Source organism: Escherichia sp. E2586 (assembly GCF_005781105.1).
In the GTDB taxonomy this organism is placed as follows: Bacteria; Pseudomonadota; Gammaproteobacteria; order Enterobacterales; family Enterobacteriaceae; genus Escherichia.
Genome location: NZ_VATN01000011.1, coordinates 1 through 57,671, shown reverse-complemented (window position 1 = coordinate 57,671; position 57,671 = coordinate 1). Strand labels below are relative to the sequence as shown.

Below are 57,671 nucleotides of genomic sequence, written 5' to 3'. Positions count from 1 at the left end.
TTCTTGCTCGGTACGTTGGATCACCGGACGGTTATCATAAAGGGTATCATCCAGGTCAAAGGTGAGCGCCGAGATGCGCCCCAAAGGCCGGTAAAAACGCATTATTTCCCCCGTTTGGCGCGTGGATGCGCCGCATCGTACACCGAGGCAAGGTGTTGAAAATCAAGATGAGTATAGATTTGCGTGGTGGAGAGGTTGGCATGACCCAGCAGCTCCTGCACACCACGAAGATCACCGCTCGACTCCAGCATATGCGTAGCGAACGAGTGACGTAATTTATGCGGGTGAACGTGATTATTCAGCCCTTGTTTTATGCCCCATTCGGCAAAGCGTTTCTGTACATTACGCGCGGAGATACGCTTGCCCAGTTTCGACAGGAAAAGCGCGTCGTCTTCGCTGCCAAACAGATCGCGCAAATCAAGCCAGTGCTCAATCCACGCCACAGCGTTGCGACCAATTGGCAGGCGGCGCTCTTTACTGCCTTTCCCCATCACCCACACTTCGCCGGACTCCAGGTCGAGGTGTTTGATATCCAGCCCCACCAGTTCGGAAAGACGCAGACCCGCGCCGTACATCACTTCCAGCATTGCCCGATCGCGCACGGCGAGGGGATCGTTGATATCAATATCCAGCAGCCGATTCATATCATCGACGTCGATATTTTTTGGCAGATGACGCGGCGCTTTCGGTGCCGAAACACCTTTTGCCGGGTTGGCTTTGAGTTCGTTCTGGCTGACCAGCCAGTCAAAAAAGCTACGTAGCGCAGAGAGGCGTAATGCGAGGCTTGCCGCGCCCAGCCCTTTACGGCGACTGCGTACAGCAAAATTGCGCACCATCGTCACATCGCATTGCTGCCAACTTTGCAGGCCATTTTCGCTGGCAAAATTGATGATCGCCTCAAGCTGGCGCTGGTAGTTAAGCAGGGTTATCGGGCTAAGCTGACGCTCCACGCTCAGATAACGTAGATAGCGTTCTACATCGGTATGTAAATTGGTCATACGCGTTCAATCCAACGCTCCAGAAGCTCCGGCAACATCAGCGCAATTTCATCAAGTAACTGCGTTCCCTGTCCTTGTTGATAGTGATTGGCATCGCGGCTGGTGAACAGCACTACGCCTAAATCAGCATCGCTTCCCAGCATCGACATCGCCACCGATCCCACCGCTTTCGCTTCCGGTAGCACCACCAGCAACTCCGGCCCGTTAAGCGGCCCCAGATAATGCTGCTCCTGCCCCAGCCGCTGAATACGCAGTGGTTCAAAAGCCTGACGGCTTAATGCCAGATGAGTATGGTTCGACGGCGCACCTAAGCGCCAACGATCCGGAAACAGGCGCACACTCGCGCCCGCCAGCCCTAAATCACGCGCCCAGCGGTGAAAGCGCATCAGCATATCGTCGAGACTGCTGGCGGCGGTGAGACTGCGCTGCAGGTAGAGTAAGCGATAAAACAGGCCTTCGTTGGCGATAGCCTGTTCCATCAACAGTGACATGTTCTCTTCCAGAACATGAATATGGTTACGCGCGCGAGCCAGATGCCACTCGACCAGCGAAACAGTACCACGTACCGGATGCGGCACACGTATCGCTTCTACTGCGTGCGCATTGCGGATAAAAAACTCAGGATTTTTAATCAGATAATCGACAACCGCCCGGTCATCAAGCTCCGTGAGTGTTTCCTGTAGTTCTTCCCCTGGTTGCTTCATAGATGAATAAATCCGTCGTAAACATGTACTGCCGGACCCGTCATATATAACGGATGACCCGGACCTTTCCAGGCGATATCAAGACGACCACCAGGGAGTTCCACACGTACTTCTTCGGCCAGCAAACCTTGCTGAATCCCTACCGCCACCGCCGCACACGCGCCGCTGCCGCAGGCCTGGGTTTCTCCTGCCCCACGCTCATAAACGCGTAAACGAATATGCTCGCGCTTAACCACTTGCATAAAACCGATATTGGCGCGCTCCGGGAAACGTTCGTGGCTTTCCAGAACAGGGCCAAGCGTTTCTACCGCCGCGGTATCGACATCATCGACCTGAATCACGCAGTGCGGATTTCCCATCGACACCACACCGCATAAGATTGTCTGCTCGGCGGCGCGCATAATATAGGTCTTTTCCGCTTTGTTAGCACGAAACGGCACAGCGGAAGGTTCGAAGTTGGGCTCGCCCATATTTACGCGGACCAGATCATCATCGGTGACGGTCAGAACCATCCGCCCGTTGGCAGTGCTGACGCGGATATCGCGCTTATTGGTCAGCCCTTTCAGACGCACAAAACGGGCAAAGCAGCGCGCGCCGTTGCCGCACTGCGCCACTTCACTGCCATCAGCATTAAAAATGCGATAGTGAAAATCCAGTTCAGGATCGTAAGGCGGCTCAACCACCAGCAACTGGTCAAACCCTACCCCCAGGTGCCGATCCGCCAGGCGACGAATCAGCTCCGGTGAAAAAAAGACATTCTGCGTTACCGCGTCGACGACCATAAAATCGTTGCCAAGGCCATGCATTTTCGAGAACTGCATCATTTACTCCAATCACGCGGGTACAGAAACTGACTTTTAGTAATTCACCTGGGATGGGCCATCGCCTGTGGCGCGGTCGTTTTTATCCGGCAACGTGGATTGCGTTTGCGTCTCTACCGGTTTGGTCGGCGGCGGTGCGTTTTTATCTGCAGGCGGGAAATAGAGCGGACCTTTCAGACCGCAGCCCGTCAGGCTGAAGAGAGTAAGTAATACAGTGAGTGCCTTAAACACGTTTTTCATTATGGATTGCCTGTAAAGTTCATCGCTTTCTGCTTTCTATCATCGCAGGAGAAGGCGTAAAAGCAAGCATTTAGCGACTCTTTATGAAGTCTGAAAAGTGAGGATTTGCTGCGAGTATAACGCTTACACGTGGGGATTTATGTTTTGCTGGTGGTTTCGTGATCGGCACCTCGCGCCAGGATGGCTTTATGCACTATCGCAATGTGGTTTGTTTGTTGTCTTGTTCGTTGTTCTTATCGTCGGCATGGGGATGTCGGCTTTCTGCGCCTGAGCATAATATTTACCAAAAACAGGGAAAAGGCGTGGTGTACCTGCGCCCTTATCAGGAAACAAATCTTTCTCTTCCTGGCGTAAATTACAAAAGTTTGCGTCGTTTACCCAATTTATTAATAGACCTAACAACACAAGATGAATGGAATAAAGAACCACCTCTGACCGATCTAACAACTGACAATCTCTATGAGGGCGCACAAGCCTGGTATCCTCATTACTCCTGGCATAGCGATGGTCGCTATATCCTCTACGCGGGTGAAATAGTGCAAAATCTTCACGACGCACCACCCGTCGATATCGCCTCATTCAAGGCATGGGGAGATTTTGCCGCAGATAAAAACAGTCTCTATTTCGAAGGCAAGCGCACCGATGACAATGGTGGAGAAAATAGTTTAGATATCAAAACGCTGCATCAGGTGAAATTCCGTTCCCCCTGGAAACCTGACTTTCTGGGACTGATATTACGTGACGCTAATTTCTTATATGTTGATGGGCATCGCCTCGCTGCCCCCGAGAGTTTCCGCGTGCTGGCGCAGAAGTCCTGGGATCAGCGAGGAAAGTTTTCCACCACGTTTAACCCCTGCGTTGCCGTGCCATTTGGCCCCTAGGATACATTAGCCCGTACACGGACCAAAATCATAATCAATGGCGAACAACTGGATGCCGACCCGGACACCTTTTCCGTCGTACGCTGGATGCCCGGTTCACTCTTGACCTGGCGTGATAAAAACGGGCTGCAGCGTAAAGTCCTCGACAAGGAAAATCTGGCGTGGGATGAGGATTTAACAAAGCACTGTCTGGATTTTTCTCTGCTGGAAAAGAAAGTGTTCTGGCGTAAAGGGCCTGCTTGTAAACAGGAAGAGTTACCCGGACTCGATCCTGAACAGTTCCACCCCATCAGTGATGCTGTCGCCCAGTATCAGGACTCGCTTTATACCATCATCGAAACAGAGTCTGGTGACCGCAAGCTGGAGATCGTGAAACTTGATGATCCAAATCTTATTATCAACAAACGTTTCAACGCTGGGAAACGCCACGGCTATTTTCAAGAACGAGATCAAAAAGTGATAAACTACCAACAGGCAAAACTCAACGTTCGCGACGCTACAGATACAACAAGTTACATAGCTGCGCAAATGTGCCACATTCGTACTCTTTATAGATAGCCAGACACGGATTAAAGAGCAGTCTTAGCATACAATAATTTTCGATATCTAAACTGATCCTACCTCTCCCCACTATACAATACACACTGGAAACATAGTGAACACTTGTTTAGGAACATGGTTACCAAGATGACATCAACGTCATTGTTTTTCAGTTCACTTAATATAGACAGTCAGAAATTTGAGATTTATTTTTTCATACTGATATAGACCTGCAAAATCTTTTCACCGTCCAGATGCAACACTATTATCGTGTAAACTTATTTGTACTGACAACGGATCTTCAACCAGATCTCATAGGTGAACGGCATCCAATCAAAATAATAATAAACTTTTTCGACTGTACGTTGTTGCCATTATGTTAATTAAAGGGTGAGTATATGTTTCTGAAGCTGATAGTGCTTCTTTTCCCATTTTTAGTAGCCGTGTAATCTCTAATTTCCCGAGAAATAAAAGCATAGCAATAGAGACTGAAGACCACTATCGCGAAGAATACTGGCGCATCATAGTCTAAACAATATCTAACATCACATCCAAATTATCTCAAGCTACACAACAGATTATAAACTTAGACTATTTTTCTTTGCTATTGGCTCATAAGTGTTATTGTGGGTTGTAGCCGTAATATATGGCATGCTAATTTTCAGATAAAGAGAGTCGATATGATTCTCTTTATATAAAGAAAGTTAGATGGAGTTAAATATGAAAAAATATACATTAGGTATTATATCGGCTATTGCCATGGCTGCATCAGTGAGCTCATATGCCGAAACAAGCAATCAAACAGTAAATATGACTCATGTTGTTAACGCACCTGCGAATATTACAGCAACCTGGGTTGATTCAAACCCAGGGAAAGCAGTTGCCGCCGGTTCTGCCGTTGGTAACGTAACTGTCGCAATCACTGGCGGTACGATGACAAGTTTTAGCGTCGGGAACGGCTTACCTCGTTTCTATAGAAATGGTGCTACTTCCGGACTTGATTATGTAACTTATGGCGTGAAAAAAAGTAATGGTGCGAGCGCTAATGGCTCAAACAGTCTGAGTGGAGCAGAACAAAACTCATTCACATTGGGTATTATTGCTCAACAGGATATGGGAGTAGGTAGCTGGGCTGGTACTTTGCCTCTGGTGATTACTTATAATTAATTTATAGCGAGGCGTGGGGGAACCCACGCTTTATATCCTGTGGTATCAAATGTTATGAAAGCTAATCTCCTATTATTATTTTTCTTCTTTCCAACAATTGTTCTCTCAGCATCCAACAATACAAATGTATCAAGTATAACGTTTAGTCAGTCTAGAGTTATATACCATGAATCAAATAAACATGGCGTACAATTTTCGATCTCTAACAAAAACGAGTCACCATATCTAGTTCAGGCTACCATTAAAACTCTGGATGGAAAAAAAAACGAAAATTTTATAACGAGCCCTCCATTATTTAGACTGGATGGCCAAGAAGAAACAAGTATAAAAGTAATAAAAATTGGAGCAGAACCAAATAACATAGAAAGTATGGGGTACATATGTGTAAAACCAATTCCACCTAAAGATGAAAAAAATAAGGACACTGTTGTTAGTATAGTTATTGATAGTTGCATTAAACTTATATATAGACCAAGTGGTTTAGAACAACCTTCATTTAATGACTTTAAAAAAAATGTAAAATGGAAGATCGTTAATGATGAAGTTTACATTACAAACAATACACCGTATTACTTAAATCTAAATGCAGTTATTTATTCTATGCATAACATTCCCGTAACATACATCCCACCTAAATCAACAAAAAATCTAGGTCGAGTTTCTGCGATAGACTCGAACATTATAAAATGGAATTATATAAATGATTTAGGTGAGATAGGTCCAATGGTAGAGAGTAAACTTGATAGCAATGAGTAATAGAAATAATATTTTGTATCTCACTTATATTTTAATTCCTTTTTTATCACTTAACGCTAAGGCGGAATCATTCGATAGCTCTTTGCTTGGCGATGGAGGGTATCCAAATATAGATCTCTCCGTTTTTTCTAAGCCTGGTGGGCAACTTCCTGGAAGCTATTATATTGATATATATCTAAATGGGAATTTTGTCGATGCAAGATATATTCACTTCGACTATAAGAATGAAGATTTAATACCCTGCATATCAGATAAAATAATTGAAAGCTATGGAGTTATCATTCCTGAAAAAAGCAAAGGGAAATGCGTAGATTTTAAATCTATGGATGGTGTAAAATATAAATTTCATTTCGATCGTCAGGAACTTCACCTTATTATTCCACAAAAATATATAAAAGAAAACTCTGACAATGAAGCACCTATCAACTTATGGGACTTTGGCATACCTGCATTTCTTATGAACTACAACATCACAGGTTCATCATGGATAAATAAAAAATCAAACTCAAATGATAGTTATTATGCAACATTGTCACCTGGATTTAATATATTCAAATGGCGTTTCAGAAATAATGGGGTATGGCAAAAAACAGGAACAAAAGAAAACGGCTATAAAAATATAAACTCGTATTTGCAAAGAGCATTACCTGAATTACATAGCGAACTTACTTTAGGTGATTCCATTTCAGGAGCATATATTTTTGATTCATTTTCTTTTCGTGGTTTAAAATTAGAAACCGCTGAAGAAATGTACCCTTACAGTCAACAAGGATTTTCTCCCAGAGTTGTTGGCATAGCCAAAACAAACGCACAGGTAATTGTTAGACAACAGCATAATATTATTTACACGACAAGCGTTCCTCCCGGACAATTTGATCTTAGCAATATTATTCCATCAAAGGATAATGGGGACTTATACGTAACGGTAAAAGAGTCTGATGGGACAGAACAACATTTCATCGTCCCATACTCAAGTGTGCCAATCTTACAAAGAAAGGGGCGAATAAAATATGACATAATATTAGGCAAGTATAGGTATAATAATACAGACGTTGCTGATAACAAATTCTTACAATTAGGAGCTGCGTACGGTTTATCTAATGTAATAACTGTTTATGGGGGTACACAATTATCAGAAGACTACCGCTCTATAGCTGCGGGAATTGGCGGACTTTCTGATTTAGGAGCTGCATCAATAGATATTACAGGTTCAAATGCAAGAGAGAAATATAAATCAGATAATAAAATATCGGGGACCGCTTTACGAGTCAGATACAGCAAAACACTTGAAACAACCGGAACAACAATTGCTGTTGCGGGCTATAAGTATCAGTCAAAAAATTATACCACATTGTCTGATATATATCAGAAACACAATGGTAATAATTATCAACTATGGTATGACAACAATCAAAAGAATAGAATTGATGTTTCAGTAAATCAAGGTTTAGAAAATGATTTAGGGAGTTTCTATCTTAATTTTGTAAAAGAAAACTATTATGGCGATAATAGCGTTACATCGTTTGGTGGTGGTTATCTTTTACAGATAGGAAAAATAAGTTTATCTCTGAATGCAGCAAAACAGAAAATAGCACATAGTGGTATGAGTGATAATTATTTAAATCTTATGCTATCGATCCCTCTTGGAGATAAATCCTATTCACAGTTTGGAGTTGACAGCGAAGGTAAAGATTCCAGTTACTCAGTTGGTGTTTTGGGTGGAGCATTAGAAAACAATGAATTAAACTGGGGTGCAAAAAAGATAATTAATCGCAAAAATAAATACAAAGAACAATTTGCTGCATATAGTAGTTATAATAGTGAATATGGTAATATTTATGGTGGCTATAGTACATATAACTTCGGTGATAATTTAAACTATTCTCTAAATGGTTCGGCCGTAGTATATCAAGATGGATTAATATTCTCTGGTCAACGAAATGAGAATATAGCTATTGTTGAAGCAAAAGATGTACGTGGAATTAATGTTAATATGATGCCTGGTGTTTATACTGATTCTAATGGCAATGCCATAGTGTCTGGATTGATGCCATATAAAAGGAATCAAATTTCACTTAATCAACTATCCTTTCCAGATGATGTAGAAGTATTTCAAACCACAAAGTACGTTATACCTACATCTGGATCGATAGTAAAAGCACCATTTAACGTAGAGTCTGGAAAAAAAGCACTCTTTACAGTTAGCGATAGTAAAGGTGAATCAATTCCATTTGGTTCAATTGCCAAAGTAGATAATACTAAAGCAACTATAGTTGGTCCTGGTGGGGAGTTATATTTTGCTGGACTACCAAAAAAAGGAACCATTATGATTAAGTATACAAAAAATAAAGAATGTAAATTCTCATATAATTTAGATAGAGTTACAAAAAAAGGAGGCATATATTTCATGAATAAAATCTGTCAATGAGTAAATAAAGAATAAGGACCTGTATATTAATTTGTTTAACTTATTTATCCGAATACTTTGATTTCAATTAGAAACCAGATTTATTTATGGATAAAATTAATTACAGGTTATAAATAGCTGTACTGAAATAGTGTTCCACTTTCAGTTAACCATTGCAGGGTAAGGTGTAGAGCCATTATCTTCGCCTGGCCCCTGCTGTATCTGACCGACAGTTTGTTGCCCTTACACAACAACCCACATGTCAGTAAACGGTGCATGTAGCGGGATTAGCTGCTATTTAGTTAACGTCATAAAATAAGAATATGATGACACTATTGAAAAACAATACTTTGCAAAAAAAATAAGGTTCTAATCGTCAACATGGATGTTCAGCACCTGACGATGATATTTATGGTATTTTATAATTGTAGCATTTTAAATAGCAATATCTATCCCTCTTTAAAATGGTTCAAGGTAACCTTGATCTATATATCTGAGAAGAGCAGTCATGCTAAATACATTAGTTACTTCAAAGTATCATAATATACTAATTTCACAGCTCCACCTGATAATAGCCTTAAACTAGCATTTCTATGAATGGTATTTATATGAAATGATAACGGGTTTAAGAATAGAGGCTATAATAAATATTAAACCCTCTATTCTTCCGATACCCAGTTCACTTATAGTAACACTACCTATTATGTAATAATAATCAGCCGAGCAATAAGCATAAACAACACTCTCCCTTGGATAAGTTTTTATTATAAATATTTATAATGTTTTCGTATTTTTTTCAGAAAATTATAGTTCATATTTTATTGATTTTTGCGACATTTCTCTTATGCAATTCAGAGTTAGCAATATGATAAATATTGAAGCATATTCTTAATTTAAAATAATTCTCTATATTTCTTAGGGGTTGTATTAAAAATTTTTCTAAAAACTGTTGAAAAGTAAGATGGATTATTAAATCCACAATCTTCTGCAATGGCTCTAATGGAGTTGTTATTCGTTCTGAGTAGCCTTGCGGCTTTTTTCATTCGAGCCAAGAGAAAGATTGTAGAAAATGTGGTTCCTTCCGCTTTTAACTTTCTTTTTAACGTTGATTTACTTAGATATATTTTTTTTGATATTGATTCCAATGTCCAGTTCTTTCTTGTATCAGCATAAATAATATCATATATTTTCTCTGTTAATGTTAACTCTGCTGAACTATGTATTATAAATGGAATTTTCCCATCTTCTAGAAAATTTGATAGTAAATAACAAAGGATATATGTGGTATTTTTGTCAACATCTATAGAATGACAATGAAGATGTGTATTTATTCCATCGCTATTCGTCAGATTACCATTACCATCTTCTATTTTTTTTATCAACTCATCGCATCCAGGAATTATCGTTTTTATTATCCATTCATTTCTATTTTCAGCTACATCACTATTCTCCCTGCAAAAATAATTAAGCATACTCACGGGGATGTCAATAATATCAAAAAGTAATTTATCTTTATCATAAGTATTAAGAACACCAACAAAAATATCTTTTTTTATAAAATAAACACCCTTCGTTAAAGTATAATCGGATAAGTTTTTTAAGTTTCTTATTGTAACGCTACCACTTTTTATATTAACTAGCATTGAGTTTGCAATATAGTAATTTGTAACAACGACATCAGTCTTGTTATTAATAGGAGCTATTTTTACGATGTTTTTATTCATTCAGACATGACCTACTGTTAAGAATGTGTTTATTGTATTTGTAAGGTTTTTTTAGGTTAACATGTTCCGTCAAAATAGAGCCCAGGGGAAATAAATTGGAGCCAATATTGCTATTATTGTGTAAACAATAAACGCTTTCCTATCACAACAATCAAAATTATATTTAGATAAGTGCAGGAGACAAAATTTGAATAAATATATTTTTGAGGTAAAAAATAACAAACTCAATTGATATGTTTTCTTTTCATAACCAAATCATTCAATCATCTCCGCAACTAATTATCTATGAAAAATGATTTCATTAAGCATCATTAGTGATGAATAAAAATAATTAGGCAGGGATTACAACATTAACAGTTACAGCACAACTTATCCATTATCTTTGAATGACAATAACAATGTTAATTAGCAGATAGACATAATACAAAAAATTTTACTCCATAACAAGACTCTCTCACAATTTTTAGTGATGTCACGTATACTGATGTATCTATACTTGGGTAAGTTTTTATTATGCCGCTGTTAATATTTAATATATTACCATAAAGGTTATGCTCGTGAGTTTAAATTAATTTCCCTTGAAATTAATTTTCAAATTTAACCTACATCGCTTAAATTTGAAAAACATAGCATTTATAACAACATGATGTTATTATGTGACTATAGATGTATAGTTCAGTCTACTTATAGAAAGATTGAATTAGAGAGCAAGAAAAAAAATAATAGATATATTCCAAACGTTTTCTTTATGTTTTTCATTAACCAATAGCATTCGTTAAGAACAAGAACCTACATAATTAGAATAAAGTAACTCTATAAAAATACATCCTCAGCCTTTTTAGACATTATTTTATATAAATAAACTCAACATATGTATATACATTAATATTACTTACGCGTACCGAAGTGTGGTCAACCCATTCCGGTTTACAATTATTTGAATCTGACGGGCTATTGATCTTACTGGATAACCGCTCTCCGGATGAACGCGAAGCTTATCTTAATTACCATTCCTTTGCCCGCGATCACCCCTACGTTTACAGCTTTATTCGGGATATGGCTATGGTGTAAATTACAAAACGGGATATCTGGACGGAAAAACTACCGATGACGGCGAATTTATTCCTGCCCCACGCAATGAGGTGACAAAATGTATGGTCAAATAATCACACTTGCACTTATCCTGTTATGGCACACATTTCTGACACCTGCCGTACAGGCCACAGGGTTCGACTATTATAATGATCACGGAATGATGTTTTACGGTAAAAGTAATGGGGAGGATGAGGAAATCATTGCTCAAATTCCGAAGATAACAGGACCGATTTTCGCCTTATGACAAATATATCCGGAAAGCGGGAGTTGGTGGAAGGCTATATACCCACCGATGAAATACGCATAAAAAATAAGGAATACCATTTGGAGACAGACGGCCGCGTTATTATCTGGCGTGGCAAAATCGTTAACAATCCATCGGAAACACCCGCTGTCGATATTGCCAGTTTTCAGGTTATGGGCCGCTTCGCGGTCGATAAATATAGTCTCAATTTGCCCAGTCGACGTCAGGGGAACAACAGTGGTGTTACTGTATTAGAAAAAAGATGGTGGGGTATTAATCCACGTCTTATGAATGTAAACAGAGAAATGTATTTCAATGACCTGCTTATCCGCAGTGGGCAGAAAATTTATTTAAATGGCGTTCGCCTTGCGGCGAATGCAGACGCATTTGAGATAATTCGCTGGATACCTCATTCACTGCTGGTTTTTCGTGACAACAATGGTCAGCATCGTTATCCCTTTGGTCAATTATCTGGCAAGGCAATACCTATAGATGGCGACGTCTCTTTTGAAGTAGGGGAAAGTCGCGTTCGCTGGCGTAAACAGCTCACGCCCGACCGTCAGTGGAGCAAGTGGATAGACCTACCGGGTATTGAACCTGAACAATTTCATCTGATTACTGGCAATATTGCGCAGTATAAAGATCGGCTGTATGTAACAAAATTATCGGCATTTGGTGAAGACCAGCTTGAGATAATCCCGCTGGATACGCCAGATCTGGTCATTGATCACTCATTTAATAGCGGTAAACAGTATGCTTACTTTATCCGCCAATTACGGTCAAAGAGCGTGCAAATTATTCCAGTTAACGGTCCGCTAACTAAAAACGAGCGCTTCGCTTATGACGATCGCAATGTTTATACATGGACCGATACAGAGGTAAGGATTACGCCCTCCCCCTGCCCGGCGAAAACTCGTGTCAGAGAGGAAAATGTGCGTGAAGTTCAAAACAGAGACATTATTATTCCGGTGACGGATGAATCATGCCGCAACGCAGCAAAAGACGGGCAACCTTTGAAGCCCTGACCCCATGCCGTTATACTGCCGCCATCACCTAAAAACAGGAAACTACAATGAACGACAGTGAATTTCATCGCCTGGCTGACCAACTGTGGCTAACCATTGAAGAGCGCCTGGACGACTGGGATGGCGACAGCGATATCGACTGCGAAATCAACGGTGGCGTGCTGACCATTACCTTTGAGAACGGCAGCAAAATCATTATCAACCGCCAGGAACCGCTGCACCAGGTATGGCTGGCAACCAAACAGGGCGGCTACCATTTTGATCTGAAAGGCGATGAGTGGATTTGCGACCGTAGCGGTGAAACCTTCTGGGATTTGCTGGAACAGGCGGCAACGCAGCAGGCGGGTGAAACAGTCAGTTTCCGCTAAAATTGCATGCCGGATAAGCCTCGCTTTCCGGCTCGCTCATCACGAAAAATACTGCTGTAATAGCGGCGTATCGTTGTCCTGATTGGCAGGCGGCATGTTGCCAATAGATTTGGTTCGGAACGGAATCACCTGTTCGCGACCATCGACCTTCACAATCTGATAGAACTGCGGCAGGTTGAAGTTAATGAAGCTAGAGCCGTAGGTAAAACGGTCGTGCGATGACGAGTAGAAGCGGCTGACGTCACGCACCAGCTCCTCTTTGCTACCTTCGCAGTGGTGATACACCTCAACCCGGTTGCTTTCGTCGAGAATGTAGATATTAAAGCCATTTTCATCCTGCGTTTCTTCGAAGAAAAACTGGATGATCCCTTCGCTGGCAAAGCCGTCCACCACCGCCGGTAATTTGACGTGATTGGTTTCAACCTGCACTGACAGGCCGTGCAGTTTGTTATGCGAAATAGCACCATAAAACTCGATGGCGTTCTCCAGTTTCTGTACCGATACATTCAGGCGTTCGAAGAACAAACCCCAGGTTTGACCAGAAACGCGCAGTGCCTTGAAGCGCCCAGTTTCCTGGCGGGTGCTGGAAAGACGCAGTTCAATACACTCAGAAACCAGTTGCTGCACGCGGGTGCGAATTAAACCGCGCAGATGCTGGCTGTAGCAGAAGACTTCCACGCTATCGGGCGGTGCGGCGTCCTGATGCATTTTGCCGAGAATGGTTTTCAGGGCTTCAATCATCGACTGCTCACCGTTGAAGTGCAGCGTACGCACTTCGTTCCACGAGTTGCGGTACAGCAAGTCAACACTACCCACCAGGCATTTTTGCTCTTCACCAAAGCTGAAAACATCCAGCTTACGAAAATCGAAATGTACTACCTGGTTACGGAATGCCGTCGTCGGGTCATATTCCAGATTAACAATTATTGCCAGATGGCGAATTTCACATGGACTGTAGAGTGCTTTTGGCGTCGGTGCGGGCAGACGCAATGGGAAGTGGTGCGACACATCGGCCACCATCTCTTGCAACTTCGGCAGATCAACAATGCCATTGCCCTTAATGTACAAGCGTGTACGTGAAGTCAACAGGCCGTTAAACCACGCCCAGGCCACTAGCTTATTCAGGTAACGGTTATATTCCAGCGGCTGATGGCTGATGATCGACTCAATATTTGGCGCGCGGTTATACAGATACCAACCTGAACGGTTAGCACGGCCCGGCGGTACATAAATAAAGGTCAGATTCGGTTCCGAGAGATCAGGTGAAATCTGCGGGTTTACCAGCGTCACTTTACCCGGTAATGCTTCAAACGCGGCGTACAGTTTACGCGTCAGCACGCCGATATCCTGCGGGCTGGCGGAGACGCTAAGGTTATTGCGGCGCGCAAAGCGGATCAGATTACGGTAGCTCTGCATCATTGCGTCGAGCAGCTCGTTGTGCGCCTCACGCACCTGATCTATCTTCCAGTTAGCACGGTTATCGAGCATTGCCAGACGAGCATCGTCCCATTCCCACTCTTTCACCAACTGGCTTAACACTTCACGACGCCAGCCTACGCAGGCGCGTTCACGGCTGAGTTTTTCGCACACTTTTAAATAGAAGCAGCGGCGTACTAAATCCAGACGGGTGAAATCTTCAATCGCCGTCAGGTATTCAGTAACACGCTCCAGCATCATGCAGTACGGATCGAGGCCAAACGACACAATCTCGCCGTCGTGCAAACGCTGTTTGATATCTTTCGCCAGCAGGCGTGGGTTCGGGTATTCCCAGGAATAGGCTTCCAGCAGCAGTGTCTTCAGCACCGCTTTGTACGGGGAATCGATACTTTTGTAGAGTTGCCAAAGGCTGGCACCAAAGTACTCTTCAGCAGAAAGCGAGCTTAAGCCGCCGAGATCCAGCCATTCATTTGGCGTCAGCACGCCCTGCGCGTAGAGCGTCATTACATAGTCATCGTAATGCTCTTCTTCGTCGCAAGGCACCATATTCCACAGAATACGCTTACCGGCGAGACGCACGGCGGTACGGTAAAATTCATCAAGAAGCAGTATATGCTGGGTGGAGCCGCAATCTTCGCCCCCCAGACTGCCACTCTCGTTGTGGCGGAAACGGTTTTCATCAATCAGGAAGAAGCTAACTTCCACACCCAGCGAGGCAGCCCAGCTTTCCAGCAGGCTGCATTTACGTTGTAGTAACTGGCGCTCTTCGCTATCGAGCCAGGATTGATGACAGACCCAGATATCCAGGTCAGAGGAACAACTTTGCCCTACGGACGAAGTACTGCCCATGGTGTATACACCAGTAATCGGAAGCTCGCCTTTCGGCGGGTCCTGTACTGACATTCCACGATACAGTTCAAGTTCGTTCAGGTAGTGGCGTTGGGTTTCATCAGGCGTGTAAAGGCAAATGCCTTTGGGAACGTTACCATCAAGGTAACCCGGCATTAGCGGATGGTGATAGTGCAACAATGTCGGCAGCAGACTGTAAACCTGTTGGAATGCAGGCCCCATGGCAGCAAGCGCGCGATCCACGCGCAATTGATTTATGGCATCCAGTCTCTGTTTCAGAGTCTCAATATAGAGGTACAAGACGTATCGCCTGATTTGCTACCCGTCATGTCTGTGATTCCGGCAACATCAACGGAAACACGCGGCATTCGGGATATTTCGTATGTCAAAGGTAACTGTTACCACTTTCCGCGCCTGGTTTTTTTAGTTTCACGACGAAAAAATGGTCTAAAACGTGATCAATTTAACACCTTGCTGATTGACCGTAAAGAAAGATGCGCTACATACAAGTGTAGCACCGTTTATTCTCTGTAAATTCCTTATTACGACGGCTTGAAGCGCCTGTCAGGATTCAATTTACGTTTTGCATTAACGTCAACGTTTCACCACAACACTGACATCGCTCCAGCAAGGATGTTAGGATGGACCACGGATGATAATGACGGTAACAAGCATGTTAGACAATGTTTTAAGAATTGCCACACGCCAAAGCCCACTTGCACTCTGGCAGGCACACTATGTCAAAGACAAGTTGATGGCGAGCCATCCGGGATTAGTCGTTGAACTAGTACCGATGGTGACGCGCGGCGATGTAATTCTTGATACGCCGCTGGCGAAAGTAGGCGGAAAAGGCTTATTTGTTAAAGAGTTGGAAGTCGCGCTTCTGGAAAACCGCGCCGATATCGCCGTACATTCGATGAAAGATGTGCCGGTTGAATTCCCGCAAGGTCTGGGGCTGGTCACCATTTGCGAACGCGAGGATCCGCGTGATGCCTTTGTGTCCAATAATTATGACAATCTGGATGCGTTACCGGCTGGCAGTATCGTCGGGACTTCCAGCTTACGTCGCCAGTGCCAACTGGCGGAACGCCGCCCGGACCTGATTATCCGCTCTCTGCGTGGGAACGTTGGAACACGCCTTAGCAAGCTGGATAACGGCGAATACGATGCCATTATTCTTGCCGTGGCTGGATTAAAACGTTTAGGGCTGGAGTCCCGCATTCGCGCTGCGCTGCCCCCAGAAATTTCTCTTCCGGCAGTCGGACAAGGTGCCGTAGGTATTGAATGCCGCCTTGATGATACGCGTACCCGCGAGCTTCTTGCCGCACTTAATCACCATGAAACCGCGCTACGCGTCACCGCTGAACGTGCGATGAATACCCGTCTGGAAGGGGGTTGTCAGGTGCCGATTGGCAGCTATGCCGAACTTGTCGACGGCAAAATCTGGTTGCGTGCGCTGGTCGGTGCGCCGGACGGTTCGCAGATTATTCGTGGTGAACGCCGCGGTGCGCCGCAGGATGCCGAGCAAATGGGGATTTCACTGGCGGAAGAGCTACTGAATAACGGCGCACGGGAGATTCTCGCTGAAGTCTACAACGGAGACGCGCCAGCATGAGTATCCTGGTCACCCGCCCATCTCCAGCTGGAGAAGAGTTAGTGAGCCGTCTGCGCACACTGGGGCAGGTGGCCTGGCATTTTCCGCTGATAGAGTTTTCCCCGGGTCGGCAATTACCACAACTTGCCGACCAGCTATCAGCACTTGGTAAAGGCGATCTATTGTTTGCCCTTTCGCAACACGCCGTTGCTTTTGCCCAATCACAACTGCATCAGCAAGCTCTTAAATGGCCATTACTTGCTGGTTATTTCGCCATCGGCCGCACCACTGCGCTGGCGCTGCATACCGTGAGCGGGCACCAGGTTCGTTATCCGCAGGATCGGGAAATCAGTGAAGTCTTGCTACAATTACCGGAATTACAAAGTATTGCGGGCAAACGTGCGCTGATATTACGTGGCAACGGCGGTCGTGAGCTGATAGGAGAAACTCTGACGGCACGCGGTGCTGAAGTCACTTTTTGTGAATGTTATCAACGGTGCGCCATTCATTATGACGGTGCAGAAGAGGCGATGCGTTGGCAATCCCGCGAGGTGACGACCGTCGTTGTTACCAGCGGTGAAATGTTGCATCAACTCTGGTCATTGATCCCACAATGGTATCGTGAGCACTGGTTACTACGCTGTCGGCTTTTGGTCGTCAGTGAGCGTTTGGCGAAACTCGCCCGGGAACTGGGCTGGAATGACATTAAGGTCGCCGATAACGCTGACAACGATGCGCTTTTACGGGCATTACAATAACTCTCATAACAGGAAGCCATAATGACGGAACAAGAAAAAACCTCCGCCGTGGTTGAAGATACCAGGGAGGCCGTGGACACCACGCCACAACCTGTCGTTGCAGAAAAGAAGAGTAAGAATAGTACCGCTCTGATTCTCAGTGCGGTGGCTATCGCCATTGCTCTGGCAGCAGGCGTCGGTTTGTATGGCTGGGGTAAACAACAGGCCGTCAGTCAGACTGCCACCAGCGATGCCCTGGCGAGCCAACTCACGGCACTGCAAAAAGCCCAGGAAAGCCAAAAAGCGGAGCTGGAAGGCATTATTAAGCAACAGGCTGTACAGTTAGAGCAGGCGAATCGACAGCAAGAAACGCTGGCAAAACAGCTGGATGAAGTCCAACAAAAGGTCGCTACCATCTCTGGTAGCGATGCCAAAACCTGGCTTCTGGCACAGGCGGACTTTCTGGTAAAACTTGCCGGACGTAAACTCTGGAGCGATCAGGACGTCACCACCGCAGCAGCGTTACTGAAAAGCGCTGATGCCAGCCTGGCAGATATGAATGACCCCAGCCTTATTGCTGTTCGTCGGGCAATTACCAATGATATTGCCAGCCTTTCTGCGGTAACGCAGGTGGATTATGACGGCATTATCCTCAAGTTGAATCAGCTCTCTAATCAAGTGGATAACCTGCGTCTGGCCGACAATGATAGCGACGGTTCGCCAATGGATTCCGATGGTGAAGAGCTTTCCAGCTCCATCAGCGAATGGCGCGTCAATCTGCAAAAAAGCTGGCAGAGTTTTATGGACAACTTCATTACGATTCGCCGTCGTGATGATACTGCCGTACCGCTGTTAGCGCCGAATCAGGATATCTATCTGCGCGAAAATATTCGTTCCCGTCTGCTGGTCGCCGCACAAGCAGTGCCGCGTCATCAGGAAGAGACGTACCGCCAGGCGCTGGAGAACGTCTCCACCTGGGTTCGTGCTTATTACGATACTGAAGATGCCACCACCAAAGCGTTTCTCGACGAGGTGGACCAGTTAAGCCAGCAAAATATCTCGATGGATCTCCCGGAAACACTGCAAAGCCAGGCGATGCTGGAAAAACTGATGCAGACTCGCGTGCGTAACCTGCTGGCACAACCGGCAGCAGGGGCAACGGAAGCTAAACCTGCACCTGCACCTGCACCTGCACCTGCACCTGCACCGCAAGCTGATGCCCCGGCAGCCGCGCCGCAAGGAGAATAACCATGCTAAAAGTGTTATTGCTCTTTGTGTTGCTGATTGCGGGGATCGTGGTCGGCCCGATGATTGCCGGTCATCAGGGTTACGTACTGATCCAGACCGACAACTACAATATCGAAACCAGCGTGACTGGCCTGGCGATCATTTTGATTCTGGCGATGGTCGTGCTGTTTGCCATTGAGTGGCTACTGCGGCGGATCTTCCGCACCGGCGCGCACACCCGGGGTTGGTTTGTCGGACGTAAGCGTCGCCGCGCACGTAAGCAGACTGAACAGGCGCTGCTAAAACTGGCAGAAGGCGATTATCAGCAAGTTGAAAAGCTGATGTCAAAAAATGCCGATCACGCTGAACAGCCGGTGGTGAACTACCTGCTGGCTGCCGAAGCCGCACAGCAACGCGGGGATGAAGCGCGCGCCAATCAGCATCTGGAACGCGCAGCGGAACTTGCGGGCAACGACACTATTCCGGTGGAAATCGCCCGCGTTCGCCTGCAACTGGCGCGTAATGAAAATCATGCGGCACGCCACGGCGTGGATAAGTTACTCGAAGTCACACCACGCCATCCGGAAGTGCTGCGTCTGGCAGAACAAGCGTATATCCGTACCGGCGCGTGGAGTTCACTGCTGGACATAATCCCGTCAATGGCGAAAGCCCACGTTGGTGATGAAGAACATCGCGCAATACTGGAACAACAGGCATGGATTGGTCTGATGAATCAGGCACGGGCCGATGACGGCAGCGAAGGTTTACGTAACTGGTGGAAAAACCAAAGCCGGAAAACGCGTCATCAGGTGGTTTTGCAGGTGGCAATGGCGGAACATCTTATTGAATGTGACGATCATGATACTGCCCAGCAAATTATCATCGACGGCCTGAAACGCCAGTATGATGATCGCCTACTGCTGCCGATCCCACGACTGAAAACCAACAATCCGGAACAGCTTGAAAAAGTGCTACGCCAGCAAATCAAAAACGTCGGCGATCGCCCGCTGTTGTGGAGCACGCTGGGTCAGTCGCTGATGAAACACGGTGAATGGCAGGAAGCATCGCTCGCCTTCCGCGCGGCACTGAAACAACGCCCGGACGCCTACGATTACGCATGGCTTGCCGACGCGCTGGACAGACTGCACAAACCGGAAGAAGCCGCATCGATGCGCCGCGACGGTTTGATGTTGACGTTGCAGAACAACCCGCCGCAGTAATTTATATCGCCTCGTTCAGAGGCGATATTTTTTTACAAGGATGTCAAAAATGCGCATGCCTTCCCGCTACCTTTTCCGCTTGCCATCGCCTGAAAGTAATCCTGTTCGGGTAAGGTTGTTACTCTGCTTTTTGATATGTGCTGCTCTGGCTGGCGTAGGCTGGCTGACTATTTCCTTCGTGCGTACGGGCAACACCTTCATCTTCTGGTTATCACTTTTTATTGTGTCTCTGATAGCCGCCGCGAAGCAGGATAAAATCAAGCTCCTCAAGAAACGCCGAATCATGGCCGATAAACGTCAGGGGCTTTCCATTTGTCAGTTTGCACGCCAGTTTAATCCTCGTACCGTAGATACATGGATCATTCGGGCTGTGTGGAATACCTTGCAAGAAAACGGCTATATCGGCTACCCACTGCCACTTAAAGCCGACGATAAACTGGACGAAGATCTGGATTTGGTAAACGATGCCGTTGAGTTAGAAGAGCTGGTCGAAGATATCGCCGCTCGCTGCGGACGCGATTTAACCGGAATAGAGAATAATCAGTTTCTTCCCATCGTCACGGTAGGCTCCCTTGTAAGGGTGCTAAATGCACAACCAATGACGCAAGAGCGACGTAGCCTGTTGTTTATTCAGCCATAAAAAAACGCCTGCTCTTATTACGGAGCAGGCGTTAAAACAGGTCTGTATGACAACAAGTGGGTGCTTCACTCAACGTTGTGTCCATGGTGTCTGATGAGGCATAAGCGACATCTGTCAGTGGACGATAAGCACCGTAAACGGCTCTGCGTCATTCCTAAGTTTATGAGGCACTAAGGCGAACATAAGAGATGGAATGAGCATCTACCCAATTATTATGCCATACAGGCCCGGGAAATAACATCCTTTAATACTTGTTATGAGAAAATTCTGCAATCCAGGTTTCTTTCATTCGCAATAATTACCTGAGCAAATATTATCCAGCACCTTACTCTCTTTAATTATAAATACTGTGAATTGTTAAAAATATTTAATAACCAATATATATATTAATTACACTCCTAATCAAAAACAGCATCAATAATCAACACTATACAATAAACCTGCCTTACATATCCCCCGCACCAGGGGTAGGATTGAAAACGCTCTCCTGATCTTTCGATTCATTCTCATGGCAAATAAATAATATATTTTCATCATAATTATTTATATACCCATTTTATCAGGGAGAGGGATCTCAATTATCAATGCTTAATTACGTCATCCATTTAATGACATGAAACCGGAGCATTTTGCATGGAAATTTCGTTTTCACCCAAACTACTGGTGATCGCAATCGCCGCCGCTATTCCTTTGCTGGCCAGTGCTGCAGATACCCCGTCAACCGCTACCGCGCGCGAAGGCTATGCCGGGTATGATCACCCTAACCAGTACCTGGTTAAACCGGCGACCACCATTGCCGATAATATGATGCCTGTGATGCAGCATCCGGCACAGGATAAAGAAACCCAGCAGAAGCTGGCGGAATTAGAGAAAAAGACCGGTAAGAAACCGAACGTGGTTGTTTTCTTACTGGATGACGTGGGCTGGATGGATGTCGGCTTTAATGGCGGTGGCGTGGCGGTAGGTAACCCAACGCCAGATATTGACGCCGTTGCCAGCCAGGGATTGATTTTAACCTCTGCATATTCTCAACCAAGTTCTTCCCCTACCCGCGCCACCATTCTCACCGGACAATACTCCATCCACCACGGCATTCTGATGCCGCCGATGTACGGGCAACCGGGCGGTCTGCAAGGGTTAACCACCCTGCCGCAATTGCTGCACGACCAAGGTTACGTCACCCAGGCTATCGGGAAATGGCATATGGGGGAAAACAAAGAGTCGCAGCCGCAGAACGTCGGCTTTGATGATTTCCGTGGCTTCAACTCCGTGTCCGATATGTATACCGAATGGCGCGATGTTCACGTCAACCCGGAAGTCGCCCTGAGTCCGGACCGTTCTGAATACATCAAGCAATTACCATTTAGCAAAGATGATGTTCATGCTGTACGCGGCGGCGAACAGGAGGCCATTGCTGACATTACGCCGAAATATATGGAAGACCTGGATCAACGCTGGATGGAATATGGCGTTAAGTTCCTCGACAAGATGGCGAAGAGTGATAAACCTTTCTTCCTCTATTATGGCACTCGCGGCTGCCACTTCGATAACTACCCGAACGCCAAATATGCGGGTAGCTCTCCGGCACGAACCTCGTATGGTGACTGCATGGTAGAGATGAACGATGTGTTCGCTAATCTCTACAAAACGCTGGAGAAAAACGGTCAGCTGGATAACACGCTTATTGTCTTCACCTCCGATAACGGTCCGGAAGCCGAAGTGCCTCCGCACGGTCGCACACCGTTCCGTGGAGCGAAAGGATCTACCTGGGAAGGCGGCGTTCGCGTTCCGACTTTCGTGTACTGGAAAGGCATGATCCAACCGCGTAAATCTGACGGTATTGTTGATCTGGCAGATCTCTTCCCAACAGCACTGGATCTGGCGGGGCATCCTGGGGCGAAAGTTGCGAATTTAGTGCCGAAAACCACCTTTATCGATGGTGTAGACCAGACATCTTTCTTCCTGGGAACAAACGGCCAGTCTAACCGTAAGGCCGAGCACTACTTCCTCAACGGCAAACTCTCTGCTGTGCGTATGGATGAGTTCAAGTATCACGTCCTGATTCAGCAGCCTTACGCTTATACCCAGAGCGGGTATCAGGGTGGGTTCACCGGCACGGTAATGCAAACAGCCGGATCGTCGGTGTTTAACCTCTACACCGATCCACAGGAAAGCGATTCTATCGGCGTGCGCCATATCCCGATGGGAGTACCACTGCAAACCGAAATGCACGCGTATATGGAGATCCTGAAGAAATATCCTCCACGCGCGCAGATTAAATCTGACTAATCCGGCGCTATCGCAGTGATCTGCCTTTGCCGGATGCGATGTTGACGCATCTTATCCAGCCTACAGAACGCTGCAATTTATTGAATTTGCACGATCATGTAGGCCGGATAAGGCGTTTACGCCGCATCCGGCAATCAACCGCAGGCGGCCACAAAATGGCCGCTTTTTTTACTTATTCACCACCATCAAATGCGCCTGCATAATGTCGCTGGCCGGGCGACCGTGCGCCAACAAATCAGCCATTGCTTTAAGATACGGCGGTAGATGGCGGAAATAACGCTGATACCCGGCACACAAATAATTCAGCCCTGGCTTGCCGCTGGCATCGAGCATAAAGCGGTGTTTCGGGCAGCCTCCCCAGCACGCTTTTAACACGTTACAACTGCGACACTGCGCCGGTAACTGCTTAAATTTATCTTCACCAAAAGTCTGCTGCTGCGGAGAATCTACCATTTCTGCGATGGTCTGCTGAAGCATATTCCCCAGTCGATATTGCGGATAAACATAGTGATCGCAGGCGTAAACGTCGCCGTTGTGCTCAACAATCATCGAGCGCCCACAGGTTGGCTGATGATGGCAAACCGCACCCGACGCACCAACAAAATTGGCAAACGCCCATTCGATATTCATCACGAAAATCTTGCCGACGTCGCGTTTGATCCAGTGGTCGAATATCGCCACCAGAAACTCACCAAATTCATCGGGGCGCACCGACCATTCCGTCAGGTCACCCTGAATATCGCCGGGCGCATGTAGTTTCAGTCCATCGCGGGCAGCTGTTTCATCAGCCAGGCGCTCGACCACCGGAATAAACTGGATGAATTCGACTCCCGCATCGCACAAAAAATCATAAACCTGCAACGGTTGCTGCGCGCTGGTGCGGTTGACGCAGACCAGCACGTTATAGTCGACATGATGCTTTTGCAGCAGCATCAGGGCACGCATCACCAGCTTATGCGTTGGTCTGCCACCTTTGGTCACGCGATATTGATTGTGGATCTCAGCCAGACCATCCAGAGATAACCCAACAAGAAAATGATTTTCTGCCAGAAATGCACACCATTCGTCATCGAGCAGCACACCGTTAGTCTGGAAGCTGTTACTTACCTTCCTGCCAGTACCGTATTTCGCCTGTAACTTTACGGCACGGCGGTAAAACTCCAGCCCCATCAGCGTTGGCTCACCGCCCTGCCAGGTAAAAGCGACTTCGTTTTGTGGTTCGCTGGCGGCGATATAGTGACGGACATACGCTTCCAGCGTGTCTTCGTCCATATGCGTGACTGGCTTTTCACGGTAAAGGGATTGTTTTTCGAGATAAAAACAGTAGTCACAGTTCAGATTACAATCGGAACCGCTCGGTTTCGCCATCACGTGAAACGCACGCGTTGGAACATGTTGCAGCATGGTCGCTCCTTGCCTGAAGTCATCCTTCAATAAGTTAAGGGCGAAATCATACCGTGTGGCAATGAGTTACTACGGGCGTTTATTGCGAAGGGAGAGTGATGAAATGCACAGAAAACAAAAAACCCCGCCGAAGCGGGGTTCAAAATTGGTCGGCGAGAGAGGATTCGAACCTCCGACCCACTGGTCCCAAACCAGTTGCGCTACCAAGCTGCGCTACTCGCCGAAATACTGCTTTTTGAATTTTTAGTTCAATTCTTTAAAGTCGTGGTGCGAGGGGGGGGACTTGAACCCCCACGTCCGTAAGAACACTAACACCTGAAGCTAGCGCGTCTACCAATTCCGCCACCTTCGCATTGTCACAACTTCTAATAATGGGGTGGCTAATGGGATTCGAACCCACGACAACTGGAATCACAATCCAGGGCTCTACCAACTGAGCTATAGCCACCACTACAAATCTTGTTACGCGGTATTACTACCACCGCAGCTCAAGCGCCGGGACTAAATGGCGCGCCCGACAGGATTCGAACCTGAGACCTCTGCCTCCGGAGGGCAGCGCTCTATCCAGCTGAGCTACGGGCGCTTAGCGCCGTTGCGGGGGTGGATAATACGGACTTCCCACCCCTCTGTCTAGTCCCTTTTTAAATAAAATGCGCGTTTGGTTACGGTTTGCGCGCTTTGCTGCTTATTTCTCCAGTTTATGCGCTTTACCGTGGCGATTAAGGCCAAAAACTTTATAAATCGCCGTCACCGCCAGCATGAAGATGATGCCGACAAACAGCGACATACGGGTATCTTCATTAAAGTACATACCGATCAAAACGCAAATCAGGAATGCCATTGTTACGTAGTTGGCCCACGGGAACAGGATTGAGCGGAACGGATGGCTGGCAATCGCCGCTTTGTGTGCACGACGAAAACGCAGCTGGCTTATCAAAATCACAAACCACGGCACCATGCCCGGAAGCACGCTGGCACTGTAAACGTAGACAAACACGCGCTGTGGGTTAGGGATGATGTAGTTCAGGCATGAGCCAATTAGCAGGATGACAATGGATACCGCCACTCCTGCAACCGGCACACCGTGACGGGAAACTTTCGCCATCGCCGCCGGTAACTGACGGTTTTTCGCCAGCGCGTAGAGCATACGTCCGCAACTGTACATGCCGCTGTTACAGCCAGAGAGCGCAGCCGTCAGCACCACAAAGTTGATAATGCCCGCCGCTGCGGTAATGCCGATTTTGGCGAAAGTCAGTACAAACGGGCTGCCGTTGCTGCCTATTTCATTCCACGGGAAGATGGTGACGATAACGAAAATCGCGCCTACGTAGAAAATCAGGATTCGCCACAACACCTTACCTACGGCACTGCGCAGCGTCACCTGCGGATTCTTCGCTTCACCGGCAGTAATGCCAATCAGCTCCACGCCCTGGTAGGACGCCACCACAATACACAATGCGGTCAGGAACCCTTTCCAGCCACCCGCAAAGAAACCGCCATGCTCTGTGAGATTGCTAAAACCAATCGACTGCCCGCCATTGCCAAAGCCAAAGAAAATCACGCCCAGACCAATGACAATCATCACAATAATCGTGGTGACTTTGATCATCGCGAACCAGAACTCGATTTCACCGTACAACCGCACCGCTGCCAGATTCGCCAGTGCCACCAGCGCCACTGCGATCAATGCGGGTATCCACTGCGCCATCTCCGGGAACCAGAACTGGACATAAACACCGATGGCGGTAATTTCCGAGATCCCCACCGCCATCCACATAAACCAGTAAGACCAGGCGGTGAGATAGCCAAAGAACGGGCTCATGTAACGATGCGCATAAACGGCGAACGAACCGGTAACCGGTTCGAGGAACAACATTTCGCCCATTGAACGCATGATGAAAAAGACGAACAGCCCGGCGATGATATAGGCCAACAATACGGATGGCCCGGCCCATTTCAGGGTACTGGCGGCCCCCATAAACAGGCCGACGCCAATGGTGCCCCCCAGGGCGATGAGTTCGATATGTCGAGCTTCCAGCCCACGCTGTAGCTCTGGTTTGTTATCTGCCATAAATCCTCGTGTTGTGTTTGCATGCTTTCCGGTGTTACCGGTTATCGTTATGGGTACATCGAGTGTTGCGAATGTTTTCGTAATTCAGGAGAAATGGCAAATAAAGCATTAAAAATTTGAATGCTTTGTGTAATAAAAAGACAGGCAGGCGACGAAGTGACCACTCCGTCGCTTTACAGAGAGAGGAAAATCAGAGATCGCCGGTGTAATGCCAGCGTAAATAACGCAGCAAACGAAGCTGGCGCTTAATGCGACTCGGCTGCGAAAGCAGTCTATAAAGCCACTCCAGTCCCAGTTTTTGCCAGATTTTCGGCGCGCGTTTTACGTGACCGGTAAAGACATCGTACGTTCCACCAACGCCCATATACAGCGCATTAGGGTGCACCAGGCGGCAGTCGCGCATGAAGATCTCCTGCTTTGGTGACCCCATTGCGACAGTGACAATTTGCGCACCACTGGCGTGAATACGCTCAAACAGCGCCTGACGCTGCTCGGGTTTAAAATAACCATCCTGGCTGCCAACGATATTCACATTCCACTGGTCGCGCAGTTTAGCTTCGGTCTGCGCCAGCACATCAGGTTTACCGCCCACAAGAAATACCGGCGTCCCTTCCTTGCCTGCGCGCGCCATTACTTCTTCCCAGAGATCGGCACCGGCAACGCGGGAAACCTGTGCCTGCGGGTACTTTTTACGCACCGACCGCACAACGCTAATGCCATCGGCATATTTAAATTCGGCAGCGTTAATTAACTCCCTGACCTCGACGTTATCTTCAATGGTCAGCATTTTTTCGGCATTAATGGCAACCAGCGTTCCCTGCTTAAGCTGCCCATCAGCGAACAGATAATCGAGGGCATGCTGCATATCACGCCAACCGATCAACTGTAAGCCACGCAGCGTATAGGTCGGTGCCGTGGTGGTGTTATTCATTGTTATCCTTCAACCTGCGTCCGGAGCGATGATTTTATTCGTTTATGAACGAGTCCGGCGTTATCAAAAAGCCAGTACAGCAGTTTTGCAATCATCAGGCTTGCGCCGAAGACCACGATAAAAAAGACGACACGCGAGACAAACGAATCCAACCCTTCGCGCGCCAGCACGATCATATTGAAGATCGCCCCGAAGCAGAAACTGTGGAGAATCGCAGCCTTATAGCGATTAGTTTCGCGGTTGCCCAGCTCATACAACCAGTCGAACCACTTGATGATCAGACCAACCACAATCGCCCCGAGCGGGATGAACAACGCGCCGCCCATAACAACCAGTGAGCCTATAAGCGTAGGCGAGATCGCCAGCCCGGAGTGGTTATTCAGCACTTCCCAGGTAAAGTAGTTGGCGGAGTTCAGCACCATACTCGGGCGACCCGGCCACAGCCAGGAAGGGATAAAGACATAGAAATCACGGACAATTGGAGCCAGGCCCTGGAAGTCGATGTTGTCGTAGTTCTGCAACAGCAGCGCCAGATTCTCCCACGGCGAGAAGGTATCGCGGGTGAGATAGAGAAACGTATAGAACGCCTCATCGCCGCTCACGTTCATTCCGTAGCGTTTTAGCGCCAGCCAGAACATACCGACAATCCCCAGCACGCCCGCAGCCGCCAGCATCCACAGTGAAATCCAGCCGCGAATAATGCCGATAAACAGGAAGATAGCGAACGCGATAATGATATTGGCGCGAGTGCCGCCGACAATCATGTAAGTCAGCAAACCAAAGGCGACCGTGCTGACGAGGAAAAACAGCCACGCTTTACTGTCCTGGCGCAGAAAGTAGACCACTAACATTGCCGGGATGAAAAAGTAAAAGAAACGCTTTAACGCCACGCCTGAGACTTCGCTGGAGAAGATCTGGCTGTAGGAGTTAAGCCGGAACAGCAAAAAACCGTTATGCATGAAAAAGATGCCAACGCTCACCAGCGCGATACCCATCAGAATCACCCACATGAGATTGGTTTCCACGCGGTTCATGGTAAACACTGGACGGCGCGGTGCATCAGCAACGCGTTTGCGTAAACGTGTTTTGTAAGTGACGTAGTAAACTGCGTAAAATCCCCCCGCAGAAAGTAACGCCTGCAACAAGATATCTGGCGGCACCACGGCAACATCAAAGCGAAACACCAGCAAGCTGGTCAGCGGGAAGCCGAAGAAAAAGGTCAGCAAAAACAGCAATGAAAAGAAGACATTGAAGTTAAAGCGCACGCGGCGAAACTCAAACCATGTCAGCGTGGCGATAAACAGCGTGCAGAGCAGCCAGACAACAAACAGGCCGCTGAATTGCAGCAGGCTCATGCGACCTCCCCGGAGGCAATAGCCAACGCCCGCTGCCAGCCTTGCAGATAGTTCGGGCTAAAGAAGGCAATGGTGTTTTTATCCACCGACGTCAGCTGGCGCTGCGCTTCACGCACAATATCTTCGTTGAGATCGTCAGTGGTAAACAGCACCGGCAAATGCTGTTCTGTCATATCCTGCCAGAACGGATTTTCCCGGTTAAGCACACAAGGAATGCCCGCCTGAATCAGTAAGCACAGCGTACCAATGCCCTGCTGGCGGGCAAAAATAAAGTAGCCGAGATCGCACTGGCGAAGTAGTGCCAGATAGGCGTCAAATTCCAGTTTTTCGCTCAGAACTTGCAGATTTTCTTCGCTGAATAACTCGAGCCCCGCCTGACGAACTTCGTCGATATACGCTTCGTTATTAGGCGGATAGCCCATCGGTACAACCAGTTTTACCGTATCGCCAAACTGCTGATGAACAGCGCGCAAGGCGGCGATATGCTCATTGCTGCGATCGCCGGAGTTCCCTACCAAAATGGTCATTTTCCCTTCACGTTGCCGATCGTTCGCCATTGTATTGAGAGAAGGGTCCATCCGGGTTGGGAAGTAAATCAGTTCGCCCCGCACCTTTGGATGCGTTTTGGCAAAAAAGCTCAAGTCTCCCCGAGTGGCAAACACACAGCCCACTCGCTTTTGTGCCAGTCGGCGCAGAGGATAAAAGAGTTTATATTTCAATCCACTGGAAACTTCATAGAGATCTGCCCCCCAGATATGCCAGTAAAACTGGCTGGGCTTGATTCCGCCACTAAGCAGCGCCAGCCACAGCTTGGGATTGAACTGGCCGTGGAAGAAAAACCGTTGCTGGCGGTTAGCTTTCGCTTTAGCGATAACGGCTTCTGCCAGTGATTTTTTCCCAGGGAAAAATTGCACAGAAAGCGCCGGACAACTATCACTTAAGCCGTCGTCCTTGCCAGCAACCATAAACTCGCGCGCGTGCTCGCTCGTCGCGGCCAGCGCGTCATTGAAAAACCGCAGAACGGTTTGGTTATGGTGAGGGATATCCGATCCCAGTACGTGAATCAGTACAGTCATGCCCGCCTACGCCAGAGTAAAAACACGCCACAACAAAGAGAGAAATAGACGATATAGGTTGCCATGTAGGCCTGCGCCGCGCCCAGGGCGCCATGCACGGGGATCAACCAGTGGGCAAATACCATCAATAAAGTGAACTGGCTGACTTCCGCCAGAATATAAAAACGCAGCGACGCTTTGGCGATCACTAAATAACCAAAGACATAGGCGCCCACTTTCAACACATCGCCGACCAACTGCCAGGCAAAGAGATCCCGCATGGCGGTAAATTTATTCGACAACAGTAACCAGATGGCAAAATCACGCAGTAGCCAGACGGTGAAACTCGCTGCCGCCACGGCCGGTAAAACAAATTTCAGCGACTTCACCACTTCCCGAGTGATATCGCGTTTTTCCGTTAGCCGCGACAACGTGGGCAGTAAATATACACTGAACGATGCGGTAATAAATTGCAGGTAGGCGTCGGAAATACTACTCACCCCTTGCCAGATCCCCACTTCATCCCAGCTATACTGCGCCGCCAGCAGTTTACGCATCATGATGTACGCAACGGGCAAGGTCACCGACGTAATCAACGCCATGAGTGTAAATTTGCTCAACTGCCCTGCCAGACCGTTATCCCAGCTGGGTTTTAGATAGCTTAACGGGATAGCGCCACGCTTAATTAACATGACGGCGGCAGGCATTACCACCAGCGCGGGAATCAGCGCCAGACCAAGCAACGCGCCTTCATAACCGCCAAAACGGTAACTGACATAATAAGCGATAACGCCAATCAGGCTGCCGACAATCAGCGATAACGCATTACCCGCGGCATCGCGAAAGCCTTTCATCAACGCCAGCAACAGGTTGCCCCAAGCGATCCCCATTTGCACTAGCGCCACTAAACGCACCAGCCCTTGATAGTCGTTATTACCAAACAATCCCTGGCTGATTGGCGCAGCTGCCAGCACAAAGACCAGCGCCATCAGCGTGGAGAAGCCAAGCACCATCGCAGATGAAGTGCCGACCACACGGCGCAGCTGCTGCGGATTATCGTGGTACTGGGCAACGTATTTGGTTACGCCATTAAAGATGCCCGCCCCGGCAAGCACACCGAGCACGGTTATCAACTGGCGGAAATTTGCCGCCAACCCTAGTCCTGCCGGACCAAATGACACCGCCAATAATTTACCAACCAGTAACCCAGCGCCAATCTTGACCAGCGTACTGGCCGCCGTCCACAAGGATGCTTTTGCCAGCGACATATCAGGAGAAGTAGTTCAACAAGGTCGCAATCACCGTGCGCTGATTGACGGGCGACAAGTTGTAGAACAACGGCAGGCGCAGCAGGCGCTCGCTCTCTTTGGTGGTGTAGCGATCTTCACCGTGAAACTCACCAAAGCGTTCACCCGCAGGGCAACCGTGCAGCGGAATGTAATGGAACACCGCCATGATTTCCGCTTCCTTCAGGAAGCTAATCAACGCGCTCCGGTCATCAATATCCCGCAGCTTGATGTAGAACATATGCGCGTTCTGCACGCAGTCATCCGGAATCGACGGCAACTCGATACGCCCGGCTTTCGCCAGAGGTGCTAACGCATCGTAGTAATTTTGCCACAACGCCAGACGTTGCTGGTTGATACGTTCGGCTGCTTCCAGTTGCGCCCACAGATACGCAGCTTGCAGATCGGACATCAAATAGCTGGAGCCGATATCGCGCCATGTATATTTATCAACCTGACCACGGAAGAACTGGCTGCGGTTAGTCCCTTTTTCACGGATGATCTCGGCACGTTCAATCAACGCCTTATCATTAATCAGCGTCGCCCCGCCTTCACCGCCCGCCGTGTAGTTTTTGGTTTCATGGAAGCTAAAGCAGCCAATATGGCCAATGGTTCCCAGCGCTCGCCCTTTGTAAGTGGACATCACGCCCTGAGCGGCATCTTCCACCACAAACAGATTATGCTTTTTCGCCAACGCCATAATGGTGTCCATTTCGCAGGCCACGCCCGCGTAATGCACCGGCACAATAACGCGCGTTTTGTCGGTGATCGCCGCTTCAATCAGCGTTTCGTCGATGTTCATGGTGTCCGGGCGAACATCAACAAAAACAATTTTTGCTCCACGCAGCACAAAGGCGTTGGCGGTGGAGACAAAGGTGTAGCTCGGCATGATCACTTCATCGCCCGGTTGGATATCCAGAAGCAGCGCCGCCATCTCCAGAGAAGCGGTGCAGGATGGCGTCAGCAGTACTTTGGCGCTGCCAAAACGTTGCTCCAGCCACTGCTGGCAGCGACGGGTAAAACCGCCATCGCCGCACAGTTTGCCGCTACCCATTGCCGACTGCATATAGTCGAGTTCGGTGCCCACCACCGGCGGTGCGTTAAATGGAATCATGTGATCACCTGTATAACCAGTACGCGGTGCTTTCTACATTCGCACCACTTTGTATGTATCGTTTAAGCGCGGCGGTGTTGCCCATCTGGGTCGCCACCCGCAATGTTGTTTTACCGCGAGCATACGCCCAGTTTAGCGCCGTTTGCATCAGTTCAGCACCTGCGCCGCGTCCTGCCAGTAAACCAATGCGCGCGTCAGTGGCATTCAACTCTCGTAGAGAAACATAGCCGCGAATCTCTCCGGACGCCGCGCGTAAAACCAGGCATTGATGATCAAAGGTGCCGCGCACGGCATTTTCAATCCACTGCGCGTAAAAGCGACCACTGGCATCGGGTGCATACCACGGCATACGAAAACGGCTTTGGGCGAATGCTTCGCGGGCTAACTGGCGTAGTACTGGAATATCTGCTTCTTGAGCCACTTCCGCACGGCTTTCACTGACGTTGATCACGGGGAGCGCAAAATCCACTTCTCCTTCGACCAGCGAGAATCCCAGCTGTTGCAGGACATCTAGTTCTTCGGTATTGGATGCGGCAATTTTGGCCTGTACTCGTGACCACGGCGCCAAAACGCCTGGCGTCAGGAGCGGTGCGTCAGGACTAATGCGCACGATGGCGCTGTTAACGCCAAAAAAGGCGTTTTCCCAGGTTAGTGGTTCAATACTGGCGCGGACGGGCATTCTCTATCTCCCTCAACACAGTCGTTTACTGTAATCAGTATCAGCGCCAGACTCCTTTGGTATCCACCACATACTGCTGCTGAACATCATCGCCGCTAATGGCTTTAAACTGGCTGTGATCTACCAACATCACCAGCACATCTGCCGTCGCCAGCGCCTCGTCAAGCTGCGCCAGCGTGCAAAGCCCGGTCAGTTTTTTCGGCAACTGGTGAATATTAGGTTCAACAACCAGCGTTTCGCCGCTGTGCCACAGGGCGATCAGTTCAGCGATTTCCATCGCCGGGCTTTCGCGCAGGTCATCAATATTCGGTTTAAACGCCAGACCAAAACAGGCAATTTTCAGTTCACTGGCGCGTTTATCAGTGGCAGCCAGACAATCAGCGACCGCCGCTTTCACCTGATCAATCACCCAGAAAGGTTTGTGATCGTTCACTTCACGCGCGGTACGGATAAGCCGCGCCTGCTGTGGGTTCTGCGCCACGATAAACCACGGGTCGACGGCAATGCAGTGACCGCCCACACCCGGACCAGGCTGGAGAATATTGACTCGTGGATGGCGATTCGCCAAACGAATCAGTTCCCAGACGTTAATTCCTTGCTCGGCACAAATCAGCGACAGTTCGTTAGCAAAAGCAATATTCACGTCGCGGAAGCTGTTTTCTGTGAGCTTACACATTTCCGCCGTCCGCGAGTTAGTGACGACACACTCACCTTCGAGGAAAATTTTGTACAGTTCGCTGGCGCGCGCCGAGCAAACTGGCGTCATGCCGCCAATGACGCGATCGTTTTTAATCAGCTCGACCATCACCTGGCCCGGCAACACGCGTTCCGGGCAATAAGCAATATTGACGTCCGCCTGCTCACCCACCTGCTGCGGGAAAGTCAGGTCCGGACGCATCTCTGCTAACCATTCTGCCATCTTCTCGGTTGAACCCACCGGCGAGGTGGATTCAAGGATCACCAACGCGCCTTTTTTCAGCACTGGCGCAATGGAGCGGGCAGCCGATTCGACGTAGGCCATATCCGGCTCATGATCGCCTTTAAATGGCGTTGGGACAGCAATCAGCCAGGCATCAGCCTCAACCGGCGTCGTACTCGCTCGTAAAAAACCACCTTCTACGGCAGTTTTTACCACGCTCGCTAAATCAGGTTCGACGATATGGATTTCGCCACGATTGATGGTATCAACCGCTTGTTGGTTGATATCAACACCAATCACCTGTTTTTGCCGTGAGGCAAACGCAGCCGCCGTTGGCAGCCCGATATAACCCAGTCCGATAACAGAAATGGTCGCAAAACTCATAGTGATATCCGATTATTTTTTAACGCTTCCAAAATGCGAGAGCATGCCTGACCATCACCATACGGGTTATGGGCTCGGCTCATAGTTTGATATTCATCTTCGTCTTCTAAAAGACGCGTCACTTCCTCGACGATCCGTTGCTTATCCGTCCCCACCAGACGTACCGTACCTGCGGTCACCGCTTCTGGGCGTTCGGTGGTATCGCGCATCACCAGCACCGGTTTACCCAGAGAAGGTGCTTCTTCCTGAATGCCGCCAGAGTCAGTCAAAATCAACCAGGCATGGTTCATCAACCAGACAAACGGTAAATACTCCTGGGGATCAATCAAAATGACATTTTTCACATGCCCCAGAATGCGATTGACCGGCTCTCTGACATTCGGGTTAAGGTGTACCGGATAAACAATCTGGATGTCCTGATGAGTGGTAGCAATTTCAGCCAGCGCATGGCAAATTTCTTCAAAACCACGACCAAAGCTCTCACGCCTATGACCGGTCACCAGAATCATCTTTTTATCGGGATCGATAAACGGGTAATTTGCCGCCAGTTCTGAACGCAGCGTATCGCTGCTCATTACCTGGTCGCGCACCCACAGCAGCGCATCAATTACTGTATTACCGGTAATAAATATTCGGCTGTCAGCGACGTTTTCACGCAGCAAATTTTGCCGGGAAGTTTCAGTTGGTGAGAAATGGTACATCGCCAGATGCCCGGTCAATGTACGGTTAGCCTCTTCCGGCCACGGCGAATAGAGATCGCCCGTGCGCAGTCCGGCCTCAACGTGACCAACAGGAATTCGCTGATAAAACGCTGCCAGGCTGGTTGCCAGTGTGGTGGTAGTATCACCATGAACCAGCACAACGTCTGGTTTGAACTCGGCAAGAATAGGTTTTAGTCCTTCCAGAATCCGACAGGTTATCTCTGTCAGGCCCTGTCCTGGCTGCATTATGTTGAGATCGTAGTCAGGTACAATGGAAAAGAGTTTCAGCACCTGATCGAGCATCTCCCGATGCTGCGCAGTGACGCAAACTTTAGCCTCAAAAAAAGGATCTTTTGCCAACGCATGCACCAACGGCGCCATCTTGATGGCTTCCGGGCGCGTACCAAATACAGTCAGTACTTTCACATCGATTCTCTTCGAATAAGCGGCGAGCGCCTTTGCGCTCACCACAGCTGTGTTGCTATTTCGAGCAACGGCGGGTTAATGCGACACCAGCCCCGATCAGCCCCCCGACAATGCCCCACATAATCATCAGGAAGGCACGACGTGGGCTATCGCGTTTTACCGGTTCTTCCGGTGTACGCAAATAGCGATAGGTCTGAAAACGCGGATCCAGGGTTGGACCAACATTAAGGGTATTTAACATGGCCCGATTCTGATCATAGTCGAGATCAAAGGCTGGGCCGACAGCCTGTAAATTTTCCAGTCGCGCCTGGAGCATCGGACGCCCCAACAGGAACATTTCTGAATCAGGTAATTCCTCGGCTGGCACGTCTGTCGCACTGCGAGAAATATTGTGTTGCTCGGCGATTTTAAGTGCCTGTTCAATACTGTTCATCCGGCGGTCGTAGATGGACTTAGCCACTTCTTCCTGACGCTTCACCTGAGCCTTCATCTGAATAGTGCGCGCCGCCCATGCGCCTTTCAGCTCATCATTCAGATGGCTGGCTGCACGCTGGCTGGCAAAAGCAACATATTGACGAAGCAGGTTATTAGCATCGGGGGCGGTTTCGGCAACCAGCTTAACGCTGTCATTGACCGAGCGGGCGAAATCACCAGGAATAAACAGGATGTTGTTGATCATTTCATCCAGCAGAGCCGCATCGGCTTTACTGTTACCGACCATCCGCTGTTTGTAATAGTCAGTCTGCAACCAGAAATCGCGGCGGGTATCCCACGATGCCAGTTGCATAACAAACTCTTTATAGGCTTCATCCATAACCGATGGTTGGTCGGCAGGGGCCATATTTGAACGAACATCCAGGTTACGCAAAAATTGCTGCTGCGAGTAGTAGCCGCCCAGCATATTCACGGTTGGACGATCGGTAATCGCCGTCGCACTCCACTCCTGACGCGCAAAAAAAGTATACGCTAACGCGATTAAGGCAAACGCCAGCCCCATGCCAATAATCCACAGCTTCCCAGCCCACAAGGTACGAAACAACCCACGAATATCCAGTTCATTTTCAGCGTCTTCGGCCGGTTTCCCAGGCATTGGTTGTGTCATCACATCCTCATTTATTTGGTTAAATTGGGGCTGCCACCACGATTTCTACGCAGTCTGCGTTTTACGCGCTTAATAAAGCGAGCAACTTTCCAGGCACGCTTAATGCAATATCCATAGAGGAAGAATGCTAGCAAAAAGAGCACCAGCATGACCCATTCCGGGACAAAATGAGAATATTCTGCCAGTACGCCAATAGAAGCGAGTAGCGCTGCAGCAAGGGTAATCAACACAAACGCCTGACGAGAAGTAAATCCAGCGCGCATGATCAAATGATGAATGTGCTGTCGGTCAGGTGAGAATGGACTCATGCCTTTACGCAAACGACGATACATAATCGCCACCATGTCCATCAGCGGGATAGCAATGATCCATAAGGCGGTAACCGGGCTGATTGGATGTGTGGCACCCTGGGTAGTTTCCAACAGGATCCAGATAACAGTAAAACCAATCAGCGTACTCCCCGCATCGCCCATAAAGACTTTGTAGCGACGCCCCAGAATACCAAGGTTGAGCATGATATAAGGCAGGATGGCGGCGATCATGGCAAAGCACCAGATAGCGAGGCTGGTTTGCCCGTCGAACCACAAAATCATACCGATTGCCGCAAACGAGACACAGGATAACCCGCCCAGCAAGCCATCAATACCATCGACCATGTTGAAGGCATTAATCGCCGCCCAGACAGCAAACAGCGTCAGGAAGTAACCAAACGGTCCAAGCACCATCTCCCAGGAGCCAAAGATATAACCCAAACTACTGAGATAAAGTTTGCCGAACACCATCATAACAATGCCAACAGCTGCCTGTATGGTGGCACGGATTTTTACGCTGATATCAAAACGATCATCCAGCGCGCCAATGAACACAAGCACACCGGCACAAACGAGATAGAGAGCTGCATGTGGAATATAGTAATCGACAATTCCGAACGTGAAGCAAATCCCTGCATAAACCGAAATACCCCCAACGAGCGGTATCAATCCCTGGTGACGTTTGCGGAAGTTAGGTTTATCCACTAAACCGACTTTTTTTGCCACCTTGCGGGCAAAAAACAGAAACAGTGTCGTGAATAAAAAAATACTGATGAGATCAGTACTCACTGTCAGTAAATTCACAATGCATGCTCTCAGAGAAAATTATTAGCTGAAGTATACCCACGAAGACCTTTATTCAGAAGGGAAACTACTTTCTGAATCTCTCAGAAATGAGCAAAAATCAACCAATTGATATGTAAATCGCATAAAACACCCGCAAAAACCAGGAATTTTCACACCATCACAGGTATACCGCTAAGATTACAGATATAAAAGCAAAACGCCACGTAAACACGTGGCGTTTTGCTGTAACACTAACTTATGAGCGTTTCATCATCTCGAAGAAATCATCATTGGTCTTGGTCATCGCAAGCTTATTAATGAGGAATTCCATTGCGTCGATTTCGCCCATCGGGTGAATGATTTTGCGCAGGATCCACATTTTCTGCAGCTCTTCCTGAGTGGTAAGCAACTCTTCTTTACGAGTACCAGAACGGTTGTAGTCGATTGCCGGGAAGACGCGTTTTTCAGCGATTTTACGAGAGAGGTGCAGTTCCATGTTACCTGTACCTTTAAACTCTTCGTAGATAACTTCGTCCATTTTGGAGCCGGTATCGATTAGCGCCGTTGCAATGATGGTCAGGCTGCCGCCCTCTTCCACATTACGTGCTGCACCGAAGAAGCGTTTCGGACGATGCAGGGCGTTGGCGTCCACACCACCGGTCAACACTTTACCGGAAGCCGGTACGACGGTGTTGTAGGCACGAGCCAGACGAGTGATGGAGTCGAGCAGAATAATAACGTCTTTCTTATGCTCAACCAGGCGTTTTGCCTTCTCGATCACCATTTCCGCAACCTGAACGTGGCGAGATGCTGGTTCATCGAAGGTAGAAGCAACAACTTCACCTTTAACCAGACGCTGCATCTCGGTCACTTCTTCCGGACGTTCGTCAATCAGCAGAACCATCAGTACGCAGTCTGGATGGTTGTAAGCGATGCTCTGAGCAATGTTCTGCAGCAGCATGGTTTTACCCGCTTTTGGCGGTGCCACAATCAGACCACGTTGCCCACGACCGATAGGCGATGCCAGATCCAGTACGCGTGCGGTTAAATCTTCGGTAGAACCGTTACCACGCTCCATACGCAGACGAGAGTTTGCGTGCAGCGGCGTTAAGTTCTCAAAGAGGATTTTGTTACGGGCGTTTTCTGGTTTGTCGAAGTTAACTTCGTTAACCTTCAGCAGCGCAAAATAGCGTTCACCTTCTTTCGGCGGGCGAATCTTACCAGAGATGGTATCACCAGTGCGGAGGTTGAAACGGCGGATTTGGCTAGGAGAAACGTAGATGTCATCAGGGCCGGCGAGGTAGGAGCTGTCTGCGGAACGGAGGAAACCAAATCCATCCTGCAATATCTCCAGTACGCCATCACCAAAGATATCTTCGCCACTCTTTGCGTGCTGCTTCAGGATGGCAAAAATAATGTCCTGCTTACGCATACGAGCCAGGTTTTCCAGCCCCATATTTTCGCCGAGAGTGATCAGCTCAGAAACCGGCGTATTCTTTAATTCGGTAAGATTCATAGTGGTGTGAGTTCTTAAACTTGGGGTAAATCTCGAACTTAATGTTGTGAATGGTATGGCAGGATCATCCATGCCTGTTTACGGTCATCAACTCATGTCTTTTCGCTGTCTGGTCACAGGAGAGTACGCAGAACTGAAACGACAAGACGGATTGAGTGACGAGCCAGAAATCTGTTCACTTCGCATTTAAGAAAAACAGGAAGCGTTGGATATTACAAGATTCAAACTTAATAAGGTATGTTTAATACGAAGTCAACATTAAGTTAGCATGACTCACGCCGGGCGTCCAGTTTTTAGCGACGGGGCACCCGAACATGAAATTCCCTTACGCCAGGTTAGCGTCGAGGAACTCTTTCAACTGACCTTTAGACAGTGCGCCCACTTTGGTTGCGGCCAATTCGCCGTTTTTGAACAGCAGCAGAGTCGGGATACCACGGATGCCATATTTCGGCGCAGTGCCAGGGTTTTGATCGATGTTCAGTTTTGCAACGGTCAGTTTGCCCTGATATTCGTCAGCGATTTCATCCAGAATCGGGGCGATCATTTTGCACGGACCGCACCACTCTGCCCAGAAATCAACGAGGATCGCCCCGTCCGCTTTGAGTACATCCGTGTCAAAACTGTCGTCAGTCAGGTGAATAATTTTATCGCTCATATATAACTCCACAGGAATAAGCCTGGCGTGTTGGTTTCGTTGTTGGTGTAACATTAACCAACTAAAGGTTGACTTTATTTCACCGGATACGCTTTCGTAAAGCAATAGTAAGCTGATATTCTACCACACTATGAGCAAAACACATTTAACAGAACAGAAGTTTTCCGACTTCGCCCTGCATCCGAAAGTTGTAGAAGCCCTTGAAAAAAAAGGGTTTCATAACTGCACGCCCATTCAGGCACTGGCCCTTCCGCTAACGCTGGTGGGTCGTGACGTAGCCGGGCAGGCGCAAACCGGTACCGGAAAAACGATGGCGTTTCTTACGTCAACGTTTCATTATCTTCTCTCTCATCCTGCGATTGCCGATCGCAAGGTGAATCAACCGCGTGCCTTAATTATGGCACCGACGCGTGAACTTGCCGTGCAGATCCACGCCGATGCGGAGCCACTGGCGCAAGCTACTGGCCTGAAATTGGGTCTGGCTTACGGTGGCGACGGCTACGACAAACAGCTGAAAGTGCTGGAAAGCGGCGTTGACATTTTGATTGGCACTACGGGTCGTTTGATCGACTACGCCAAACAGAACCACATCAACCTCGGCGCCATTCAGGTAGTGGTGCTGGACGAAGCCGATCGTATGTACGATCTGGGCTTTATTAAAGATATCCGCTGGCTGTTCCGCCGTATGCCGCCTGCAAACCAGCGTCTCAACATGCTGTTCTCCGCCACGCTTTCGTACCGGGTACGTGAACTGGCGTTCGAGCAGATGAACAATGCCGAATATATTGAAGTGGAACCGGAACAGAAAACGGGCCACCGCATTAAAGAAGAACTTTTCTACCCTTCTAACGAAGAAAAGATGCGTTTATTACAAACGCTGATCGAAGAAGAGTGGCCAGACAGAGCGATTATTTTCGCCAACACCAAACATCGTTGTGAAGAGATCTGGGGTCACCTGGCGGCAGATGGTCATCGTGTTGGCCTGTTAACGGGTGATGTAGCGCAGAAAAAACGTCTGCGTATTCTTGATGAATTTACCCGTGGTGATTTGGATATTCTGGTTGCCACCGATGTTGCCGCGCGTGGCCTGCATATCCCGGCTGTGACGCACGTCTTTAACTACGATTTACCCGATGACTGTGAAGATTACGTTCACCGTATTGGTCGTACAGGTCGCGCTGGCGCAAGTGGTCATTCCATCAGCCTGGCATGTGAAGAGTATGCATTGAATTTGCCTGCTATTGAGACCTATATTGGTCACTCAATTCCGGTAAGCAAATACAATCCGGACGCATTGATGACCGATCTGCCAAAACCGCTGCGCCTCACGCGCCCGCGTACAGGCAATGGTCCGCGTCGTACTGGCGCTCCGCGTAATCGTCGTCGTTCAGGTTAAATAAAAAATGTCATACTCAAAATCATTCAAACTGTATCAAGATGGCAAGAGAATGAATCCCGACGAGCTTATTGTAGTAAGTGATTTGGGTGAAAGAACGCAGCCAACGCAGAGACAGATTGAAGGATGAAGAGTATGGGTTCCACCTCGTCGCTTTATGCCGCTATTGATCTCGGTTCGAATAGTTTTCATATGCTGGTTGTGCGCGAAGTGGCTGGCAGTATCCAGACGCTGACGCGAATTAAACGCAAAGTGCGTCTGGCTGCTGGCCTGAACAGCGAAAATGCCCTGTCTAATGAAGCAATGGAGCGCGGCTGGCAATGCCTGCGTCTGTTTGCTGAACGTTTGCAAGATATCCCTCCCTCGCAAATTCGCGTTGTCGCCACGGCGACGTTACGTCTTGCCGTCAATGCTGGTGATTTCATCGCTAAAGCGCAGGAAATCCTTGGCTGTCCGGTACAGGTCATTAGCGGTGAAGAGGAAGCACGCCTGATTTATCAGGGCGTTGCTCACACCACTGGCGGTGCCGATCAGCGCCTGGTGGTAGATATCGGCGGCGCCAGTACTGAACTGGTAACCGGCACCGGCGCACAAACGACGTCCTTGTTCAGCCTGTCTATGGGCTGCGTTACCTGGCTTGAGCGCTATTTTGCCGATCGTAATCTGGGGCAAGAAAACTTTGTCGCAGCCGAACAAGCCGCGCGCGAAGTGCTACGTCCAGTTGCCGATGAATTGCGCTATCACGGCTGGAAGGTGTGCGTTGGTGCTTCCGGCACCGTGCAGGCTTTGCAGGAAATCATGATGGCGCAGGGTATGGATGAACGCATTACCCTGGCGAAATTGCAGCAACTGAAACAGCGCGCTATTCACTGTGGCAGGCTGGAAGAGTTGGAAATCGAAGGGCTGACGCTGGAACGCGCGTTAGTATTCCCAAGTGGTCTGGCGATCCTGATAGCCATTTTTACCGAGCTGAATATCCAGTGTATGACGCTGGCCGGCGGCGCACTGCGTGAAGGCCTGGTTTACGGCATGTTACATCTGGCGGTCGAGCAGGATATTCGCAGCCGAACACTGCGTAATATTCAACGTCGCTTTATGATTGATACCGATCAAGCACAGCGTGTGGCTAAACTCGCCGCTAACTTGTTCGATCAGGTCGAAAATATCTGGCATCTTGAAGCGATTAGCCGCGATTTACTGGTCAGCGCCTGTCAGCTTCATGAAATTGGCCTTAGCGTTGATTTCAAACAAGCGCCGCAACATGCCGCTTATCTGGTGCGTAACCTGGATCTTCCCGGTTTTACCCCCGCGCAGAAAAAGCTGCTGGCGACGTTATTACTCAACCAGACGAATCCGGTCGATCTCTCATCGCTGCATCAGCAAAATGCCGTACCGCCGCGCGTCGCAGAACAACTCTGTCGTTTACTGCGCCTCGCCATCATTTTTGCCAGCCGTCGTCGTGATGATTTAGTACCAGATATTAAATTACAGGCCGATCATGAGCAGTTGACCTTAACGCTGCCACAAGGTTGGCTGACCCAGCATCCGCTGGGTACAGAGGTTATCGATCAGGAAAGCCAGTGGCAGAGCTATGTCCACTGGCCGCTGGAAGTGCATTAACGTGCAAGGTGCTGGATGCGATGCTCGCTTCTTATCCGGCCTTGATTATTTTCCTCGTTTTGCCGCCATCATCGCTTTCAGATTTGCCAGATGGCTTTGCCCTTTCTGCATCCGTTCTTCGGCGCTGACCACTTTACGCTCTTGTTCCCAAATCAGATCATCCTGCGGCAGCTCCAGCAGGAAGCGGCTTGGCTCCGGGCGCACCAGTTCGCCGTACTGACGGCGTTCTTTACACAGCGTAAAGGTTAATTCCTTCTGGGCGCGGGTGATGCCGACATAAGCCAGCCGCCGCTCCTCATCGATATTGTCTTCATCGATGCTGCTCTGGTGCGGCAAAAATCCTTCTTCCATACCGACCATGTAGACATAGGGAAACTCCAGCCCTTTCGACGCGTGCAGAGTCATCAGTTGCACCTGATCCAGTTCTTCCTCGCTTTCCCCCCGCTCCATCATGTCGCGCAGAGTAAAGCGCGTCACCACTTGGGTTAACGTCATCGGCTCATCCAGTTCGCTGCCTTCCAGCATCTCCGTCATCCAGCTAAATAACTGGTTAACGTTCTTCATTCGCATTTCGGCAGCTTTCGGACTGGGCGATGTTTCATACAGCCAGGATTCATAATCCATGCCGTGGATCAGATCACGCACCGCGGCAATCGGCTCCCGCTCCGCCAGACGCTGGATTTCTGCCAACCAGTGAGTGAAGCGGGTCAATGCTTCATAACCACGTCCGCTAAGCGTCTGACTCAGGCCCATATCAAAGCTGGCGGTAAACATGCTTTTATTGCGCGTCATCGCCCACTCACCCAGCTTTTTCAGCGTAGCCGGGCCAATCTCTCGCTTCGGCGTGTTAACGATACGCAGAAATGCGCTGTCATCGTCCGGGTTAGTCAGCACGCGCAGATAAGCCAGCAAATCCTTGATTTCAGGACGAGAGAAAAACGACGTACCACCGGATATTTTGTACGGGATGCGGTTTTGCATCAGGAATTTTTCAAACACCCGCGACTGATGGTTACCGCGATAAAGGATGGCGTAATCTTTGTACTGCGTTTTATTGACGAAGTGATGCGCAATCAGTTCACCGGTGACGCGCTCGGCTTCATGTTCCTCGTTATTCGCGCTTAAAACTTTTAGCTCCGCGCCGTAGCCCAGTTCGGAGAACAGACGCTTTTCAAAGACGTGCGGGTTATTGGCGATCAGAATATTCGCCGCTTTCAGAATACGCCCGGAAGAGCGGTAGTTCTGCTCGAGTTTAATCACCTTCAACGCCGGGAAATCCTGACTCAGCAGCACCAGGTTTTGCGGACGTGCGCCGCGCCAGGAGTAGATCGACTGGTCATCGTCACCCACCACGGTAAAGCGCGCGCGGCTGCCCACCAGCAGTTTCACCAGTTCATACTGGCTGGTGTTGGTGTCCTGATACTCATCCACCAGCAGGTAGCGAATTTTGTTCTGCCAGCGCTCGCGTACTTCTTCATTGCATTGCAGAAGTAACGTCGGCAATAAAATCAGATCGTCGAAGTCGAGAACATTGCACGCTTTCAGGTGCGCATCATACAGTCCATAACAATGGGCAAAAATTCGATCCCGCTCGCCCTTTGCCTCTGCCGCCGCCTGCGTCGGTGTTTTTAGATCGTTTTTCCAATTGGAGATGGTCGAAATTAGCTGTTGCAAGAGAACTTTGTCATCTTCGATCAGCCCTTCGGTCAACTCTTTAAGCAAAGCAAGCTGATCGGTATCGTCAAACAACGAGAAGTTTGCCTTCATCCCCAATGCTGCATACTCGCGTTTGATGATATCCAGCCCCAGCGTGTGGAAGGTGGAGATCATCAGCCCGCGCGCCTCTTTACGCCCCAGCGTCTGCCCGACACGCTCTTTCATCTCGCGCGCCGCCTTATTGGTAAAGGTCACCGCCGCGATATGTCGCGCCTGATAACCGCAACCGCGGATCAGATGGGCGATTTTATTGGTGATAACACGAGTTTTACCGGAACCCGCGCCCGCCAGCACCAGGCAAGGGCCGGTAACGAATTCGACAGCTTGTTGTTGGCCGGGGTTTAGACGCATAGGAAAATCGCTCAATGAAAGTCGGGAGGGGATAATAACAGCGTGGTAGTATAGCCAGCCTCATCCTTACCACTCAAGGCACGATCATGGCAAAAACAGCAGCAGCACTGCATATCCTTGTAAAAGAAGAAAAACTGGCTCTGGATCTTCTCGAGCAGATTAAGAACGGTGCCGATTTCGGCAAGCTGGCGAAGAAACACTCCATTTGCCCGTCAGGCAAACGCGGCGGTGATTTAGGTGAATTCCGCCAGGGTCAGATGGTTCCGGCGTTCGATAAAGTGGTTTTCTCTTGTCCGGTGTTGGAGCCGACTGGCCCGCTGCATACCCAGTTCGGTTACCACATCATTAAGGTGTTATACCGCAACTAACAGCAAGGCCTTCTCCAGGAGAAGGCCTTGAACTCTGAATCGCTATTAACCCGCAACAGCAATACGTTTCATATCCGTCATATAGCCGCGCAGTTTCTTACCTACCTGCTCAATCGCATGGCTGCGAATCGCTTCGTTCACATCACGCAACTGCGCGTTATCTACCGCACCTTCCGGAATAGCTTTACCCAGGTCGCCCGGTTGCAGCTCTGCCATAAACGGTTTCAGCAGCGGTACACAAGCGTAAGAGAACAGATAGTTACCGTACTCGGCGGTATCAGAGATAACCACGTTCATTTCGTACAGACGCTTACGGGCGATGGTGTTGGCAATCAGCGGCAGTTCGTGCAGTGATTCATAGTAAGCAGATTCTTCAATGATGCCGGAATCGACCATGGTTTCGAACGCCAGTTCAACGCCCGCTTTCACCATCGCGATCATCAGTACGCCTTTATCGAAGTACTCCTGCTCGCCGATTTTGCCTTCATACTGCGGCGCGGTTTCAAACGCGGTTTTGCCGGTTTCTTCACGCCAGGTCAGCAGTTTCTTATCGTCGTTGGCCCAGTCCGCCATCATGCCGGAGGAGAATTCGCCGGAGATGATGTCGTCCATATGTTTCTGGAACAGCGGTGCCATGATCTCTTTCAGTTGTTCTGACAGCGCGTAAGCACGCAGTTTCGCCGGGTTAGAGAGACGGTCCATCATCAGGGTGATGCCGCCCTGTTTCAGCGCTTCGGTGATGGTTTCCCAACCGAACTGAATCAGTTTTTCTGCGTATGCCGGATCGGTGCCTTCTTCCACCAGCTTGTCGAAGCACAGCAGAGAGCCAGCCTGCAACATACCGCACAGAATAGTTTGCTCGCCCATCAGGTCAGATTTCACTTCTGCAACGAAGGACGATTCCAGCACGCCCGCACGGTGACCACCGGTTGCTGCCGCCCAGGCTTTAGCGATCGCCATGCCTTCGCCTTTCGGATCATTTTCCGGGTGAACGGCGATCAGCGTCGGTACGCCGAACCCACGTTTGTACTCCTCACGTACTTCGGTGCCAGGGCATTTCGGCGCAACCATTACTACGGTGATGTCTTTACGGATCTGCTCGCCCACTTCGACGATGTTGAAACCGTGCGAGTAACCCAGCGCCGCGCCGTCTTTCATCAGCGGCTGTACGGAACGCACTACATCAGAGTGCTGCTTGTCTGGCGTCAGGTTAACCACCAGATCCGCCTGCGGGATCAGTTCTTCGTAAGTGCCAACTTTAAAACCGTTTTCGGTCGCTTTACGCCAGGATGCGCGCTTCTCGGCAATCGCTTCTTTACGCAGAGCGTAGGAGATATCGAGACCAGAATCACGCATGTTCAGGCCCTGGTTCAGACCCTGTGCGCCACAGCCGACGATGACCACTTTTTTACCCTGAAGGTAGCTCGCGCCGTCGGCGAATTCATCGCGCCCCATAAAGCGGCATTTGCCCAACTGTGCCAGCTGCTGGCGCAGATTCAGTGTATTGAAGTAGTTAGCCATGGTGATTCCTCGTGATGTTGTGCTTCTTATTGTTCGGTTCGCGTTTGCGAGATTGAATTCACTATATGACAGGAAATTTATTGCGGAAATTGATATATTCACAACGTCACATTGCAATTTTTGCAACGTCAACATTGAGGGCTGCGCCATTGGATTTACGCGATCTGAAAACCTTCCTGCATCTGGCGGAAAGCCGCCATTTTGGCCGCAGCGCGCGGGCGATGCACGTAAGCCCATCCACGCTCTCACGGCAGATTCAGCGCCTGGAAGAAGATCTTGGTCAGCCGCTGTTTGTGCGCGATAACCGCACGGTAACGCTGACGGAAGCGGGGGAAGAGCTGCGTGTTTTCGCCCAGCAAACGTTGTTGCAGTATCAGCAACTGCGCCACACCATCGATCAGCAAGGGCCGTCGCTCTCTGGAGAATTACATATCTTCTGCTCGGTGACCGCCGCTTACAGCCATCTTCCACCGATTCTCGACCGCTTCCGCGCGGAACATCCGTCAGTGGAGATTAAACTCACTACTGGTGATGCGGCAGATGCGATGGAAAAGGTGGTCACTGGCGAAGCGGATCTGGCAATTGCTGGTAAACCGGAAACCTTGCCCGGCGCAGTGGCGTTTTCGATGCTGGAGAATCTGACGGTGGTGCTGATCACGCCTGCCCTACCGTGCCCGGTGCGTAATCAGGTTTCGGTAGAGAAGCCGGACTGGTCTACAGTGCCGTTTATCATGGCCGATCAGGGACCGGTACGCCGCCGCATTGAACTGTGGTTTCGACGCAATAAAATCAGCAACCCGATGATTTACGCCACGGTTGGCGGACATGAAGCGATGGTATCGATGGTGGCGCTCGGCTGCGGCGTGGCCTTGTTGCCGGAAGTGGTGCTGGAAAACAGCCCGGAACCAGTGCGTAACCGCGTGATGATTTTAGAGCGCAGCGATGAGAAAACGCCGTTTGAGCTGGGCGTTTGCGCACAAAAAAAGCGGCTGCATGAGCCGCTGATTGAAGCGTTCTGGAAGATTTTGCCAAACCACAAATAACGTTGTCGCGTGGGTAGGCCTGATAAGCGAAGCGCCATCAGGCATTTTTCCCTAACCCGCCAAAAAGAACCTGAACGCCGGGTTATTGGTTTCGTCGTGGCAATCGTAGCCCAGCTCATTTAGCCGGGTTTCAAAATCCGGTTCATGGTCGCCAAGCTCAAACGCCGCCAGCACGCGTCCGTAGTCAGTACCATGACTGCGATAATGGAACAACGAAATGTTCCAGTGCGTACCCAGCGTGTTGAGGAAACGCAGCAGCGCGCCCGGTGATTCCGGGAATTCGAAGCTGTAGAGGCGTTCCTGCAACGGATGCGATGGACGCCCGCCAACCATATAGCGCACGTGAAGCTTCGCCATTTCGTCGTCGGAGAGATCAACCACGCTGTAGCCGCCATCGTTGAGCATCTGCAAAATTTCTTTGCGCTCTTCAAGGCCACGGCTCAGGCGCACGCCGACAAAGATGCAGGCGTTTTTGGCATCAGCAAAACGGTAGTTGAACTCGGTGACCGAGCGCCCGCCAAGCAGCTGGCAGAATTTGAGGAAACTGCCTTTTTCTTCCGGGATAGTCACCGCCAGCAACGCTTCACGCTGTTCGCCCAATTCGCAGCGTTCCGAGACGTAGCGTAGGCCGTGGAAATTGACGTTTGCCCCCGAAAGTACATGCGCCAGTCGTTCTCCGCGAATGTTGTGCTGGGCGATGTATTTTTTCATCCCCGCCAGCGCCAGCGCGCCAGACGGCTCCGCCACCGCGCGCACATCTTCGAACAGGTCTTTCATCGCCGCACAGATAGCATCGCTATCAACGGTAATGATGTCGTCGAGATACTCCTGGCACAAACGGAAGGTTTCATCGCCGATGCGTTTTACCGCAACACCTTCAGCAAACAGCCCTACGCGCGGCAAATCAACGGGATGACCTGCATCCAGCGCCGCTTTCAGGCAGGCGGAGTCTTCCGCTTCTACGGCGATCACTTTGATTTGCGGCATCAGCTGTTTGATCAGCACTGCCACACCCGCCGCCAGGCCGCCGCCGCCGACCGGTACAAATACGCGATCAAGATGGGCATCCTGCTGGAGCAGTTCCAGCGCCAGCGTGCCTTGCCCGGCGATCACCATCGGATGATCGAACGGCGGTACCCAGGTGAAGCCCTGCTGCTGCGACAGTTCAATTGCTTTGGCTTTCGCTTCATCGAAGTTTGCGCCGTGAAGCAGCACTTCGCCACCGAAGCCGCGCACCGCATCAACTTTGATGTCAGCGGTGGCGGTTGGCATGACGATCAGCGCCTTCACGCCTAACCGTGCGGAAGAAAACGCCACGCCCTGCGCGTGGTTACCCGCCGAGGCGGTGATCACGCCATGCGCTTTCTGTTCTTCCGTCAGGCCCGCCATCATGGCGTATGCGCCGCGCAGCTTGAAGCTGTGCACTGGCTGGCGGTCTTCGCGCTTCACCAGAATCACGTTATCAAGACGCGACGACAGTTTTTCCATTTTTTGTAGCGGCGTGACCTGCGCCGCTTCGTAAACCGGTGCGCGTAGCACCGCTCTTAAATATTCGGCACCTTCCGGAGCACCGGAGAGAGGTTGTGAGTCAGCCATCATTAACCCCCCAGTTTCGATTTATCGCGCACCGCACCTTTGTCGGCGCTGGTTGCCAGGCTGGCGTAGGCGCGCAGGGCAAAGGAAACCTGGCGTTCACGGTTTTTCGGTGTCCAGGCCTGGTCGCCACGGGCTTCCTGCGCTTCACGACGCGCGGCAATTTCCTGGTCGCTCAGTTGCAACTGAATGCCGCGATTCGGAATGTCGATTTCGATCAGGTCGCCATCTTCAATGATCGCGATATTGCCCCCGCTTGCCGCTTCCGGTGAAACGTGGCCGATGGAGAGGCCGGAAGTCCCGCCGGAGAAACGGCCATCGGTGATCAGCGCGCAGGCTTTGCCGAGGCCCATCGATTTCAGGAAGGTGGTCGGATAGAGCATTTCCTGCATGCCAGGGCCGCCTTTCGGACCTTCGTAGCGGATCACCACGACATCACCCGCGACGACTTTACCGCCGAGGATAGCTTCTACCGCATCGTCCTGGCTTTCGTACACTTTCGCCGGGCCGGTGAATTTGAGGATGCTGTCATCGACGCCCGCAGTTTTAACGATGCAGCCGTTTTCTGCGAAATTACCGTAGAGCACCGCCAGACCACCGTCTTTGCTGTAGGCGTGTTCCAGCGAGCGGATACAGCCGTTTGCGCGATCGTCATCGAGAGAATCCCAACGGCAATCCTGCGAGAATGCCTGTGTAGTACGAATGCCAGCAGGGCCTGCGCGGAACATATTTTTTACCGCGTCATCCTGGGTCAGCATAACGTCGTATTGTTCCAGCGTTTGCGGCAACGTCAGGCCAAGTACGTTTTTTACATCATGGTTCAGTAATCCCGCGCGATCCAGTTCACCGAGAATACCGATAACACCACCAGCCCGGTGAACATCTTCCATATGGTATTTCTGGGTGCTCGGCGCAACTTTACACAGCTGCGGAACCTTTCGGGAAAGTTTATCGATATCACTCATGGTGAAGTCGATTTCCGCTTCCTGCGCCGCCGCCAGCAGGTGAAGTACCGTGTTGGTAGAACCGCCCATTGCGATATCCAGCGTCATGGCGTTTTCAAACGCCGCCTTACTGGCGATATTACGCGGCAGTGCACTTTCGTCGTTTTGCTCGTAGTAACGTTTGGTCAATTCAACAATGCGTTTACCGGCATTGAGGAACAGCTGCTTACGGTCGGCGTGAGTTGCCAGCAGCGAGCCATTACCCGGCTGCGACAGGCCCAGCGCTTCGGTCAGGCAATTCATCGAGTTAGCGGTGAACATCCCGGAGCAGGAACCGCAGGTTGGGCAAGCGGAACGTTCAACCTGATCGCTCTGGGAGTCAGAAACTTTCGGGTCTGCCCCCTGGATCATCGCATCAACCAGATCGAGCTTGATGATCTGATCGGACAGTTTGGTTTTCCCGGCCTCCATCGGGCCGCCGGAAACGAAGATCACCGGAATGTTTAATCGCAGGGAAGCCATCAGCATCCCCGGGGTGATTTTGTCGCAGTTAGAGATGCAGACCATGGCGTCGGCGCAATGGGCGTTGACCATATACTCAACGGAATCAGCGATCAGTTCGCGAGATGGCAGTGAATAAAGCATCCCCCCGTGGCCCATGGCAATCCCATCATCCACCGCAATGGTGTTGAACTCTTTGGCAACACCGCCAGCCGCTTCAATTTGTTCGGCGACCAGTTTACCGAGATCGCGCAGATGGACGTGACCCGGTACAAATTGGGTGAACGAGTTCACAACCGCGATAATCGGCTTACCGAAATCGGCGTCGGTCATTCCGGTGGCGCGCCACAGCGCACGAGCACCCGCCATATTACGACCATGAGTGGTGGTGGCGGAACGGTACTTAGGCATACTTTATTTACTCCCAGTGTCTGTCTCGTAAATGGGACGGTGCGTGCCGTCCCATTTTTTGTATTTATTGATTAACTTGATCCAACCAGCCCCATTTATCTTCGGTTTCGCCAGTGAAGAGGCCGAAGAAGGCTTGCTGAATGCGTTTGGTAACCGGGCCGCAACGGCCTTCGCCAACCTGAATCCCGTCTACGCTGCGCACTGGCGTGATTTCTGCCGCCGTACCGGACATAAACACTTCATCCGCCAGGTACAGTGATTCGCGCGACAGCACCTGCTCACGCACTTCAATTCCCAGCTCTTTCGCCAGTTTGATGATGGCGTCACGGGTGATACCCGGCAGCGCGGAAGAGGTAAACGGTGGGGTGAACAGCACACCGTCTTTCACTTCAAACAGGTTTTCGCCTGCGCCTTCAGAGATATAACCGTTCACATCCAGCGCGATACCTTCCTGATAACCGTGGCGGCGCGCTTCGCTACCCACCAGCAGGGAAGAGAGGTAGTTACCACCGGCTTTTGCCGCGGTTGGGATGGTGTTTGGTGCTGCGCGGTTCCAGGAGGAAACCATCGCATCGATCCCCTGCTCCAGCGCTTCTGCCCCCAGATACGCTCCCCACGGGAAAGCGGCGATAATCACGTCGGTTGAGTATCCCGCAGGCGGGTTTACGCCCATGCCAACATCACCGACGAAGATCAGCGGACGGATATAGGCGCTGGTGAGATTGTTTTTGCGGATCACGTCACGACAAGCTTCCATCAGCTCATCAATGCTCTGCGAAACCGGGAAGCGATAGATTTTGGCGGAGTCATGCAGACGCTGCATATGCTCACGATGGCGGAATACAACCGGTCCTTTGTGCGAGTCGTAGCAACGGATGCCTTCAAAAACCGAGGTGCCATAGTGCAGCGCGTGCGACATCACATGCACCTTCGCGTCTTCCCAGCGAACCATCTCCCCATTGAACCAAATGTAATCAGCTTTCTTCGTGGTCATTTTTATATTCCTTTTGCGCTCAGGCGCGGATTTGTTGTGATGTGGTTGTGCTCTGGCAGATGGCAACGTGTGCGACGTCCACCAGTTTATTTAACTGACTAAACAGTAAGTCGACCGACCGTGGGCTGGCAACGGTCAATTCGATATTTATATTTTGTGCATCGCTGGCGGCGGCCATATTCATTGAGCAGACGTGGAAACCACGATGACGCACCACGCGTAAAACACGTTCTAAGGTTTCCGGATTGAAGCGAGCCGATACATTGACCTGATGTTGCATCATGATAATTTCTCCAACATTTCTGAATTACTGGCACCAGGCGGCACCAGCGGCCAGACGTTCTCAAGTTCGTCGATTGAGACATGAAGCAGGTATGGCCCATCACTGTTAAGCATGGTGTCGAGTGCCGCTTCAACCTGGTCTTTACGGGTGATGTGTTGGCCAGGGATGCCGAAGGCGCTGGCTAACATGAGGAAATCGGGGTTATCGGTAAGGGTGGTTTCGCTGTATCGTTCCTGGAAAAACAGTTGCTGCCATTGTCGAACCATCCCTAACCGTTGGTTATCGAGTAAGACGATTTTCAACGGTAACTGCTTGCGTTTTACGGTGCCCAGCTCTTGCACATTCATCATGAAAGAGCCGTCACCGGAGATACAGACAACGGTATCGTTCGGTCGTGCGACTTGCGCGCCAACCGCTGCTGGTAAACCGAATCCCATAGTGCCTAAGCCGCTGGAGGTGATGAAATTTTCCGGGCGAGTATGGGCGATGTGCTGCGCAGCCCACATCTGGTGCTGCCCCACATCTGTGGTCACGACGCAATCCGCAGGTTTACGATCCGACAGTTGTTTTAACAACAACGGCGCGTAGATAGCGTCACCAGGATGGTCATAACGCCAGGCATGTTCATCACGCAGCTGCGCGCAGTATTGCTGCCAGTCATTGATATTTAACGTGTGCTGTAATGCTGGTAACAGAGCATTTAAATCACCCTGTAATGCCACATGTGCCTGACGCAGCTTGTTCATTTCTGCCGGGTCGATATCCATATGGATAACGCTGGCGTGTGGCGCGAAAGTGTTCAGCTTGCCGGTCACCCGGTCATCAAAACGTGCACCCACGGCGATCAGTAAATCACATTCCTGCACCGCGAAGTTCGCCGCTTTGGTGCCGTGCATTCCCAGCATTCCCAGATAGTACGGATAATCCGCTTCAACTGCGCCCAACCCTTTCAGCGTACAGGTGGCAGGCATTTTTGTGGCAGCGAGAAATTCACGCAAAACCGGAACCGCCTGTGCCATGCCCACGCCACCGCCAACGTACAGCATCGGTTTTTGCGCTTTTGCCAGCATCTGGCGCGCTTGCTCGACTTCGGCATGTGGGAAAGTCACTTCGTTTTCAACAGTGGTGAACCACGGTTCCAGGTCACCGCTGGCTAACTGGATATCTTTTGGGATATCGACCAGAACTGGACCTGGACGACCTGAGCTGGCAACGTCGAATGCTTCAGCCATGATGCGCGGCAACTCTTCCAGCGACTGCACCAGAAAGCTGTGCTTGGTACAGGCTAATGACAATCCCAGTACATCCACTTCCTGAAATGCATCGGTGCCGATGAACGGTGCAGACACCTGACCGGTGATGGCAACAACAGGGATGGAATCTAACAGTGCGTCCGCAAGCCCGGTTATCAGGTTGGTTGCGCCCGGACCAGACGTGGCGATACATACGCCAGTTTTACCGGTAGCACGGGCATAACCGATAGCCGCCATTGCCGCGCCCTGTTCATGTCGGCACAGCAAGTGCTCCACGCCGCCGTCATACAATGCATCGTAAACCGGCATAATTGCGCCACCCGGATAACCGAAAACGGTGTTCACACCCTGTGCCCGCAACGCATGTACCACCCACTGTGCGCCATTCATAGTTAGTTCCCCGTCCTGAATCTTGAGAAACAGAATTTTGTGCTGTTATTCATTGTCTGCTCCTCGGTTATGTTTTTAAGGTCAAAAAAAACCCCCGGACCTTTCGGTGCGGGGGTCTTAGTTCGTTAAGGCTTGATCTTTAAGCCTTTCCTCGTCCAAGTGCAGCCCCGCACGGTGGGATAATAATCACCACCACGCTAATCACGACCAGGCTAATCACTCGTAGAAGGGCTGTCATTTTGTCTTTTCTTGCATCTTGTTCGAAGGAATGCCTAAAGAGTTACCATAGATTTTGCGAATAGCACAAGATATTTTTTAATCATATTTTGTTGGATTCCCAATCATTTCGATAAAAATCATTGTTTTTTATATAAAAAAAGGTGAGTGAAAAAAATTCAATTCCCGTATATTTCTTACCCTCACCCAGAGGCTAAGTTTTTTACTTCTCAATTTTGCGAGAGTCATTCCATCACTCATACAACTCAGTTCACGTTGCATAAATAAACGGGAATCAGCCGCTAATTAACGCAATCTGGCAGACTACAGCAGCGATCTCTTATGCACATAATAGTGGCTCAAGGAGGGCTTATGTCACTGTCAATTGTTCATACTCGTGCAGCTCTGGGAGTAAACGCACCCCCGATCACTGTTGAGGTACATATAAGTAAAGGTCTACCAGGATTAACGATGGTGGGCTTACCAGAAACAACGGTAAAAGAAGCACGCGATCGCGTGCGCAGCGCCATTATCAATAGCGGATATGAATATCCGGCGAAAAAAATCACCATTAACCTTGCACCAGCCGACCTGCCGAAAGAAGGAGGGCGATATGATTTACCTATTGCTATTGCTTTGCTGGCAGCCTCTGAACAGCTTACAGCCAATAAGTTGCATGAATATGAATTAGTCGGGGAACTGGCGCTTACAGGCGCTCTGCGCGGCGTTCCTGGCGCAATCTCCAGTGCAACTGAAGCCATTAAGTCAGGCAGAAAAATTATCGTCGCGAAAGATAACGAAGATGAAGTGGGGCTAATTAACGGTGAAGGATGCCTGATAGCCGATCATCTGCAGGCTGTCTGTGCGTTTCTCGAAGGTAAGCATGCTCTCGAACGCCCGTCACCAACTGATGTTGTATCCCGGATATTACAACATGATCTCAGTGATGTTGTCGGTCAGGAGCAAGGTAAGCGAGGGCTGGAAATTACCGCCGCAGGGGGCCACAACCTTTTACTGATTGGACCACCAGGAACAGGTAAAACAATGCTCGCCAGCCGTATTAATGGCTTATTGCCAGATTTAAGTAATGAAGAAGCTCTGGAGAGTGCCGCAATATTAAGCCTGGTGAATGCCGAGTCAGTGCAAAAACAATGGCGGCAGCGCCCGTTCCGCTCACCGCATCACAGTGCGTCGTTAACTGCGATGGTGGGCGGTGGTGCAATTCCAGGGCCAGGTGAAATTTCGCTGGCGCATAACGGCGTGCTTTTTCTTGATGAGCTACCTGAATTTGAACGGCGTACACTGGATGCCTTGCGAGAGCCGATTGAGTCCGGGCAGATCCATCTTTCACGCACGCGAGCAAAAATAACCTATCCAGCCCGTTTCCAGCTTGTCGCGGCGATGAACCCCAGCCCTACCGGACATTATCAGGGAAACCATAACCGCTGCACACCAGAACAAACATTACGTTATCTCAACCGACTCTCTGGTCCCTTTCTTGACCGCTTTGACCTTTCACTGGAGATCCCATTACCGCCCCCCGGCATTTTGAGTAAAGCGGTAGTGCCAGGAGAAAGCAGCGCCACCGTTAAACAACGTGTAATGGCCGCCAGAGAGCGCCAATTCAAGCGGCAGAATAAACTGAATGCCTGGCTGGATAGCCCGGAAATACGGCAATTCTGCAAGCTTGAGAGCGCAGATGCGCAGTGGCTGGAAGAAACGCTGATCCATCTGGGGTTATCGATTCGTGCCTGGCAGCGATTACTGAAAGTAGCACGAACCATTGCTGATATTGATCAGTCTGACATCATCACACGCCAGCATTTGCAGGAGGCGGTTAGCTATCGTGCGATTGACCGCTTGCTCATCCATTTGCAAAAACTGCTGACATAAAAAAAGGGCATTTCGCCCTTTTTATTAATCGTCGGAATCGGTGTAGTCTTCAGCACCTTCGACCTGCGGTTTACCGCCGGAAAGGGTATGAAAACGTTTTGGACGTTTAATACGCGTCATATACTTGGACCACACGCGTTCTGCTTCTGTCACTGGCTCACGTTCGCCACGGCATACTGCTACGAAGAGTTTCTCTTCCTCGGTAACCGGCTCGCGCTTGCCGAGATCCAGCTCATTGAAGGCATAACCATGACGCTCAAGCAGTTGTGCCTCTTTGATGGTGAAATCACCATGACGAGAGAATCCACGTGGATAATGTTTATTGTCGAAATATCGATTAGTCGTCGTAAAGCTTTCCGCCATCCTGCACGCTCCTAATTCTTTGACCGAGCTAGTTATGGCGCGGAGTATTAGTTACGCTTGACAGAGTGTAAAACAAAACATTTAAATCATAACGACAAATAATTTTGCGGAGAGCACTGTGGATACGGAATTGTTAAAAACTTTCCTGGAAGTTAGCCGAACGCGTCACTTTGGTCGAGCGGCTGAATCGCTCTATCTGACCCAATCAGCCGTGAGCTTTCGAATCAGACAACTGGAAAATCAACTAGGTGTGAATCTTTTCACCCGCCATAGAAACAATATCCGTTTAACCGCTGCCGGAGAAAAGCTTCTGCCTTATGCAGAAACGCTCATGAGCACCTGGCAGGCCGCCCGCAAGGAGGTGGCGCATACCTCACGACATAATGAGTTTTCTATCGGTGCCAGCGCCTCGCTGTGGGAGTGTATGCTTAATCAGTGGCTGGGGCGCTTGTATCAGAATCAGGATGCCCACACAGGCTTGCAATTTGAAGCGCGGATTGCTCAACGACAGTCTCTGGTAAAACAGCTACATGAACGTCAACTTGATCTTCTTATTACCACTGAAGCGCCCAAAATGGACGAATTTAGTAGCCAGTTGTTGGGATATTTCACTTTAGCGCTCTATGCCAGCGCCCCCTCTAAGTTAAAGGGTGATCTTAACTATCTGCGTCTGGAATGGGGGCCGGATTTTCAACAGCATGAGACAGGTTTGATCGGTGCTGATGAAGTTCCAATCCTGACAACCAGTTCTGCTGAACTGGCACAACAACAGATTGAAATGCTTAATGGCTGCACCTGGCTACCGGTAAGTTGGGCGCGCAAAAAAGGCGGTTTGCATACTGTTGTCGACAGTACAACACTTTCACGGCCGCTCTATGCCATATGGCTGCAAAATAGCGACAAACACGCGCTGATTCGAGATCTATTGAAAATTAACGTACTAGATGAAGTGTATTAATCTGAATGGCTGGCAAGGACGCCGGTGGAAGGATTTACTTCGGAGAGGCTTATTTTAGATAAAAAAAATCCTTAGCTTTCGCTAAGGATGATTTCTGGCAGGGGCGGAGAGACTCGAACTCCCAACACCCGGTTTTGGAGACCGGTGCTCTACCAATTGAACTACGCCCCTAATTAGGGTGGCGGAACGGACGGGACTC

Annotated in this window: 48 protein-coding genes, 5 tRNA genes and 3 pseudogenes (1 of these 56 running past the window's edge); 19 read left to right on the top strand and 37 right to left on the bottom strand. The window is 49.5% G+C overall.

The window, feature by feature from the left end; all coding sequences use genetic code 11:
• The 5 genes in view from yigB to FEK50_RS13290 are tightly spaced (at most 36 nt apart) and all read right to left on the bottom strand, a layout consistent with a single transcriptional unit that may run on beyond the window.
• Positions 1–102: the 5' end (the start) of a 5-amino-6-(5-phospho-D-ribitylamino)uracil phosphatase YigB gene (gene yigB, locus FEK50_RS13310; protein WP_130209430.1), read on the bottom strand. 615 nt of this gene lie to the left of the window's left edge; only the first 102 of its 717 coding nucleotides appear in the window; its start codon is at positions 100–102; its stop codon lies beyond the left edge, outside the window.
• The gene (xerC, locus tag FEK50_RS13305; protein WP_130209428.1) at positions 102–998 is read right to left on the bottom strand and encodes a tyrosine recombinase XerC; all 897 of its coding nucleotides are present in this window, start codon (positions 996–998) and stop codon (positions 102–104) included. Before xerC ends, yigB begins: the two co-directional genes overlap by 1 nt.
• Complete coding sequence (locus FEK50_RS13300) at positions 995–1,702, bottom strand: DUF484 domain-containing protein (protein WP_131162272.1); 708 nt, start codon at positions 1,700–1,702, stop codon at positions 995–997. Before FEK50_RS13300 ends, xerC begins: the two co-directional genes overlap by 4 nt.
• Positions 1,699–2,523, bottom strand: a complete 825-nt coding sequence (gene dapF, locus FEK50_RS13295; RefSeq protein WP_001160654.1) for a diaminopimelate epimerase — start codon at positions 2,521–2,523, stop codon at positions 1,699–1,701. Before dapF ends, FEK50_RS13300 begins: the two co-directional genes overlap by 4 nt.
• Positions 2,524–2,559: 36 nt before the next feature.
• Positions 2,560–2,763 carry a lipoprotein gene (locus FEK50_RS13290; RefSeq protein WP_021581201.1) on the bottom strand — a complete coding sequence of 68 codons (204 nt, stop codon included), beginning with the start codon at positions 2,761–2,763 and terminating at the stop codon, positions 2,560–2,562.
• A gap of 158 nt (positions 2,764–2,921) precedes the next feature.
• Here FEK50_RS13290 and FEK50_RS13285 point away from each other — a divergent pair.
• From FEK50_RS13285 to FEK50_RS13270, 4 genes and pseudogenes are all read left to right on the top strand, one after another.
• A pseudogene (locus FEK50_RS13285) lies at positions 2,922–4,079 on the top strand (DKNYY family protein); the annotation flags it as partial.
• Between the two features lie 825 nt (positions 4,080–4,904).
• Positions 4,905–5,351: a hypothetical protein gene (locus tag FEK50_RS13280; protein ID WP_001545054.1), complete on the top strand. Its 447-nt coding sequence runs from the start codon at positions 4,905–4,907 to the stop codon at positions 5,349–5,351.
• A gap of 54 nt (positions 5,352–5,405) precedes the next feature.
• Positions 5,406–6,107, top strand: coding sequence for a molecular chaperone (locus tag FEK50_RS13275; protein ID WP_131162273.1), 702 nt, complete (start codon positions 5,406–5,408; stop codon positions 6,105–6,107).
• The gene (locus FEK50_RS13270; RefSeq protein ID WP_131162274.1) at positions 6,100–8,535 is read left to right on the top strand and encodes a fimbria/pilus outer membrane usher protein; all 2,436 of its coding nucleotides are present in this window, start codon (positions 6,100–6,102) and stop codon (positions 8,533–8,535) included. The genes FEK50_RS13275 and FEK50_RS13270 overlap by 8 nt, the downstream gene beginning before the upstream one ends.
• Positions 8,536–9,407: 872 nt before the next feature.
• On the opposite strand, the gene FEK50_RS13265 is transcribed toward FEK50_RS13270, so the two are convergent.
• Positions 9,408–10,238, bottom strand: a complete 831-nt coding sequence (locus FEK50_RS13265) for a helix-turn-helix domain-containing protein (protein ID WP_131162275.1) — start codon at positions 10,236–10,238, stop codon at positions 9,408–9,410.
• A gap of 888 nt (positions 10,239–11,126) precedes the next feature.
• Between FEK50_RS13265 and FEK50_RS24330 the strand changes: the two are divergent.
• The 3 genes and pseudogenes from FEK50_RS24330 to cyaY all read left to right on the top strand — a co-directional run.
• Positions 11,127–11,404, top strand: a pseudogene (locus FEK50_RS24330) (DKNYY family protein); the annotation flags it as partial.
• Positions 11,389–12,602, top strand: a pseudogene (locus tag FEK50_RS13255) (DKNYY family protein). The pseudogenes FEK50_RS24330 and FEK50_RS13255, both read left to right, overlap by 16 nt.
• A 47-nt stretch (positions 12,603–12,649) precedes the next feature.
• The gene (cyaY, locus tag FEK50_RS13250) at positions 12,650–12,970 is read left to right on the top strand and encodes an iron donor protein CyaY (RefSeq protein WP_000999947.1); all 321 of its coding nucleotides are present in this window, start codon (positions 12,650–12,652) and stop codon (positions 12,968–12,970) included.
• Between the two features lie 39 nt (positions 12,971–13,009).
• Here cyaY and cyaA read toward each other — a convergent pair whose 3' ends face one another.
• Positions 13,010–15,556 (bottom strand): class I adenylate cyclase, encoded by a 2,547-nt coding sequence (gene cyaA / locus FEK50_RS13245; RefSeq protein WP_131162276.1) that lies wholly within the window; start codon positions 15,554–15,556, stop codon positions 13,010–13,012.
• Positions 15,557–15,929: 373 nt separating this feature from the next.
• Here cyaA and hemC point away from each other — a divergent pair, with 373 nt between their 5' ends.
• The 6 genes from hemC (at position 15,930) to aslA (ending at position 22,963) form a co-directional block, all read left to right on the top strand.
• Entirely contained in the window at positions 15,930–16,871 is a 942-nt protein-coding gene (gene hemC / locus FEK50_RS13240) for a hydroxymethylbilane synthase (protein WP_130209422.1), read from the top strand.
• Positions 16,868–17,608, top strand: coding sequence for a uroporphyrinogen-III synthase (gene hemD, locus FEK50_RS13235; RefSeq protein WP_130261206.1), 741 nt, complete (start codon positions 16,868–16,870; stop codon positions 17,606–17,608). The genes hemC and hemD overlap by 4 nt, the downstream gene beginning before the upstream one ends.
• Before the next feature lie 21 nt (positions 17,609–17,629).
• The gene (gene hemX / locus FEK50_RS13230; RefSeq protein WP_131162277.1) at positions 17,630–18,835 is read left to right on the top strand and encodes a uroporphyrinogen-III C-methyltransferase; all 1,206 of its coding nucleotides are present in this window, start codon (positions 17,630–17,632) and stop codon (positions 18,833–18,835) included.
• A 2-nt stretch (positions 18,836–18,837) separates the two neighbouring features.
• Entirely contained in the window at positions 18,838–20,034 is a 1,197-nt protein-coding gene (gene hemY, locus FEK50_RS13225) for a protoheme IX biogenesis protein HemY (RefSeq protein WP_131162278.1), read from the top strand.
• 49 nt (positions 20,035–20,083) lie between these two features.
• Complete coding sequence (locus FEK50_RS13220) at positions 20,084–20,674, top strand: hypothetical protein (RefSeq protein ID WP_131162279.1); 591 nt, start codon at positions 20,084–20,086, stop codon at positions 20,672–20,674.
• A gap of 633 nt (positions 20,675–21,307) precedes the next feature.
• Positions 21,308–22,963 (top strand): arylsulfatase AslA, encoded by a 1,656-nt coding sequence (aslA, locus tag FEK50_RS13215; RefSeq protein WP_130209412.1) that lies wholly within the window; start codon positions 21,308–21,310, stop codon positions 22,961–22,963.
• A gap of 168 nt (positions 22,964–23,131) precedes the next feature.
• Here aslA and FEK50_RS13210 read toward each other — a convergent pair whose 3' ends face one another.
• The 19 genes from FEK50_RS13210 to trxA all read right to left on the bottom strand — a co-directional run bounded on the left by FEK50_RS13210 (position 23,132) and on the right by trxA (position 39,658).
• Positions 23,132–24,367 (bottom strand): anaerobic sulfatase maturase, encoded by a 1,236-nt coding sequence (locus FEK50_RS13210; protein WP_131162280.1) that lies wholly within the window; start codon positions 24,365–24,367, stop codon positions 23,132–23,134.
• A 146-nt stretch (positions 24,368–24,513) separates the two neighbouring features.
• Positions 24,514–24,590 (bottom strand) — tRNA-Pro (locus FEK50_RS13205).
• Between the two features lie 42 nt (positions 24,591–24,632).
• Positions 24,633–24,719: transfer RNA gene (locus FEK50_RS13200), tRNA-Leu, on the bottom strand.
• 20 nt (positions 24,720–24,739) lie between these two features.
• Positions 24,740–24,815: transfer RNA gene (locus tag FEK50_RS13195), tRNA-His, on the bottom strand.
• Between the two features lie 58 nt (positions 24,816–24,873).
• A tRNA-Arg gene (locus FEK50_RS13190) sits at positions 24,874–24,950 on the bottom strand.
• 102 nt (positions 24,951–25,052) lie between these two features.
• On the bottom strand, positions 25,053–26,438 hold the full coding sequence (locus FEK50_RS13185; RefSeq protein ID WP_130209408.1) for an amino acid permease: 1,386 nt from the start codon (positions 26,436–26,438) through the stop codon (positions 25,053–25,055).
• A gap of 190 nt (positions 26,439–26,628) precedes the next feature.
• Complete coding sequence (gene wecG, locus FEK50_RS13180) at positions 26,629–27,369, bottom strand: lipopolysaccharide N-acetylmannosaminouronosyltransferase (RefSeq protein WP_130209406.1); 741 nt, start codon at positions 27,367–27,369, stop codon at positions 26,629–26,631.
• 2 nt (positions 27,370–27,371) lie between these two features.
• Entirely contained in the window at positions 27,372–28,724 is a 1,353-nt protein-coding gene (gene wzyE / locus FEK50_RS13175; RefSeq protein WP_131162281.1) for an ECA oligosaccharide polymerase, read from the bottom strand.
• Positions 28,721–29,800 (bottom strand): TDP-N-acetylfucosamine:lipid II N-acetylfucosaminyltransferase, encoded by a 1,080-nt coding sequence (gene rffT / locus FEK50_RS13170; RefSeq protein ID WP_131162282.1) that lies wholly within the window; start codon positions 29,798–29,800, stop codon positions 28,721–28,723. Before rffT ends, wzyE begins: the two co-directional genes overlap by 4 nt.
• Entirely contained in the window at positions 29,797–31,047 is a 1,251-nt protein-coding gene (gene wzxE / locus FEK50_RS13165; RefSeq protein WP_131162283.1) for a lipid III flippase WzxE, read from the bottom strand. Before wzxE ends, rffT begins: the two co-directional genes overlap by 4 nt.
• A 1-nt stretch (position 31,048) precedes the next feature.
• Positions 31,049–32,179, bottom strand: a complete 1,131-nt coding sequence (rffA, locus tag FEK50_RS13160; protein WP_130209398.1) for a dTDP-4-amino-4,6-dideoxygalactose transaminase — start codon at positions 32,177–32,179, stop codon at positions 31,049–31,051.
• A gap of 4 nt (positions 32,180–32,183) precedes the next feature.
• Entirely contained in the window at positions 32,184–32,858 is a 675-nt protein-coding gene (rffC, locus tag FEK50_RS13155) for a dTDP-4-amino-4,6-dideoxy-D-galactose acyltransferase (protein WP_131162284.1), read from the bottom strand.
• Between the two features lie 40 nt (positions 32,859–32,898).
• On the bottom strand, positions 32,899–34,161 hold the full coding sequence (gene wecC, locus FEK50_RS13150) for a UDP-N-acetyl-D-mannosamine dehydrogenase (protein ID WP_131162285.1): 1,263 nt from the start codon (positions 34,159–34,161) through the stop codon (positions 32,899–32,901).
• On the bottom strand, positions 34,158–35,288 hold the full coding sequence (wecB, locus tag FEK50_RS13145; RefSeq protein WP_064530529.1) for a UDP-N-acetylglucosamine 2-epimerase (non-hydrolyzing): 1,131 nt from the start codon (positions 35,286–35,288) through the stop codon (positions 34,158–34,160). Before wecB ends, wecC begins: the two co-directional genes overlap by 4 nt.
• A gap of 55 nt (positions 35,289–35,343) precedes the next feature.
• Positions 35,344–36,390 (bottom strand): ECA polysaccharide chain length modulation protein, encoded by a 1,047-nt coding sequence (gene wzzE / locus FEK50_RS13140; protein WP_130209390.1) that lies wholly within the window; start codon positions 36,388–36,390, stop codon positions 35,344–35,346.
• Positions 36,391–36,401: 11 nt separating this feature from the next.
• Positions 36,402–37,505: a UDP-N-acetylglucosamine--undecaprenyl-phosphate N-acetylglucosaminephosphotransferase gene (gene wecA, locus FEK50_RS13135; protein ID WP_130209388.1), complete on the bottom strand. Its 1,104-nt coding sequence runs from the start codon at positions 37,503–37,505 to the stop codon at positions 36,402–36,404.
• A 238-nt stretch (positions 37,506–37,743) separates the two neighbouring features.
• Positions 37,744–39,003, bottom strand: coding sequence for a transcription termination factor Rho (gene rho, locus FEK50_RS13130; protein WP_001054527.1), 1,260 nt, complete (start codon positions 39,001–39,003; stop codon positions 37,744–37,746).
• Between the two features lie 87 nt (positions 39,004–39,090).
• Positions 39,091–39,189, bottom strand: a complete 99-nt coding sequence (gene rhoL / locus FEK50_RS13125; RefSeq protein WP_032145636.1) for a rho operon leader peptide RhoL — start codon at positions 39,187–39,189, stop codon at positions 39,091–39,093.
• 139 nt (positions 39,190–39,328) lie between these two features.
• The gene (gene trxA, locus FEK50_RS13120; RefSeq protein ID WP_064530526.1) at positions 39,329–39,658 is read right to left on the bottom strand and encodes a thioredoxin TrxA; all 330 of its coding nucleotides are present in this window, start codon (positions 39,656–39,658) and stop codon (positions 39,329–39,331) included.
• Between the two features lie 130 nt (positions 39,659–39,788).
• On the opposite strand from trxA, the gene rhlB reads away from it, so the two are divergent.
• Both rhlB and gppA read left to right on the top strand, forming a co-directional pair.
• The gene (rhlB, locus tag FEK50_RS13115; protein ID WP_130209386.1) at positions 39,789–41,054 is read left to right on the top strand and encodes an ATP-dependent RNA helicase RhlB; all 1,266 of its coding nucleotides are present in this window, start codon (positions 39,789–39,791) and stop codon (positions 41,052–41,054) included.
• A gap of 135 nt (positions 41,055–41,189) precedes the next feature.
• Entirely contained in the window at positions 41,190–42,674 is a 1,485-nt protein-coding gene (gene gppA, locus FEK50_RS13110) for a guanosine-5'-triphosphate,3'-diphosphate diphosphatase (RefSeq protein WP_131162286.1), read from the top strand.
• A gap of 45 nt (positions 42,675–42,719) precedes the next feature.
• Here the strand turns inward: gppA and rep are convergent, their stop codons facing one another.
• Positions 42,720–44,741 carry a DNA helicase Rep gene (rep, locus tag FEK50_RS13105; protein ID WP_131162287.1) on the bottom strand — a complete coding sequence of 674 codons (2,022 nt, stop codon included), beginning with the start codon at positions 44,739–44,741 and terminating at the stop codon, positions 42,720–42,722.
• A gap of 86 nt (positions 44,742–44,827) precedes the next feature.
• Here rep and ppiC point away from each other — a divergent pair, with 86 nt between their 5' ends.
• Positions 44,828–45,109 carry a peptidylprolyl isomerase PpiC gene (gene ppiC, locus FEK50_RS13100; protein ID WP_001140251.1) on the top strand — a complete coding sequence of 94 codons (282 nt, stop codon included), beginning with the start codon at positions 44,828–44,830 and terminating at the stop codon, positions 45,107–45,109.
• Positions 45,110–45,154: 45 nt separating this feature from the next.
• On the opposite strand, the gene ilvC is transcribed toward ppiC, so the two are convergent.
• Positions 45,155–46,630, bottom strand: coding sequence for a ketol-acid reductoisomerase (ilvC, locus tag FEK50_RS13095; protein WP_001296589.1), 1,476 nt, complete (start codon positions 46,628–46,630; stop codon positions 45,155–45,157).
• A gap of 149 nt (positions 46,631–46,779) precedes the next feature.
• Between ilvC and ilvY the strand changes: the two genes are divergently transcribed.
• Positions 46,780–47,673, top strand: coding sequence for an HTH-type transcriptional activator IlvY (ilvY, locus tag FEK50_RS13090; RefSeq protein WP_131162288.1), 894 nt, complete (start codon positions 46,780–46,782; stop codon positions 47,671–47,673).
• Positions 47,674–47,724: 51 nt separating this feature from the next.
• On the opposite strand, the gene ilvA is transcribed toward ilvY, so the two are convergent.
• The 7 genes from ilvA to ilvL form a co-directional block, all read right to left on the bottom strand.
• Positions 47,725–49,269 carry a threonine ammonia-lyase, biosynthetic gene (ilvA, locus tag FEK50_RS13085; protein ID WP_044867235.1) on the bottom strand — a complete coding sequence of 515 codons (1,545 nt, stop codon included), beginning with the start codon at positions 49,267–49,269 and terminating at the stop codon, positions 47,725–47,727.
• 2 nt (positions 49,270–49,271) lie between these two features.
• Positions 49,272–51,122, bottom strand: a complete 1,851-nt coding sequence (gene ilvD, locus FEK50_RS13080) for a dihydroxy-acid dehydratase (RefSeq protein ID WP_131162289.1) — start codon at positions 51,120–51,122, stop codon at positions 49,272–49,274.
• A gap of 64 nt (positions 51,123–51,186) precedes the next feature.
• On the bottom strand, positions 51,187–52,116 hold the full coding sequence (ilvE, locus tag FEK50_RS13075) for a branched-chain-amino-acid transaminase (RefSeq protein ID WP_000208520.1): 930 nt from the start codon (positions 52,114–52,116) through the stop codon (positions 51,187–51,189).
• A gap of 19 nt (positions 52,117–52,135) precedes the next feature.
• Complete coding sequence (ilvM, locus tag FEK50_RS13070; protein ID WP_000983255.1) at positions 52,136–52,399, bottom strand: acetolactate synthase 2 small subunit; 264 nt, start codon at positions 52,397–52,399, stop codon at positions 52,136–52,138.
• Positions 52,396–54,042, bottom strand: coding sequence for an acetolactate synthase 2 catalytic subunit (gene ilvG, locus FEK50_RS13065; RefSeq protein ID WP_131162290.1), 1,647 nt, complete (start codon positions 54,040–54,042; stop codon positions 52,396–52,398). Before ilvG ends, ilvM begins: the two co-directional genes overlap by 4 nt.
• Before the next feature lie 2 nt (positions 54,043–54,044).
• Positions 54,045–54,095, bottom strand: a complete 51-nt coding sequence (gene ilvX, locus FEK50_RS13060) for a peptide IlvX (RefSeq protein ID WP_001387183.1) — start codon at positions 54,093–54,095, stop codon at positions 54,045–54,047.
• A gap of 86 nt (positions 54,096–54,181) precedes the next feature.
• Complete coding sequence (gene ilvL, locus FEK50_RS13055; RefSeq protein WP_001311244.1) at positions 54,182–54,280, bottom strand: ilv operon leader peptide; 99 nt, start codon at positions 54,278–54,280, stop codon at positions 54,182–54,184.
• A gap of 350 nt (positions 54,281–54,630) precedes the next feature.
• Between ilvL and FEK50_RS13050 the strand changes: the two genes are divergently transcribed.
• Entirely contained in the window at positions 54,631–56,151 is a 1,521-nt protein-coding gene (locus FEK50_RS13050) for a YifB family Mg chelatase-like AAA ATPase (protein ID WP_130209372.1), read from the top strand.
• Between the two features lie 24 nt (positions 56,152–56,175).
• Here the strand turns inward: FEK50_RS13050 and maoP are convergent, their stop codons facing one another.
• Entirely contained in the window at positions 56,176–56,514 is a 339-nt protein-coding gene (gene maoP, locus FEK50_RS13045) for a macrodomain Ori organization protein MaoP (protein WP_000841001.1), read from the bottom strand.
• A 118-nt stretch (positions 56,515–56,632) separates the two neighbouring features.
• On the opposite strand from maoP, the gene hdfR reads away from it, so the two are divergent.
• Complete coding sequence (gene hdfR, locus FEK50_RS13040) at positions 56,633–57,472, top strand: HTH-type transcriptional regulator HdfR (protein WP_131162291.1); 840 nt, start codon at positions 56,633–56,635, stop codon at positions 57,470–57,472.
• 95 nt (positions 57,473–57,567) lie between these two features.
• On the opposite strand, the gene FEK50_RS13035 is transcribed toward hdfR, so the two are convergent.
• Positions 57,568–57,643: transfer RNA gene (locus FEK50_RS13035), tRNA-Trp, on the bottom strand.
• Between the last annotated feature and the right edge of the window lie 28 nt (positions 57,644–57,671).

What these genes read in the sequence shown, in the direction of transcription:
- wzyE (WP_131162281.1), bottom strand. Translation starts at nt 28,724, where the DNA reads ATGAGCCTGCTGCAATTCAGCGGCCTGTTTGTTGTCTGGCTGCTCTGC.
- dapF (WP_001160654.1), bottom strand. Translation starts at nt 2,523, where the DNA reads ATGCAGTTCTCGAAAATGCATGGCCTTGGCAACGATTTTATGGTCGTC.
- ilvD (WP_131162289.1), bottom strand. Translation starts at nt 51,122, where the DNA reads ATGCCTAAGTACCGTTCCGCCACCACCACTCATGGTCGTAATATGGCG.
- trxA (WP_064530526.1), bottom strand. Translation starts at nt 39,658, where the DNA reads ATGAGCGATAAAATTATTCACCTGACTGACGACAGTTTTGACACGGAT.
- FEK50_RS13300 (WP_131162272.1), bottom strand. Translation starts at nt 1,702, where the DNA reads ATGAAGCAACCAGGGGAAGAACTACAGGAAACACTCACGGAGCTTGAT.
- wzzE (WP_130209390.1), bottom strand. Translation starts at nt 36,390, where the DNA reads ATGACACAACCAATGCCTGGGAAACCGGCCGAAGACGCTGAAAATGAA.
- rffC (WP_131162284.1), bottom strand. Translation starts at nt 32,858, where the DNA reads ATGCCCGTCCGCGCCAGTATTGAACCACTAACCTGGGAAAACGCCTTT.
- FEK50_RS13265 (WP_131162275.1), bottom strand. Translation starts at nt 10,238, where the DNA reads ATGAATAAAAACATCGTAAAAATAGCTCCTATTAATAACAAGACTGAT.
- FEK50_RS13050 (WP_130209372.1), top strand. Translation starts at nt 54,631, where the DNA reads ATGTCACTGTCAATTGTTCATACTCGTGCAGCTCTGGGAGTAAACGCA.
- FEK50_RS13220 (WP_131162279.1), top strand. Translation starts at nt 20,084, where the DNA reads ATGCGCATGCCTTCCCGCTACCTTTTCCGCTTGCCATCGCCTGAAAGT.
- gppA (WP_131162286.1), top strand. Translation starts at nt 41,190, where the DNA reads ATGGGTTCCACCTCGTCGCTTTATGCCGCTATTGATCTCGGTTCGAAT.
- rffA (WP_130209398.1), bottom strand. Translation starts at nt 32,179, where the DNA reads ATGATTCCATTTAACGCACCGCCGGTGGTGGGCACCGAACTCGACTAT.
- rho (WP_001054527.1), bottom strand. Translation starts at nt 39,003, where the DNA reads ATGAATCTTACCGAATTAAAGAATACGCCGGTTTCTGAGCTGATCACT.
- FEK50_RS13270 (WP_131162274.1), top strand. Translation starts at nt 6,100, where the DNA reads ATGAGTAATAGAAATAATATTTTGTATCTCACTTATATTTTAATTCCT.
- ilvG (WP_131162290.1), bottom strand. Translation starts at nt 54,042, where the DNA reads ATGAATGGCGCACAGTGGGTGGTACATGCGTTGCGGGCACAGGGTGTG.
- ilvE (WP_000208520.1), bottom strand. Translation starts at nt 52,116, where the DNA reads ATGACCACGAAGAAAGCTGATTACATTTGGTTCAATGGGGAGATGGTT.
- cyaY (WP_000999947.1), top strand. Translation starts at nt 12,650, where the DNA reads ATGAACGACAGTGAATTTCATCGCCTGGCTGACCAACTGTGGCTAACC.
- aslA (WP_130209412.1), top strand. Translation starts at nt 21,308, where the DNA reads ATGGAAATTTCGTTTTCACCCAAACTACTGGTGATCGCAATCGCCGCC.
- wecG (WP_130209406.1), bottom strand. Translation starts at nt 27,369, where the DNA reads ATGAATAACACCACCACGGCACCGACCTATACGCTGCGTGGCTTACAG.
- rffT (WP_131162282.1), bottom strand. Translation starts at nt 29,800, where the DNA reads ATGACTGTACTGATTCACGTACTGGGATCGGATATCCCTCACCATAAC.
- hemY (WP_131162278.1), top strand. Translation starts at nt 18,838, where the DNA reads ATGCTAAAAGTGTTATTGCTCTTTGTGTTGCTGATTGCGGGGATCGTG.
- FEK50_RS13210 (WP_131162280.1), bottom strand. Translation starts at nt 24,367, where the DNA reads ATGCTGCAACATGTTCCAACGCGTGCGTTTCACGTGATGGCGAAACCG.
- hemX (WP_131162277.1), top strand. Translation starts at nt 17,630, where the DNA reads ATGACGGAACAAGAAAAAACCTCCGCCGTGGTTGAAGATACCAGGGAG.
- xerC (WP_130209428.1), bottom strand. Translation starts at nt 998, where the DNA reads ATGACCAATTTACATACCGATGTAGAACGCTATCTACGTTATCTGAGC.
- rep (WP_131162287.1), bottom strand. Translation starts at nt 44,741, where the DNA reads ATGCGTCTAAACCCCGGCCAACAACAAGCTGTCGAATTCGTTACCGGC.
- ilvA (WP_044867235.1), bottom strand. Translation starts at nt 49,269, where the DNA reads ATGGCTGACTCACAACCTCTCTCCGGTGCTCCGGAAGGTGCCGAATAT.
- FEK50_RS13275 (WP_131162273.1), top strand. Translation starts at nt 5,406, where the DNA reads ATGAAAGCTAATCTCCTATTATTATTTTTCTTCTTTCCAACAATTGTT.
- wzxE (WP_131162283.1), bottom strand. Translation starts at nt 31,047, where the DNA reads ATGTCGCTGGCAAAAGCATCCTTGTGGACGGCGGCCAGTACGCTGGTC.
- ppiC (WP_001140251.1), top strand. Translation starts at nt 44,828, where the DNA reads ATGGCAAAAACAGCAGCAGCACTGCATATCCTTGTAAAAGAAGAAAAA.
- FEK50_RS13280 (WP_001545054.1), top strand. Translation starts at nt 4,905, where the DNA reads ATGAAAAAATATACATTAGGTATTATATCGGCTATTGCCATGGCTGCA.
- maoP (WP_000841001.1), bottom strand. Translation starts at nt 56,514, where the DNA reads ATGGCGGAAAGCTTTACGACGACTAATCGATATTTCGACAATAAACAT.
- ilvC (WP_001296589.1), bottom strand. Translation starts at nt 46,630, where the DNA reads ATGGCTAACTACTTCAATACACTGAATCTGCGCCAGCAGCTGGCACAG.
- hemC (WP_130209422.1), top strand. Translation starts at nt 15,930, where the DNA reads ATGTTAGACAATGTTTTAAGAATTGCCACACGCCAAAGCCCACTTGCA.
- FEK50_RS13290 (WP_021581201.1), bottom strand. Translation starts at nt 2,763, where the DNA reads ATGAAAAACGTGTTTAAGGCACTCACTGTATTACTTACTCTCTTCAGC.
- wecC (WP_131162285.1), bottom strand. Translation starts at nt 34,161, where the DNA reads ATGAGTTTTGCGACCATTTCTGTTATCGGACTGGGTTATATCGGGCTG.
- rhlB (WP_130209386.1), top strand. Translation starts at nt 39,789, where the DNA reads ATGAGCAAAACACATTTAACAGAACAGAAGTTTTCCGACTTCGCCCTG.
- rhoL (WP_032145636.1), bottom strand. Translation starts at nt 39,189, where the DNA reads ATGCGAAGTGAACAGATTTCTGGCTCGTCACTCAATCCGTCTTGTCGT.
- ilvL (WP_001311244.1), bottom strand. Translation starts at nt 54,280, where the DNA reads ATGACAGCCCTTCTACGAGTGATTAGCCTGGTCGTGATTAGCGTGGTG.
- FEK50_RS13185 (WP_130209408.1), bottom strand. Translation starts at nt 26,438, where the DNA reads ATGGCAGATAACAAACCAGAGCTACAGCGTGGGCTGGAAGCTCGACAT.
- hemD (WP_130261206.1), top strand. Translation starts at nt 16,868, where the DNA reads ATGAGTATCCTGGTCACCCGCCCATCTCCAGCTGGAGAAGAGTTAGTG.
- ilvM (WP_000983255.1), bottom strand. Translation starts at nt 52,399, where the DNA reads ATGATGCAACATCAGGTCAATGTATCGGCTCGCTTCAATCCGGAAACC.